Genomic DNA, 57,671 nt, shown 5'->3' with positions numbered 1-57,671 from the left:
GTGCCGAGATGCGTCATGCCATGGGTGTGGCGGTGTTCTCCGGGATGCTCGGGGTGACCTTCTTCGGTCTGTTGCTGACGCCAGTGTTCTACGTATTGATCCGTAATTTCGTCGAGCGTGGCGAAGCCCGCAAAGCGGCCAAGGCACACGCTCTGCAAAAGCCACTGGAGGCGCAATAATGAGTCTGAAAGTCTTCCTGCCGAGTCTGCTGGTGCTGGCGTTGAGCGCCTGCGCCGTCGGCCCTGACTACAAGACCCCGGCGACGGAGGCGGCCAACATCACCACCGCCACCGACGGCGCTGCCGGTCAGAAGAACTTTGACCGTTCGAAATTCGAAGGCATCTGGTGGCAGCAATTCGACGATCCGACCCTCAACCAGTTGGTGACTCAATCGCTGCAAGGCAACCGTCAACTGCGCGTGGCGTTCGCCCGCTGGAAAGCCGCCCGGGCGATCCGCGACGACGTCAGCAACGATGCGATGCCGACCATCACCAGCCGCGCGAGCAGCGATCTGGCCAAGGGACAAATCCCCGGCCAGACCACCAAACGGGTCAACAGCGAACGCTACGACCTGGGGCTGGATATGGCCTGGGAAATCGACCTGTTCGGGCGTATCCAGCGCAATCTGGAAGCCAGCGACGCCGACCAGCAGGCAGCGGAAGCCGATCTGTACCAACTGCAAGTCACCATGATTGCCGAACTGGTGGATGCCTACGGTCAGCTGCGCGGTGCGCAACTGCGCGAGAAAATCGCCGTGGCCAACCTGGAAAACCAGCAGGAGTCACGCAAGATCACCATCAGCCTGCGTGACGCCGGCGTTGGCGATCAGCTCGACGTCGAACGTGCCGATGCGCGTCTGGCCTCGGTCGAAGCCAGCGTGCCGCAACTGCAGGCGGAACAGGTTCGGCAGAAAAACCGTATCGCTACCCTCTTGGGTGAGCGTCCGGACAAACTGACCGTGGATCTGAGCCCGAAAGAATTGCCGGCGATTGCCAAGGCCTTGCCGATCGGCGATCCGGGTGAGCTGCTGCAACGCCGTCCGGACATCCTCAGCGCCGAACGCAAACTGGCCTCGGCCACCGCGCGAATCGGCGTGGCGAAAGCTGATCTGTTCCCACGGGTCAGCCTCAGCGGGTTCCTTGGCTGGACGGCCGGGCGTGGTTCGCAGATCGGTTCCTCCGCGGCCAACGCCTGGGCACTCGGCCCAAGCATCACCTGGGCAGCGTTTGATCTGGGCAGCGTGCGTGCCCGTCTGCGCGGCGCCGATGCCGATGCCGAAGGCGCGCTCGCGACCTACGAGCAACAAGTGCTGCTGGCGCTGGAAGAATCGGAAAACGCCTTCAGCGATTACGGCAAGCGTCAGCAACGGCTGATCTCGCTGATCCGCCAGAGTGAATCGAGCCGCAAGGCAGCCGATCTGGCGGAGATCCGCTACCGCGAAGGCACTACCGACTTCCTCGTGCTGCTCGACGCTCAGCGGGAACGTCTGAATGCCGAAGACAGCCAGGCCCAGGCTGAAGTCGATCTGTATCGCGGCATCGTCGCGATCTACAAGGCCCTGGGTGGTGGCTGGCAGCCGGAAACCGTCGCCAGCAAGTAAGCATTTCTACAGAGCTCCTTTGGTTGGCCGCAACCAACCAATTTTTTGCCCCGCGTATCATTCGGTCGCGGGGCTTTTTTGTGCCTGTTCTCACAATTGATCGACGTGGGAATTTGACTCAACGGCCATGCTGACCGAAGCTTGCCCCCTCTGCCAAAGAACGCCCGTTCACGGAATCCTGCATGCCTCAGTCCCGCCGCTACCTGTTCATCAGCCTTGGCCTTGTGCTGGTTATCGTCATCGCCTGGTTATCGCTGCGCAGCACCACGCCGGTGGTGCCAGAAGCGATCAAGCGCGGCTATAGCGAAGCCCTCACGGCGGCCCGTTCGGGGCAGCCGGGAGCAGCGCGGCAGTTGTATCAACAGTTGGGGCGCCCGGATCTGTCGCCCAAACGCAGTGCCTGGCTGCTGGCGGAGCTGCCCAACTATCCAAGCCCGCAAGCGCTGAAACTGGCCGACGCCCATCTGCAAAACGAAGCGCCCGAAGTGCGACTGGCGGCGATTCAAAGTGTGGTGGGACTGGTGCCCGGCGGGCAGCGCAGTCTGTTGCTCGGGCCAATGCTCGACGATGAAGACCAAAGTGTGCGGTTCGCTGCGATCAACGCCTTGCTGGGCCTGACGCCGGATGAACTGGGTCTGTATTTCGCGCCGCTGCAGCAAGCGATCGATGGCTGGGAGCAAGTGCTCAAGGAGCAACCGGAAAACGCCGCCACCTATGCGCAACTGGCGCGCCTGTATCTGCACAACGCCGAACTCAAACAAGCCCAGCAAGCGCTCGACAATACCCTGCGCCTAGAACCAAACAACCTGCCGGCGCTGGTCATGCAAATCGATGTTCTCGACCGTCAGGGCCAAAGCGACGCCGCCCGACAGTTGCTGGCCAGACAGCTGCAGGCCCAACCGGATTCCGCCTACCTGCAACACGCGTTGGGGCTGTGGCTGCTGCACCACGACCAGCGTGAGTTCGCCCTGCTCGGTTTGTCCAAAGCGGTGGAACTCGAGCCCGACAACAAGGATTACCGCTACGACCTCGCCACCACCCTGCACGCCGCCGAAGAGCTGGAAGCGGCGCAAAAACAGTTGCAGGAAGTGGTGCAGCGCCACCCCGCCGACCGCAAGGCGCGGGTGTTGCTGATCAACTACTGGAAGGAAAGCGGCCAACTGCAGAACGTGCAGATCCTGCTGGCACAACTGGAACAGATGAACCCCGACGACCCGGCCTTGCAGCAAGGACTTTGAGCCTTTACTCGTTAATTCAATGACATTTTGATATCGAAACCTCGGAACCGTCATGACTGGCAGCGGTCAAGTAATCAGGTAGTGCACAACGGCTGATACAGCCTGCTGCCTCGATTCCCCTAGTCATGAGAGGGCATTCTTTGTCTACGTCCAACGAGTTGATCAGTGCAAAAGCCGCCACCGGCATCGTCGGCCTGGATGACATCCTGGCCGGCGGTTTGTCCCGAGGGCATGTGTTTTTGCTCGAAGGTGAACCCGGTACAGGCAAAACCACCGTCGCGTTGCATTTCCTGATGGCGGGCGCCCGTGCCGGCGAACGTTGTCTGTACATCACGCTGTCGGAAACCGAACGTGAACTGCGCCAGGGCGCGCTGTCTCACGGTTGGGAGCTCAACGAGAACATCGAGATCTTCGAGCTGACGCCACCCGAAAGCCTGCTCAATGCCGAGCATCAGCAAAGCCTGCTGTACTCCTCCGACCTGGAACTGGGCGAAGCCACCAAGCAGATTTTCGAAGTGGTCGAGCGTTTCAAGCCGACTCGCGTGGTACTCGACAGCCTCTCCGAAATCCGCCTGCTGGCGCAGAGTTCGCTGCGTTACCGCCGACAAATTCTGGCGATCAAGCACTACTTTGTGCGCTACGACGCCACTGTCCTGCTGCTTGACGACCTGACCACCGAATCCCTCGACAAGACCGTGCACAGCGTCGCCCACGGGGTGATCCGCCTCGAAGAACTGACCCCCAATTACGGCGCCGAGCGCCGACGCGTGCGCATCGTCAAGTATCGCGGCCAGAAGTACCGTGGCGGTTACCACGACTTCACCATCATGGGCGACGGCGTGCATGTGTTCCCACGCCTGGTCGCCGCCGAACACCGCAGCGACTACCCACGCCTGCAACTGAGCAGCGGCATCCAGGAAATGGACGCCTTGCTCGGCGGCGGGGTCGAAACCGGCTCCAGTACGCTGATCCTTGGCCCGGCCGGTACCGGCAAATCGCTGATCTCGATGATCTTCGCCGCCACCGCCGTGTCTCGCGGCGAGAAAGCCGCCCTGTTCATCTTCGATGAAGAACTGGGTCTGCTGTTTGAGCGTATGAACAACATCGGCATCGACCTCAAGGCGCTGCAAGCCACCGGCAACCTGCTGATCGAACAAGTGGATGCTGCCGAACTGTCCCCCGGCGAGTTCTCCCACCGGGTACGTCGCTGCGTTGACGAAGGCAACATCAAGACCGTGGTGATCGACAGCATCAACGGTTACCAAGCGGCGATGCCGGAAGAGAACGCACTGGTGCTGCACATGCACGAGCTGCTGCTGTACCTCAACCGCAAAGGCGCGGCGACCTTCATGACCGTGGCCCAGCACGGTCTGGTCGGCGACATGCAGGCGCCAGTGGACATCACTTACCTGGCCGACACGGTGATCCTGCTCCGCTACTTCGAAGCCATCGGCAAGGTCCGCCGGGCGATTTCGATCATCAAGAAACGTACCGGCAGCCACGAATCGACGATCCGTGAATATCGTATTTCCACGCACGGCATGACCATCGGTGAACCGCTGGAGGCCTTCCAGGGTGTGTTGCGCGGCGTGCCGACTTACCTCGGCGCGAGCAATCCGCTGTTGCGGGAAGAAACCTTGTGACGGTTACCGTAACGCTGGCGGAACGGGCGCTGATTCTGGCGCCCATGGGTCGTGACAGCCAGGTGGCGCTGATGATCCTCAATGAGGCAGGGTTTGGTGGGGTCATCACGCCAGATCTGGGTGCACTGTGTGCGCAACTGGAACCCGGCGCCGGACTGCTGCTGATTGCCACCGAAGCCCTGCGCGGCCCCGAACTGGAAACGCTGCTGAATTTTCTCGAACAGCAACCGGCCTGGTCGGATCTGCCGATCGTCTTGCTGACCCACCACGGAGGCCCGGAACCGGGCCCCTCCTCACGCCTGAGCAAACTGCTGGGCAACGTCACGTTCCTGGAGCGCCCGTTCCATCCGGCGACCCTGGTCAGCCTGGTCTCCACCGCCCTGCGCGGACGACGACGACAGTACGACGCCCGCGATCGCCTGATCGATTTGAGTGAAAGCGAACGGCGCCTGCAATCGACCCTGGAAACCCTTGAGCAACAGGTCGAGGAGCGCACCGCGCAACTTCGCCACAACGAGGAAGCCTTGCGCCAGTCGCAGAAAATGGAAGCGGTCGGCCAGCTCACAGGCGGCATCGCCCACGACTTCAACAACATGCTCACCGGGATCATTGGCAGTCTCGAGCTGCTGCGTCGACGGCTGGCTCGCGGGCGCACCGAAGACCTCGACAGCCTGATCGATCTTGGCGTGACTTCAGCCAACCGCGCTGCCGGACTGACTCACCGCTTGCTGGCCTTCTCACGCCGGCAATCGCTGGACTCCAAAGCCGTACAGATGAACACACTGGTGCTGTCGATGGGCGAGCTGCTGCAACGCAGCCTCAACGAAAGCATTCAGTTGGACATGCGCCTCAACGACCAGCTGTGGATCGCCGAAGCCGACCCCAATCAACTGGAAAGCGCCCTGCTCAATCTGGTGCTCAACGCCCGCGACGCGATGCCCGAAGGCGGCAAACTGGTGGTCGAGACCAGCAACCAGGTGCTTGAACGGGAATTCACCGAGGCCTACCCGAATCTCGAGCCTGGCGATTACGTGATGCTCAGCGTCACCGACAATGGCAGCGGCATGCCGCAGAGCGTGATCAACCGCGCGTTCGATCCGTTTTTCACCACCAAGCCCATCGGTCAGGGTACGGGGTTGGGTCTGTCGATGATTTACGGCTTCAGCAAACAGTCCCGTGGTCACGTCACGATTGAAAGCGAAATCGATCAGGGCACCACGGTCAAACTGTACCTGCCACGCTTTCGCGGCGAAGAGGTGGAGCATCCGGTGTCCGCTGTTCAGCAGGCCCCGGAGGCGCTGGATGGCGAAACCGTGTTGATCGTCGAAGACGACCCTGCCGTGCGCGTGCTGGTCAGCGCGGTGCTCAGTGAATTGGGTTATGCGTTTGTCGAAGCCGGCGATGCCGACGGCGCCGTGCCGATCCTCAACTCGACGCAGCGCATCGATCTGCTGATCAGTGACGTCGGCCTGCCGGGCATGAATGGTCGGCAACTGGCGGAAATCGGCCGGCAGTACCGGCCCGGGTTGAAGGTGTTGTTCATCACCGGTTATGCCGAGCACGCTGCCGTGCGCGGTGGCTTCCTCGACTCGGGGATGCAGATGATCACCAAACCGTTCACCTTCGATCTGCTGACCGCCAAGGTTCGCGAGATGATCAAGAACTGACCCCCCAAAACAACTGTAGGAGCTGCCGCAGGCTGCGATCTTTTGATTTTGTTTTTTAAGATCAAAAGATCGCAGCCTTCGGCAGCTCCTACATGGGGAATATCAGCCGCTATGGATCAGGCCAGCAGTTCCTGAATTTTTTCCTGCAGCACATCCAGATCGAACGGTTTTTCCAGGATCGGCGCCTTGCGCGTGATCGGGCTGCCGGTCTCACGGATTTCCTGCGGGTAGCCGCTGATGAAGATCACTTTCAGATCCGGGCGCAGTTTTACCGCCGGCTCGGCGATCTGCACGCCGGAAATACCGCCCGGCAGGCGGAAGTCGGTGATCAACATGTCCAGATGCGGCTTGCTCGCGAGAATCTCGAACGCCTGCTCGCCGTTTTCGGCCTGCAACACACGATACCCCTGCCCCGACAGATAATCTGTCAGCACCATCAAGATAACCGGTTCGTCCTCGACGACGAGTACTACATCTTGTGCATCTACGCTCATGGGAAGCCTTTGTTCGGTCAATAGCTGCTGATACGACCGTGCGGTCACTCAGAGGTTGCGTCGGATGTGCCGTTTTCCTGGATTGGCAGACAAACGCGAAACAGGGCGCCTTCGTTGATTTGACTCTCGACGGCGATGGAGCCGCCATGGGCGGCGACGATCTGCTCGGAAATGAACAGACCCAGCCCGAGACCAGCCACTACCGTCTTGGCGGAAACCCGTTCGAACTGTTGGAAAATACGCTTCTGGTTCTCTTCACTGATACCGATGCCATGGTCCTGAACCTCGACCCGCGCCTCGTCGCCCTCACGGTACACGCGGACTTGAATCGGGCTACGGCCACCGTAGCGCAAGGCGTTGGTCAGCAGGTTGGAAACCACCTGCTCAATGCGGAATTCGTCCCAATGACCTTCCACCGGCTCCGGCGCGGTGAAGCTGACTTCAGTCTCGGCCGCTTCCATCTGCGGCGCGAAGTTCTGCAGCAGGTTGCCCACCAGTTGCGTCAGGTCGAAGCGATTCGGCCGGATCGACAGCTTGCCGGTGCGGATGCGCGAAACGTCGAGCATGTCTTCGATCAGTCGGATCAGGCTTTTTATCTGCCGCTCGTCGCGATCGACCATTGCGTGCATTTTGTCGAGGGTGAACGCAGCGGCGTTGTCCCGCGCCAGATGCATCTTGCGCAATTGGGTCTCGAGTATCAGGCCATTGAGCGGCGTGCGCACTTCGTGGGCGACGATTGACATGAAGTCATCGCGCATCCGCACCGCCTGCTCCAGCTCCAGTTGCGTGCTCTGCAGTTGCTGCAGCAGCGCTTCCTGCTCGCGGCGCGCCTGTTCAAGGGCTTCGACCTGTTGCTTCATGGCCTTGCTCTGGCGGTACAGGTCGACGAATACGTTGACCTTGCTCTTCACCGCGTGGATATCCAGCGGCTTGTGCAGGAAGTCCACCGCCCCGCTCTCGTAGCCCTTGAACGCGTAGTTCAATTCGCGGCCGGCGGCGCTGACGAAAATGATCGGAATGTTCTTGGTTTTCTCGGTGCCGCGCATCAACTCGGCGAGTTCGAAGCCGTTCATGCCCGGCATCTGTACGTCGAGGATGGCCATGGCGAACTCGTGTTGCAGCAGCAGCGAAAGTGCTTCATCCGCCGACAGCGCCTTGTAGACGGTGCGGTCCTCGCGCTTGATCAGCGCTTCGAGGGCCAGCAGGTTTTCCGGCAGATCGTCGACGATCAGCAATTTGGCCTGGATATTACTCAGCATGCGATTCGTTCCAGCTCGACAAGCAGACGGCCGATGCCGTGAATGGGTAGGACATGGTCGGGCTGCTGAAGCTTGAGTGCAGCCTGAGGCATGGTGGCGACCTGTGCATCTTCTGGGTCTTGAACGATGGTCAGTCCGCCGCGCTGCTTGACTTGCGCCAGGCCGCGAGCGCCATCGTGATTGGCGCCGGTCAGCAACACGGCGGCCAGTGTTTCGCCGTAAGCGTCGGCGGCGGATTCGAACAGGTAGTCAATCGACGGTCGGGAATGGTGCACGCGGTCTTCAAGGCTCAGCGACAGACTGCGATCCTGCTCGACCGACAGGTGATAACCGGGTGTAGCGAAGTAAACCGTGCCTGGGACGATATCCTGCTTGTCCGTCGCCTCCTGCACCGGCAGCATCAGCCGCCGCTCAAACACCTCGGCCAACAGGCTGCGGCGCTCTTCCGGCAGATGCAACACGACAATGATCGGCAACACGTAGCCCTTGCGCAGCGGCGCGAGCAGCGTCAGCAGTGCTTCGACACCACCGGCCGAAGCACCGACCACGATGGCTTCGACGCGAGGCAAATCAACGGCATCGTTCATAATTTGCGGTAGATCCGTTCTTGTTTGACCAGCGGTTCGAACTGATTCGAGTAGTTGGAAAAGTCCAGCGTTTCCTTGCTGCCCAACACCAGAAAGCCACGGTGGCACAGCGATTCGTGAAACAGACCGAAGGCACGGTCCTGAAGTTTCTTGTTGAAGTAAATCAGTACGTTGCGGCAGGAAATCAGCTGCGTTTCGGAGAACACGCTATCAGTCGCGAGACTGTGGTCGGCGAAGGTCACGTTCTCGCACAGGCTCTTGTCGAAGATCGCGTAGCCGTAAGCAGCGGTGTAGTAATCGGCAAAGGAGCGCTGGCCGCCGGCCTGCTGGTAATTGGCGGTGTAGGCGCGGACGTTCTCCATGGAGAAAATCCCCTGTTTGGCCTTGTCCAGCGAGCGCGGGTTGATGTCAGTGGCGTAGATGATCGTGCGGTCGAGCAGGCCTTCCTCGCGCAGCAGAATTGCCATCGAATACACCTCCTCACCCGTGCTGCACCCGGCGATCCAGATCTTCAGCGACGGATAGGTGCGCAGCAGCGGCACCACTTCCTTGCGGATCGCCAGAAAGTGCGATGGATCGCGAAACATCTCGCTGACCGGGATCGTCAACAACTGCAGCAACTGCATGAACGCGGTCGGATCGTGCAGCACTTTCTCCTGCAAGGCCGAAATGGTTGCGCATTCGAACTGGTTCAAGGCGTGCTGCACCCGGCGCTTGATCGAAGCGCCGGAGTAATCGCGAAAATCGTAGCTGTATTTGAGGTAGATAGCCTCGATCAACAGGCGTAATTCGATTTCGCTGTTGCGCTCCAAAGAGTGACTGCTTTCCACTAAATGCGTTCCATCTTCGGTAACCACACGCGAATCAACGAGAACAGGCGATCCAGGTCAATGGGCTTGGCCAGGTAATCATTGGCGCCCGCCTGCAGGCAGCGCTCCTGATCGTCCTTCATGGCCTTGGCCGTCACCGCAATGATCGGCAGCTTGCGCCAGCGCGGGTCCTTGCGGATTTCAATGGTGGCTTCAAAACCATCCATTTCCGGCATCATCACGTCCATCAGCACCAGATCAATGTCCTCGACTTCATTCAACTTATCAATCGCCTCACGACCATTCCGGCCGATGACCACGACTGCGCCCTTATGCTCCAGCGCGCTGGTCAGGGCGAAGATGTTGCGCACATCGTCGTCCACCAGCAGCACCTTGCGCCCCTCAAAAACCTTGTCGCGGCTGCGGGCGGTCTTGAGCATCTTCTGCCGCTCATGGGACAACTGCGATTCGACTTTGTGCAGAAAGAGTGTCACTTCATCGAGCAGACGTTCCGGCGAACGTGCGCCCTTGATGATGATCGAGCGCGAATACTTGCGCAGCTCGGCTTCTTCATCGCGGGTCAGGTTGCGTCCGGTGTAGACAATCACTGGCGGGAACGAGCAGATGTCCTCGGTAGACATGCGCTTGAGCAGATCGTTGCCGAGCATGTCCGGCAATTTCAGGTCGATCACCATGCAGTCGTAGATCGTCGTGCGCAGTTTCTCTAGCGCGTCCTGCGCCAGACCGACGGCGGTGATCTCGATGTCATCGTCGCCGATCAGGCGGGCAATGCTTTCGCGCTGCAAATCGTCATCTTCGACCAGCAGCACGCGCTTGACCTTTTGGGTCAGCTTGGCTTCGAGACGGGCGAACACGTCCTTGAGCTCTTCACGGGTGGTCGGCTTGACCGCATAACCGATCGCGCCCATGTGCATCGCGGCCTCAACGCGGTCTTCAACCGAGATCACGTGCACCGGAATGTGGCGGGTTTCGGCGTGTTCTTTCAGACGCTGCAACACGGTCAGCCCGGAGTGGTCCGGCAGGCGCATATCGAGCAGGATCGCATCCGGCACGAACTCGCGGGCCAGGTCATACCCTTCGTCCGCACCGTGGGCCACCAGGCACTGGTAACCCAGTTCGTGGGCGAGGTCGTAGAGGATGTGGGCAAAATTCGGCTCGTCTTCCACCACCAGGATGCAGCGGGTGGCGAACGGTGCCTTGCCACGGTCATCGGCAAAGCGCGGGATATGCACCGGCGCCATGGGCGAAACGCTTGCCGGTGGCAGTGCAACCGGCACCGGAATCGATGCCGGCGCAGTGAAGGTCAACGGGGCCGCGGGGCTGTCACCCGGCTCGCTGTATTGCTGCGGCAACACCAGAGTGAACACACTGCCCTGCCCCGGCGCGCTGCTGACGCTGATCGAACCGCCGAGCAATGCCGCCAGATCCCGCGAGATCGACAGGCCCAGACCGGTGCCGCCGTACTTGCGGTTGGTCGTGCCGTCGGCCTGACGGAATGCTTCGAAGATGCTTTCCTGCTGATCCGCGGCAATACCGATCCCGGAATCGCGCACGATGAATGCAATGCGCTCGTCCGGCTGACTGGCGATGGTCAGGCTGACCGCGCCGTGTTCGGTGAACTTCACGGCATTGGACAGCAGGTTTTTGATCACCTGTTCCAGACGCTGGCGGTCGGTGTACAGCATGATCGGCGCATCCGCCTGCAACTCGACGCTGAAAGACAGTTGCTTCTCCGCTGCCAGCGGTTCGAACACGCTGCGCAGGCCATCGGCCAGACGCGCGACGCTGGTGTTTTCCGGGATCACTTCCAGCTTGCCGGCCTCGACCTTGGAAATGTCGAGAATGTCGTTGATCAGGTTCAGCAGATCGTTGCCCGCCGAATAGATCGACTCAGCGAACTTGACCTGTTCGGCCGTCAGATTGTCCTGCGGGTTCTCCGCCAGCAACTTGGCGAGGATCAGCGAACTGTTCAGCGGCGTGCGCAGTTCGTGGGACATGTTGGCGAGGAATTCGGACTTGTACTTGCTCGAGCGCTGCAGCTCTTCGGCGCGCTCTTCGAGCTGCACCTGGGCATGATTGAGTTCGGTGTTCTTCTGATCCATCGCATCGCGTTGCTCGGCCAGGGTCTTTGCCTGCTCGGCCAATTGCTCGTTGGTCTGCTCCAGCTCGACCTGCTGGGTTTCCAGATGCGCCTGCGACTCCTTGAGAATCCGCGACTGCTCTTCGAGTTCTTCGTTGGCGGTTTTCAGCTCTTCCTGCTGCACCTGCAACTCTTCGTTGAGCTGCTGGGTTTCAGCCAGCACTTCCTGCAGGCGCTGGCGATAACGCGCCGCTTCGATCGAAGTGCCGATGTTGCCGGCAATCAGTTCCAGCAATTCGATATCGCGCTCGGTGAGTGGCCGTAAAAAGCCCAATTCGATCACGCCGTTGACCTGGTCATCATTAGTCGTCGGCACCACCAGCACGCTGCGTGGCAGGCCTTGGCCCAGGCCCGAGCTGACTTTGAAGTAGTCGGCCGGGACCGAGTCCAGACGAATCAGTTGCCCCTGCTGGGCAACCTGACCAACGATGCCTTCGCCGCTATAGATCTGCTGATCCAGTTCTTCCTGCTCGCGGGAGAAGCCGTAGGACGCCACACGCTTGAGGCCGCCGTGTTCTTCGCGCACGTACAACGCCGCCACGGCGGTGCCCAGATATTGCGCGCAGAACTGCAAAATGTTGCGCCCCAGCAGGTTCAGCGTGAGTTGCCCCAGCACCTGCTCTGCCAGTTCGGTCTGGCCGCTGCGCATCCACGCCTGGCGCTCCAGACGCTCGGCGCTGGCCTGTTGCGCGGCGAGGTTGGCGCTGTAGCTGTCAGACAGGCGAATCAGATCGCGGCGACCGACATAGGCCAGCAAGCCGCTGATCCCGGCGATAAACAGCAGGTACAGGGTGATGCTCCAGATCGTGGTGCGGCGCACGTCTTCGTTGCGCGTGGTGCGCAACTGCTGCTCCATATCGATCACATCTTCGAATTGCTTGCGGATCTCGTCGGTCAGGCGCTTGCCACGCCCGGCTTTCACCGCGCCCCGGTAATCACCGCTGGAGCGCTGCAGATCGATCATCGATTGCGCGTAGTTGGCCCACTCGGTCTGCAATGCCTGCAGACGCCGCAGACGATCGGTCTGCACCGGGTTGTCGGCGGTCAGTTCCAGCAGGGTATTGAGCGCGACGTTGATCCGCGGCTTGGCGGTTTCATACGGGTCGAGGAAGTGTTCGTCGCCGCTGAGCAGGAAACCGCGCATGCCGGTTTCCAGATCAACGGTGAGCTTCACCGCTTCGTTGGCGTTATTGATCACCCGGTCGGTGTGTTCCACCCATTGGATCACCGACAGCAGATAAGTAATCAGAGACACAAAGAACACGGCGCTGAGCGCGCCAACGCCCAGCGGCAAGCCGATGTTGCGCGTCAGGAGTTTGCGAAACCGTGTTTCATCAATCGAAGACGGAGTGGACATGGGGCGGCCTTGTCGAACTGTCGAAACCCGGGAGTTTGCCCCAAAACGGCCGCATGGATCCATGTTTCTGACTGCTTTGGCAGCAATTTCCTACATTTTGCTGCGCTTCTCGAGCAACCAACCGTTATCCTTGCGCCGCGGATTGCAGCTAATCTTTTTTCCATCGAATCGGGAACTTGTGGCCATGCGCCACTTACTCATGCAAGAGCCCGGCATTTTCGACCGGTCGCCGTCCTGATTTCCTTTCTTGAGAGCATCAATATGTCCACCCCAGCACCCACCATCCTTGTAGTAGAAGACGACAACATCGTGCGCATGCTCATCGTCGACGTGCTGGAGGAGCTGGCGTTCAATGTGCTGGAGGCGGACGACGGCGAGTCTGCGCTGAAGATTCTCGGGGATCAGAGCAACGATATCGACTTGATGATGACCGACTACGGCCTGCCGGGCATGAAAGGTAGTGAACTGGCCGGCAAAGCCCGTGAACTACGCCCCACCCTGCCCGTGTTGTTCGCCAGCGGTTACGCCGAAAACATCGACGTACCCGCTGACATGCACGTGATCGGCAAACCGTTCTCGATCGATCAGTTGCGTGACAAGGTCAAGGGCATTCTCTCTCAGAAGTAACCGTGAAGCGGGCTAAAGTCACCCTATGCTGAATTTAGCCCCTCCATATTCGGCTTCGAGCCTTGGCTCGTTGCCGTAGGTCTCGCCATCCGTTGGAATCAATGGATCCGCACCGCTACCGGCCTTTTTCGCAACATCCCGGCCGAATCCGTGACCGACGCCGTCCTGACTCGCCTGGATCGCCAGTCGCAGCGCCTGCGGATTGGGGATGAATTTACCCGCACTGTCGTATGCCCCGAGGATCAACCTTGGCGAGATATCGACGGCATAGTTGATTTCCAGCGGAGGCAGCATCTTGAGCCCGGTGTTCGGCCGAAATGCCAGCTCGGTGTTGGCGTACAAATGAAACCCCTCCAGTTGCCGGGCATCGATGAAATACGTGTGGCCGCCCTTGTCGCCGCCGTAGACAAAGGCTCCAGCACCATCCTTCTTGTAAAATGCCGACGTTGAAATGCCTGCCCCGTCCGGTGCCAACGCATCGTGCGCGCCGCCGTAGCCGCCCTTGAAACCGTTGACCTGATTGAGGTCAGTGATGGGCGTGCGCTGGCGGAACCCCTCCTTGAAGACAATCGACGGATCACGGGTGTCGCCGCGAAAGGTGAAGCCTTGATACACAAAGCCCTTCTGCGGCCCGGCGTGGTGCACGAGCTGGGTTTGATCGGCGATCATTTGCGCGACACTCGGCCCGCCCGCCAGCTCTTGCAGTTGACCGGCGACCACCGCGCCTTTGGCCCGATCCGGTATCTCCTTGCCAGTCGTACTCGCCAAATGATGCGACAGACTTGCGCCCGGTCGACGTAACAGTGAGGGTCTGTTCGCTTGGGTCAGGGTATTGAGAATGCGCTGGCTCAAGCGTTTTTTCGCGGCGGCCGACAACGCTTTGCCGATCAGCCGCTCACCGATCGGGCCCGCGAGCTCGGCCAGTACGCCTATCGCGGCAGTGATGCGCAAGCGGTCGGTTTCGGCCGGGTCGTCGGCAATTTCCGCACGGATCAGATCGGTCGCCGCCGCACCGAGGCCCACCAGCATCGATACCAGAACCTTCACCGAGGTCGAGGCCAGCACACCGCTGCCGCCCCAGGGCATCGAAGCCGCCAGCGCCAGACATTGCAGGACATGCCCTGCGGCCTCGAGCGCCAGGTCGGTTATGCGCTCCTCCGAGGTCGACACCAGGGTGTCGATATCCGCCAGTGCGCGCTCGACCTGCAGCTCATACAAGCTGCGCCCGATGTCGTTGCTTGTCCGGAACACCAGCTCCCGATAGTGCGGCCGAGTCGCGAACAGCGGCATTTCCATGCCGCGGTATTTGAAGTCCCTGACATGTGCCTGCTGCTGTGCCCGAAGCGGAACGCGCTTGAGCAACAACGTCTGCAGTTGCGCATTGTTTTCGAGAAACTTCCCGCGCGCGTCATGTCCGGACGGAAAGACAATGGCCTGCCGATCTTCACCCAGAAAGAACAGAATGCCGTTGGACAGGTTGTCGGGACCAATAAACACCGCGTTATCCACTAGCAGGTTCGGGTCACTGTGCAGCAGCAACGTGCGCGCTGGCAGAGTCCCTCTGAGAAACGCGAAAGCGATATGACGGTCGTCGAGCGCGCGCTTCTCGTCCTTGATGAATTCGACCACCAGTTTGATCAGTTCCGTTCTCTTTAAATAGTAGCCAAACACACGGGCGCCGGCGGGCAAGAGATGGTCCTTCACATACTGTTTGAAATCGTCCTGGTAGTTGGCCTCAGAAAAGGCCTCGATCAACGCCTTGGGATAAAACTCAGGCCAGAGGATCTCCTTGTAACCATGTTCCTTTAGCACCACCAAATGATGATCGGTGCAAATCTCGGCCAGGGTGAAGTTTTTCTGGCGCCATTTGGCCGGTGCTTTTTCGGGTTTCAGCGAATCGCTGCGATTGACCGGGTCATGTTCCAGATACTTGACTGCAATCGTCGCGTCATACGTGATCTGTGCCAGTTCCTTGGGTGCAGTGACCCACGCATGCGCCGTGTCTTCGATGCGGGTGCGGATGAAATAAGCCGGGTGAAAACTGGCAGGATCGGTCAGGGCGGCACAATGACTGGCAATCTTGTCGCCGAGTTCCTTGATATTCACCGAATCAATGAAGTCAGCCGGATCTTCTCCGTCAGGTACCTGCGTCAGCGCCTCTACGCGAGGTTCGTTCAAGTTGCTCTGCGTGCCCCAGGGATCGAGCAGCGCCAATAACCCGCAGTTCTCGCTTGCGGCTTGACCAAGATCAAAAACATCTGCATCCATTTTCATCAGTTAACTTTCCGGTATGAGGCCAGCAATCAATGCTGACTTGAATTTATCGAGCCACAGGCAACATACCGATATAAGAAAGAAATATTAAATGAAGTTCCGTTAGCAACTTTTACCAACATCCCGACAACATTCAAACTTTCAAAAACAGGCTCTTGCGGTCAGTTAACTCCGCCAACGCCTCAAGTCGAAAAACTTCCTGCCTGTAAAATCCGGCATCAGATGTGGTCTAATTGCGCCCCGTTTTTCTCCGCCTGTCTGTAAGGAACACCTGTCAATGACTGCATCGCCTGCCACCAAAGTTCTGGTCATCGGCTACGTCTGGCCCGAACCCCGCTCTTCGGCGGCCAGCGGGCATGTGATGCAGATCCTCGAAACCTTCCTGCAACAAGGCTGGGACATCACCTTCAGCAGCCCGGCGGGGCCCGGCGAACACAAGGCTGACCTGACTGGGCTGGGGATTCGGGAAGTACCGATCGAACTCAATAACAGCAGTTTTGACGCTTTCGTCAGTGAACTGGCCCCGGATATCGTCCTGTTCGACCAGTTCATGATGGAAGAGCAGTTCGGCTGGCGCGTCGAGAAACATTGCCCGAACGCCCTGCGAGTGCTGGAGACTTCCGACCTGCAAAGTCTGCGACATGCCCGTCACCAGCGGCTCAAGGAGCGCTTGAAGGACGACCCGGATAATCAGGATTTCAGCGCACTGTTTGCCCCGGCGCTGGGTGAAGAGTTCGACTTGATGGCCGACACCGACCTGGCCAAACGGGAAATCGCCGCGCTGTATCGCTGTGACCTCAACCTGATGATTTCCGAAGTGGAAATCCAGTTGCTGATCGAACAGTTCCAGGTGCCCCGGGACCTGTTGCACTGGTGCCCGTTGATGCTCGAACCACCGAGCGGCGCTTTCGTGCCCTTCGAGGATCGTGCGCACTTTCTGAGTATCGGCAATTTCCGTCACGCGCCGAACTGGGACGCCGTGCTGTGGATGAAGAACGCAGTCTGGCCGCTGATTCGCCAGCAATTGCCCGGTGCGCAGTTGCATATCTACGGTGCCTACACCCCGCCCAAGGCCACTGCACTGCACAACGCGGCGCAGGGTTTTCATGTGATGAACTGGGCCGAAGATGCGCTGCAAGTGATGTCGCAAGCCCGGGTTTGCCTGGCCCCCTTGCGGTTCGGTGCAGGGATCAAGGGCAAAATCGTCGATGCCATGCTCTGTGGCACGCCGAACGTCACCACCCCCATCGGCGCTGAGGGCATGAGCGGTGCGCTGCCGTGGCCCGGTGAGGTGGCGCTGTCGGCCCAGGCGCTGGCCGATGCGGCGGTCAGACTGCATGAAGACAAGTTACGCTGGACCGCCGCGCAACAGGCCGGCGTCACGTTGTTGCACGAGCGCTATCGGCACGCCATCCACGGTCCGGCATTGATTGAACGCCTGCAAGAATGCCGCGACAACTTGCCGGCCCTGCGCCGCGCTAACTTCACCGGCAGCATGTTGCGTCACCACTTGCACAAAAGCACCCAATACATGGCGCAATGGATCGAAGCAAAAAACCACAACAGTTAATTCTTCAGCATTAAACAAAAGTACTTCAACACTTTGAAAAGAGTGTTGACTTGTACTTTCTCCGAGCAAGCCAAAGAATGTTTTTCGAACTGAAGCAACTATCTTTCGGGTCGTAAACTCTCAACTTTGTCTGCAACGGAATGCACTATGAATAATTACCCGTATAAAAACTGGATGACGACTGCGTCCGCCATCGACGCCTTGACCCTCGGCGAAGTTCTCTGGCCTGGCGCACATAACGCCGGGCTGGATTACGACTTCTCGTATCCGGCCTATCTCCAACCCGCAAAAAACTGGTTCGTCTGCCAGGATGGCCCGTTCATTCAGCAACTGAGTGAAGGTGTGCGCGCCTTCGACTTGCGCCTGCATTCGGACGAACACTGGCTGGGCATCAAGAAGTTTCATACCTTTCACGGCCTGAAACTGTTCCGCGGGCGCTCCCTGAGTGAACTGATCAAGAGCCTGGAAGTGTTCCTCGATGAGCACCCGGGCGAATTCGTCGTCCTCGACATTCATGAACTCAAGGGGGTCGACAACAAGCCTTTTGATTATCAGGGTTTCCATCAAGTCATCATGAATCATCTGGCGCCGCGACTGATTCCCCGGAGCAACAGCCACTTGACGCTCGGGCAACTCAAACAAGCCGATTCACGGCAACGAGTGGTGTTGGCCAGTGAATGGCATCCCGACTTCAATTCGCCGCTGTACTGGCCGAATATTCGTCATGAATGGAGCGGCAGTGACATCACCTCTCCCGAGCAACTCAAGCAACACATCACGAAAACCCTGGCCAACCCGCCGCGATCCGGCACCTTGTGGTCATTGTCCGCCACCAGTTACGGCGAACTGGCCGGCGTCAAACGAATTACCAACGAACTCAATCAATGGTTTGGCCCGGACTCGGGATGGGCGCCCAAGTGCAGCATCATCAATGCCGACTTCATCGGTGGCACGCCACTGATCGAGTATTGCCAGCAGATCAACCACGCCAAAGGTCTCAGGAAGGCCCGGGGCTGAGACGCTGGCACTGGCCGGAGCGTGCGTGCATGATGGACGTCAACATGACAACAGAATGCATCGGACATGACCCGGGCCACCCGAATCACTGATCCCTCCTACGAGTTGATGGACGACCATAACGGCCTGTCCATCATTTACCGCCAGCACGGTTTTCCCTGTCCGCTGGTGCGCTGGCATTTCCACAAGGAATACGAACTGCACCTGATCGTCGCCAGCTCCGGCAAAGTGTTCATTGGCGACTACATCGGCAACTTCTACCCGCAAACACTGTTCCTCACCGGGCCCAATCTGCCGCACAACTGGATCAGCCAGGTGGCCGAAGACGAGGTGGTGGAAAAGCGCGACATGCTGGTGAACTTCACCGACGAGTTGTTCGAAGGCGGGCATCTGGTGTTTGCCGAACTCAAAACCCTGACCCCCCTGCTGGAACGCGCGCAGTACGGTATCGAGTTTCGAGACAAGGACACGATCCGCCAGGCCATGACCCTGATGCAGCAGATTGCCGATACACGCGGCATTACCCGTCTCGGGTACTTTTTCATCCTGATGGAGCTGCTGGCAGCCACTGACGACTATCAATTGCTGTCCGGTGCCACCAACACACAACTGGCCGACGAGCACAATATCGACCGCACCAACCGCGCGGTGGATTACATCTTCAGCCACTACGCCCGCGAGCTGACCCTGGAAGAAGTCGCCGAGCATCTGGGGATGAAACCGACCTATTTCAGTCGTGTGTTCAAGCAGGCCACCGGGCGCAACTTCATCGAATTCGTCAATCGCCTGCGCATCAGCAAGTCTTGCGAGCTGCTGGCCGATGGCGACAAACCGGTGACCGACGTGTGCTTCGAGTCGGGGTTCAACAACATTTCCAACTTCAATCGACGCTTCCAGCAACTCAAGGGCATGACGCCGTCACACTATCGACGCCTCGCCGTGCAGCGCCTGACTGAACAAAACCTCGGCTGATACCACCGCCCCCTGCAGGAGTGCGCCTGCTCGCGAAAGCGCTGTATCAGTCAACTGATTGGCAAACTGACACAGCGCTTTCGCGAGCTAGCCCGCTCCCACAAAAAGCATCCGACGCGATGAAACCTGTACTGATTCAATAGCCCCTCCCCGCTGAAAACCCCTTCCCTGCATTTACTCCAGTAAACCCCAGTGCAAAAAAGTATTGATTCGAGTGCGACGGATGATTTGTCAGCCCGTCGATTGAGGGCTGTAATCAATGCACATTCTTCCTGCACAGGAAGACACAAAAACAATAACTGTCCTTCTGCCTCCCAACGGACGCAGAAAAGGAGTGCACGATGCAACCCACTGCAAAAGCTCTGCTTGCCCTCACCTGCATGACCCTCAGCAGCGTCAGCCTTGGCGCCCAGACCCTGACCATCGCCACCGTCAACAACAGCGACATGATTCGCATGCAAAAGCTCTCGAAAACCTTCGAGGCCGAGCATCCGGAGATCAAGCTCAATTGGGTGGTGCTGGAAGAAAACGTCCTGCGTCAGCGCCTGACTACCGACATCGCCACTCAGGGTGGCCAGTTCGATGTGTTGACCATCGGCATGTACGAAGCGGCACTCTGGGGCGCCAAGGGCTGGCTCGAACCGATGAAGGATCTGCCGGCCACTTATGCCCTCGACGACGTGTTCCCGTCGGTGCGTGAAGGCCTGTCGGTCAAGGGTTCGCTATACGCACTGCCGTTCTACGCCGAAAGCTCGATCACCTATTACCGCACCGACCTGTTCAAGGATGCCGGGCTGAGCATGCCCGAGCGCCCGACCTGGGAACAGATCGCCGGCTTCGCCGAAAAACTCACCAACAAGGATAAAGAGCAGTACGGCATCTGCCTGCGCGGCAAGGCCGGCTGGGGCGAGAACATGGCGCTGATCACCACTGTCGCCAATGCTTATGGCGCGCGCTGGTTCGATGAAAAATGGCAGCCGGAATTCACCGGCCCGGAGTGGAAAAACGCGCTGAACTTCTACGTCGACACCATGAAGAAATCCGGCCCGCCGGGCGCCTCCAGTAACGGGTTCAACGAGAACCTGGCGCTGTTCAACAGCGGCAAGTGCGCAATCTGGGTGGACGCTTCCGTCGCTGGCTCGTTCGTCACCGACAAGACCCAGAGCAAGGTCGCCGATCACGTCGGCTTCACTTTCGCGCCGCATCAGGTTACCGATAAGGGTTCGGCATGGCTGTATTCGTGGGCGCTGGCAATTCCGACCAGCTCCAAAGCCAAGGACGCCGCCAAGGCGTTCAGTGCCTGGGCCACTTCCAAGGAGTACGGTGAACTGGTGGCCAAGACCGATGGCATCGCCAACGTGCCACCGGGCACCCGCGCATCGACTTACAGCGACGCTTACATGAGCGCCGCACCGTTCGCCAAGGTCACGCTGGAGTCGCTGAAAGCGGCGGATCCGAGCAAACCGACGTTGAAACCGGTGCCCTACATCGGCATTCAACTGGTGACCATTCCTGAGTTCCAGGGTGTGGGCACCCAAGTCGGCAAGCTGTTCTCGGCGGCGCTGATCGGCCAGACCACAGTGGATCAAGCCCTGGCCGCCGCGCAGCAAACTACCGAACGCGAGATGAAGCGCGCCGGTTATCCCAAGTAACCGCTGAACGACTTGCTCCTGCCTCCTGTGGGAGCGGGCTTGCTCGCGAAAGCGGTGGGTCAGTGTCATGTGTATTGACTGACACGACGACTTCGCGAGCAAGCCCGCTCCCACAGGGGATCTCCATAGGTCTGTATGACTCGGTTGTGATCACCATGAATACTTCAACTGCCAAAGCCCACCTCGACCTGTCGCAACCCCAGCGCAAAGTCCGCGTACGCAATCCCGGCTGGTTTCTGGTCAGCCCGTCGGTGGCCCTGTTGCTGCTGTGGATGGTCGTGCCGCTGGGCATGACCATTTACTTCTCGATGATTCGCTACAACCTGCTCGATCCGGGGGTGAACGAATTCGTCGGGCTGGAGAACTTCACCTATTTCCTGACCGACTCCGGTTTCCTGCCCGGCGCCACCAATACCCTGTTGCTGGTGGGCAGCGTGCTGTTGATCAGCGTGGTGTTCGGGGTGTTGATCAGCGCCTTGCTTGAGGCCAGCGAATTTCTCGGACGCGGCATCGTGCGGGTGATGCTGATTTCGCCGTTCTTCATCATGCCCACCGTCGGTGCGCTGATCTGGAAGAACCTGATTTTCCATCCGGTGTCGGGAATCCTCGCCTACGTCTGGCGGCTGTTCGGCGCCGAGCCGGTGGACTGGCTGGCGCACTACCCGCTGCTGTCGATCATCATCATTGTTTCGTGGCAATGGCTGCCGTTCGCGATCCTGATCCTGATGACCGCCATGCAGTCCCTCGACCAGGAACAGAAAGAAGCTGCACGCCTGGATGGCGCCGGTCCGGTGGCGATCTTCTGGCACCTGACCCTGCCACACCTGGCGCGGCCGATTGCGGTGGTGGTGATGATCGAAACGATCTTCCTGCTGTCGGTGTTCGCCGAGATTTTCACCACCACCAACGGCGGCCCCGGCTACGCCTCGACCAACCTCGCCTACCTGATCTACAACCAGGCGCTGGTGCAGTTCGACGTCGGCATGGCCTCGGCGGGCGGCTTGATTGCCGTGGTCATCGCCAACATCGCGGCGATCATTCTGGTGCGGATGATCGGCAAAAACCTGACTGACAAAGCCTGAGGCCTGCCATGACTCTTCAACAATCCCGCCGGCTGCAAAGCCTGCTGCTCGGCACCCTGGCCTGGGCCATCGCGATCGTGATTTTCTTCCCGATCTTCTGGATGGTGATGACCAGTTTCAAAACCGAAATCGACGCCTTCGCCACGCCACCGCAGTTCATCTTCACGCCAACGCTGGAGAACTATCTGCACATCAACGAGCGCAGCGATTACTTCAGTTTCGCCTGGAACTCGGTGGTGATTTCCTTCAGTGCCACGGCGCTGTGCCTGCTGATCGCGGTGCCCGCCGCCTACTCGATGGCGTTCTACGAAACCCAGCGCACCAAGGGCACGCTGCTGTGGATGCTCTCGACCAAGATGCTGCCGCCGGTAGGCGTGCTGATGCCGATCTACCTGCTGGCCAAGAGTTTTGGCCTGCTCGATACACGCATCGCACTGATCGTGATCTACACCCTGATCAACCTGCCGATCGTGGTCTGGATGATTTACACCTACTTCAAGGACATCCCCAAGGACATCCTCGAGGCCGCGCGTCTGGACGGCGCCACCCTGTGGCAGGAAATGGTCCGCGTGCTGCTGCCGATTGCCAAGGGAGGGCTGGCTTCGACCGTGCTGCTGTCGCTGATCCTGTGCTGGAACGAGGCCTTCTGGTCGCTGAACCTGACCTCGTCGAAAGCCGCGCCACTGACCGCGCTGATCGCCTCGTATTCAAGCCCTGAAGGCTTGTTCTGGGCCAAGTTGTCGGCGGTCTCGACCCTGGCTTGTGCGCCGATCCTGATCTTCGGCTGGATCAGCCAGAAACAACTGGTGCGCGGCTTGTCGTTCGGCGCCGTGAAATGAAGTTCTCCAACCGTACCCAATCCCCTGTGGGAGCGAGCTTGCTCGCGAAAGCGGAGTGTCATCCAACAATGATAGTGCCTGACACGGCCCCTTCGCGAGCAAGCCCGCTCCCACCAAAAACCTGCCCGGCGCAATTGAATTAACTTAAGCGGAGGCCCATCACCATGGCCAACCTGAAAATCAAGAATCTGCAAAAAGGCTTCGAAGGTTTCTCCATCATCAAGGGCATCGACCTTGAGGTGAACGACAAGGAATTCGTGGTCTTCGTCGGCCCGTCCGGCTGCGGCAAATCGACCCTGCTGCGGCTGATCGCCGGGCTGGAAGAAGTCAGTGGTGGCACCATCGAACTCGATGGCCGCGACATCACCGAAGTCAGTCCGGCCAAACGCGATCTGGCGATGGTGTTCCAGACCTACGCGCTGTACCCGCACATGACCGTGAAGAAAAACATGTCGTTCGCCCTCGACCTGGCCGGCGTACCGAAAGCCGAAGTCGAGAAAAAGGTCGGCGAAGCGGCGCGCATTCTCGAACTCGGGCCGATGCTGGAGCGCAAGCCGAAACAACTGTCTGGCGGCCAGCGGCAACGGGTCGCCATCGGCCGGGCCATCGTGCGCAACCCGAAGATCTTCCTGTTCGACGAACCGCTGTCCAACCTCGACGCGGCGCTGCGCGTGCAGATGCGTCTGGAACTGCTGCGTCTGCACAAAGACCTGCAAGCCACGATGATCTACGTGACCCACGATCAGGTCGAAGCGATGACCATGGCCGACAAGGTCGTGGTGCTCAATGGCGGCAAGATCGAACAGGTCGGCTCACCGCTGGACCTCTATCACAACCCGGCCAACCTGTTCGTCGCCGGTTTTCTCGGCACGCCGAAAATGGGTTTCCTCAAGGGCAAAATCGCCCGTGTCGACAGCCAGACCTGCGAAGTCTCGCTGGATGCCGGCACGCGCATCACTCTGCCGTTCAACGCCGCCAACCTGAGCATCGGCAGCGCCGTGACCCTGGGCATTCGCCCGGAACATCTGGAACTGGCGCAACCGGGCGACTGCACCCTGCAGGTCACCGCCGACGTCAGTGAACGTCTGGGCAGCGACACCTTCTGCCACGTCACCACCAGCGCCGGCGAAGCCCTGACCATGCGCGTGCGCGGTGACCTGGCGAGCCGCTATGGCGAGCAACTGAACCTGTACCTGGACGCCAGCCATTGCCACCTGTTCGACGCCAATGGCGTGGCGCTGACCCGCCCGCTGCGTGCGGCGGCCTGAATTTCGAGACTTGCCCGATGAAACTGAATAAACAAAACCTGCATCGCCTCGCCCCCGAGGTGCAACTGCCGGCCTACAGCCTCAGCGACACCCGCCAGGGCATCGCACACATTGGCGTCGGCGGCTTTCACCGCGCGCATCAGGCGTACTACACCGATGCACTGATGAACACCGGTCAGGCACTGGACTGGGCGATCTGCGGCGTCGGCCTGCGCGCTGAAGACCGCCGCGCCCGTGACGACCTGAAGGAACAGGACTACCTGTTCACCCTGTTCGAACTCGGTGACAGCGACGACACCGAGGTGCGGGTGATCGGCGCGATCCGCGACATGCTCCTGGCCGAGGACGGCGCGCAGGCGCTGATCGACAAACTCGCCGATCCGCAGATCCGCATCGTCTCGCTGACCATCACCGAGGGCGGCTACTGCATCGACGACAGCAACGGCGAGTTCATGGCGCACCTGCCACAGATTCAGCACGATCTGACAAATCCGCAAACGCCGAAAACCGTGTTCGGTTTCCTCTGCGCCGCGCTGGAAAAACGTCGTGGCGCGGGCACGCCGGCGTTCACCCTCATGTCCTGCGATAACCTGCCGCACAACGGCGCGGTCACCCGCAAAGCCCTGCTCGCCTTCGCCACCCTGCGTGACCAGGGGCTGCGCGACTGGATCGAGCAGAACGTCAGTTTTCCCAACGCCATGGTTGATCGCATCACGCCGATGACCAGCACCGCGCATCGCCTGCAACTGGCCGACAAACACGCGGTGGACGATGCCTGGCCGGTGGTCTGCGAGCCGTTTGTGCAATGGGTGCTGGAAGACAAATTCGTCAACGGGCGCCCGGCCTGGGAACAGGTCGGCGTGCAGTTCACCGATGACGTTTCGCCCTACGAAGAAATGAAGATCAAACTGCTCAACGGCAGCCACTTGGCGCTGACGTATCTGGGTTTTCTGAAGGGCTACCGCTTCGTTCACGAAACCATGAACGACCCACTGTTCGTGCGCTACATGCGTGCGTACATGGACCTCGATGTCACCCCACAACTGGCGCCGGTACCGGGCATCGATCTGACCGACTACAAAAATACGCTGGTCGCGCGCTTCTCTAATCAAGCGATTGCCGATCAGTTGGAGCGGGTGTGTTCAGACGGCTCGTCGAAGTTTCCCAAGTTCACCATTCCGACGATCAACCGCTTGATTGCCGATGGTCAGGAAACCAGGCGTGCAGCGCTGGTGGTAGCGGCTTGGGCGCTGTATCTGAAGGGCGTCGATGAGAACGGCGATACCTATGCGATTCCTGATCCGCGGGCGGAATTTTGTCAGGGGCTGGTGGCGGATGATGCGCTGATTACCCAGCGGTTGCTGGCGGTCGAGGAGATCTTCGGCACGACGATTCCGCGGTCGGCGGCGTTTGTTGCGGCGTTTGAGTGGTGCTGCAACAGCTTGCGTGAGGTGGGTGTTTCGCGGACTTTGGAGCGGGTTTTGGCCTGAATTCAGCGGTGAAACCACCGACGCCTTCGCGAGCAAGCCCGCTCCCACAGGGGAACGCGTTTCAAAATGTGGGAGCGGGCTTGCTCGCGAATGGCGGCCTCACCCTGGCAAACCTGACACCTGAGGACCTCACTGTGACCACCCGACAACTCTTCCTCGGCATCGACTGCGGCACCCAGGGCACCAAGGCGATCATCCTTGATGCCGCCAGCGGTCAGGTGCTCGGCGAAGGCGCCGCTACCCACACGATGATCAGCGGCGCCAACGGCCGGCGCGAGCAGGACACTCAACAGTGGCTGGACGCCTTCGCCCTCGCCACCCGCCGCGCCTTGCTGGCCGCCAATATCGACGGTCAGGCGATTCTCGGCATCGGCGTCTCCGGTCAGCAACACGGCCTGGTACTGCTCGACGATCAGGGCCAGGTGCTGCGCCCGGCCAAGCTGTGGTGCGACACCGAAACCACTGATGAAAATGACCGTTTGCTCAAACACCTCGGCGGCGAAAAAGGCTCACTGGAACGCCTCGGTGTGGTCATCGCGCCGGGCTACACCGTGTCGAAACTGCTCTGGACCAAAGAACAACACCCGGAGGTGTTCTCGCGTATCGCGCGCATTCTGCTGCCCCACGATTATCTGAATTACTGGCTCACCGGCCGCGCGTGCAGCGAATACGGCGACGCCTCCGGCACCGGCTATTTCAATGTGCGCAGCCGCCAGTGGGACTTGCAACTGCTGCGCGACATCGACGCCACGGGTCGCCTGCAAGCGGCGCTGCCGGAGCTGATCGACGCGCATCAGGCGGTCGGTACGCTGCTGCCTTCGATTGCTGAACAGCTCGGCCTCAACCCGAATGCACAGGTCTCCAGCGGCGGTGGCGACAACATGATGGGCGCCATCGGCACCGGCAACATTCAGCCGGGTGCGATCACCATGAGCCTCGGCTCCTCCGGCACGGTGTACGCCTATGCCGCAGCGCCGAAGGTCAGCGCGGATGCCTCGGTCGCCACGTTCTGTTCATCCAGCGGTGGCTGGCTGCCGCTGATCTGCACCATGAACCTGACCAACGCCACCGGCGCAATCCGCGAACTGTTCAACCTCGACCTGGAGCAGTTCAATCAACTCGTGGCCCAGGCGCCGATCGGTGCCGAAGGCGTGAGCATGCTGCCGTTCCTCAACGGCGAACGCGTCCCCGCCCTGCCCCATGCCACCGGCAGCCTGCACGGCTTGACCCTGAACAACCTGACCCAGGCCAACCTGTGTCGCGCCGTGGTCGAGGGCACCACCTTCGGTTTGCGTTATGGACTGGATCTGTTACGCCACAATGGTTTACAAAGCCGCAGCATTTGCCTGATCGGCGGCGGTTCGAAAAGTGCGGTGTGGCGGCAGATCGTCGCCGACATCATGAACACCCCGGTGATCTGCACCGAACACAGCGAAGCTGCAGCCCTTGGCGCGGCGATTCAGGCGGCGTGGTGCAAATCATGGTCGAACGGCCACGAGGACACTTTGGCCGATCTGTGCCAGCGCTGCGTAAAGCTCGATCTGCACAGTGAAACCCTGCCGATTGCCGCCAATGTCGCGGCGTTCCAGCAGGCCTATGAACGCTATCAACAGCATGTCGCAACCCTATAAAGAGCAAACAATTATGTATTTGGTGTGTGGCGAAGCTCTGTTCGACTTCTTCAGCGAAGACGATGCCAGCGGTCTGGCCTCGAAGGTGAATTTCAAGGCGATTGCCGGCGGCTCGCCGTTCAACGTCGCGGTCGGCTTGCGCCGTTTGGGCGTGGATTCGGCGCTGTTTGCCGGGCTGTCTACCGACTATCTCGGCCGGCGTTTGCAGCAGGTGCTGCAGGATGAAGGCGTGCGTGCGGACTACCTGATCGACTTCGCCGCGCCAACCACGCTGGCGATGGTTGCGGTCGGCGCCAACGGTTCGCCGCATTACAGCTTTCGCGGCGAGGGCTGCGCCGATCGCCAGTTGAGCCTCGCCCATCTGCCGCAGTTGAGCACCGAAGTACGCGGCCTGCACATCGGCTCGTTCTCGCTGGTGGTGCAGCCGATCGCCGACACCTTGCTGACGCTGGTGCAGCGTGAAAGCGGCAAGCGGTTGATCACCCTCGACCCCAACGTACGTCTCAACCCGGAACCGAACATCGACCTGTGGCGCGAGCGCGTGGCGACCCTGGTGCAACTGGCCGACATGATCAAGGTCAGCGACGAAGATCTGAGCCTGCTGTATCCCGAACAGGATCCGCAGCGCGTCATCGAAGGCTGGCTGCAGCATCGCTGCCAATTGGTGTTCCTGACCCGTGGCGGCGAAGGCGCAACGGTATTCAGTCGCGCTCACGGCTCATGGTCGGTACCAGCGGTTTCAGTGAAAATCGCCGATACCGTCGGCGCCGGCGATACCTTTCAAGCGGCGCTGATCACCTGGTTGACCGAGCAAGGACTGGACTCGGTCGAAGGGGTTCAAGCACTCAGCCGCGAGCAGATCGACACGATGCTCAGGTTTGCCGTACAGGCGGCCGCCCTGACCTGCAGCAAAACGGGTCCGGATTTACCCTATCGTCACCAGTTGACCTGAGCGCGTAGACTGTCGCCCTTTTTGCGCGCATGGGGATGACGGTTTGATTTCGGGGCGGACGGCGGGACTTTTGATACTGGCAGGATTACTCAGCGGCTGCGGCACCTCGACGCCGCGTTCTCCGGAAGACATCTGCGCAATCTTCCGCGAAAAAAGCGACTGGTACGACGCCGCGCAAGTCACGCAAAAGCGCTGGGGCGTGCCGATCCAGGTGCCCTTCGCGATCATGTATCAGGAGTCCGGCTATCGCTACGACGCCAAGACGCCGCGCAAATACCTGCTGTGGGTGATCCCGTGGGGCCGGGTCACCACCGCGTCGGGCTACGCCCAGGCCAAGGATGAAGTCTGGTCCGACTACCAGAAAAGCACCGGCCGACACGGCGCCGACCGCGAAGACTTCGACGACGCCATCGACTTCGTCGGCTGGTACATGGACAAGACCACTTCGATCAACGGCGTGTACAAGTACGACGCCTATAACCAGTACCTGAACTACCACGAAGGCTGGGGCGGTTTCCGCAACAAGACCTACGCCAGCAAGGCCTGGCTGATGCCGACTGCACGCAAGGTGCAGGCGCGCTCCGACGTGTATGCGCGGCAGTATGCCGGGTGCAAGGACGATCTGAATCGCGGCTTCTGGAGCCGGTTCTGGCATTGGTTGTAGTGGTGCCTGCAAAGACGCCTTCGCGAGCAAGCCCGCTCCCACATTGGATCAGCCGTGAACACAGATTTTGTGCTCCGCGCTGATCCCCTGTGGGAGCGGGCTTGCTCGCGAAAGCGGTCAACCAGCCACTGCAGCTCTAACCGTTACAACACCGAAAAGTTGTAACTCACAATCAGCCGGGTCTCATCCACATCCCGCGCAAACTTTTCATAGTTGGTGCGGTACGTCGCATTGCGCAGACGCAGGCTCACATCCTTGAACGTGCCCGTCTGGATCACGTACTTCAGCTCGCTGTCGCGCTCCCACTCTTTGCCTTCCTGATCGCTGCCCGGGACCTTGATGTGGTCACCGTTCACATAGCGGGTCAGGAAGCTCAGGCCGTTGATGCCGATAGCCTTGAAGTCATAGTCATAACGCAGCTGCCAGGAACGCTCCTGCGCCGCGGCGAAGTCGTTGACCTGCACGTAGTTGACCAGATACGGGTTGCTGCCATCGAGGTACGGCATCGAGTTGTCGCCGTTCATGCGCTGCCAGCCGGCACTGAAGGTGTGGCCGCTGATGCCATAGGAAAGCATGCCGCTCAAGGCGCGGTTGTCGATCGAACCGACACGCTCAGCACCGCTGTCGGCACTCTTGATCACGCGCAGATCGGCCTTCAGCACGCCGTCGCCCAACGGCTGATTGCCGAGCAAACCAATGAAGTGCTGACGGTAGATGTCTTCCAGTTCGGCGTAGTGATACTGCGCGGTCAGGCGATCGTTGATCTTGTAGTCGAAGCCGTACATGTCGAAATGGTCGGCGGTGGTGTTGCAGGCGTAGCGCTTGTTCTTGCAGTGCACGCGGATGTCTTGCGAGTCGGTGGAATCACGTGCGGTGTACTTGTCCAGACGCGCGGCCATGACGGTCAGATCCTTGACCTCTTTGGAGGTCAGCATGGCGCCGTTGAACAGGGTCGGCAGCAAGCGACCGTCGTTGTACTTGAGCAGCGGCAGATCCGGCAACAGCGCGCCGTACTTCAACACCGTGTCCGAGACCTTGACCTTGGCGGTCAGGCCCATTTTCGCGTACTGGCCCTTGGCGCCGCGCGGGTTGTCGCCGCTGGACGGCAGCAAGCCGCTGTTGCTGCGATCAGGGCTGGAATCGAGCTGGAAGCCGAGCATGCCCAGCGCATCGATACCGAAGCCCACCGTGCCCTCGGTGTAACCCGATTGCAGATTGAGAATAAAGCCCTGAGCCGACTCTTCACGCTTGGAAGCGCCCTGCTCGTTGGAGGTGTGCCCATCACGGAAATCGCGGTTGAAATACACCGTGCGCGATTCGATTTTCGCCGTGGTGTCTTCGAGAAAACCGCTGGCCTGAGCCTGCGCGGCAAAACCTGCGCACAGCACAACGGCGCCGAAGCCAAACGAGTGGCGCGGGGTGATGAGGGGAAATGGGGGACGCATGAAAAACTCCAACAGTACAGCGTTTGCGCCGGGGCGCAGTTAGCCAGAAAAATAGCTCCCGTCCCGGGTCAAAAACAGCCGGGAAGAAGTGGACACGCAGGGGTGAGGCGCAATGATGGCAGATGGCTTTTACGGGCTGAAGGCGACTTTAGTCTGAAACTGACTGGCTATTCTTCAGCCTGCGATTGGCTAAAACCACGTGCTGACCAATGGCTCACGACTGCGAAGCCCCCGGCTTCATTGGGCCAAAAAGCCGATCTAAGGGTTTTCCCTATACGTCGCAGACCCCATCCCTACGGCATTTGCGCCTTGAACGGGGCGGTTTAATCCTCCATCATCCGTCACCTGCTTATTCAATGGACGGAATTCAAGGCATGCTGGACGCCAACGCTACCCACATTACCCTTACGCTCGAAGGCGCCTCCGCCGACCTGCAAGTGCTCAGCTTCACCGGTCGCGAAGCCCTCAACGAGCCTTTCCGTTTCGACCTCGAACTGGTCAGCGCCCGCCCCGACCTCAAACTCGAAGAGCTGCTCCACAAGCCCGGCGTCCTGACCTTCGGCGCCACCGGCGAAGGCAAGATCCACGGCCTGGTGTACCGCATCGAGCAAGGCGATTCCGGCAAGACGCTGACCCGTTACAGCATCAGCCTGGTGCCGCAACTGGCCTATCTGCGGCACAACCATGACCAGCAGATTTTCCAGAACCTCACGGTGCCGAAGATCATCGCCCAAGTGCTGGAAGATCGCGGCATTCTGGCCGACGCCTACAGCTTCCAGCTCAACGCCGAGTACCCGCAACGCGATTACTGCGTGCAGTACGACGAGTCCGACCTGCATTTCATCCAGCGCCTGTGCGAAGAGGAAGGCATCCACTTTCACTTCCAGCACAGCAGCAGCGGGCACAAACTGGTGTTCGGCGACGATCAGACAGTGTTCCGCAAACTCAAGGCCGTGAGCTACCAGCAAGACTCCGGCATGAGCGCCGACAAACCGGTGATCAAACGCTTCAACCTGCGCCTGGAAACCCGCACCACGCGCGTCAGCCGCCGCGACTACGACTTCGAAAAACCGAAGATCCTGCCCGAAGGCGCGGTCAAATCCGAGTTCGCCCCGGATCTTGAGGACTACGATTACCCCGGCCGCTTCACCACCCGCGAGCGCGGCAAATTCCTCTCGACCCGCGCCCTTGAACGCCATCGCAGCGACTACAAACTCGCCGAAGGCAAAGGTGACGAACCGACCCTGACCAGCGGCCACTTCCTGACCCTGGCCGAACACCCGCGCGCTGAATGGAACGACTTGTGGCTGCTGCTGGAAGTCTTCCACGAAGGCAAACAACCGCAAGTGCTCGGTGAAAACGTCACCAGCGACGTCACCGACAACAAAAGCGATTTCCACCAGGGCTACCGCAACAGCTTCCTCGCCACCCCGTGGGACGCGCACTACCGCCCTGCTCTCGAACACCCGAAACCAAAAGTCCTCGGCAGCCAGACCGCGGTCGTCACCGGCCCGGCCGGCGAAGAGATCCACTGCGACCAGTACGGCCGCATCAAAGTCCAGTTCCACTGGGACCGCGACGGCCAGTCCGACGACAAAACCACCTGCTGGCTACGCGTCGCCAGCGGCTGGGCCGGCGCAGCCTACGGCGGCATTGCCATCCCGCGCATCGGCATGGAAGTCCTCGTCACCTTCCTCGAAGGCGACCCCGACCAGCCACTCGTCACCGGCTGCCTGTACCACAAGGAAAACGTCGTCCCCTACGACCTGCCGGCAAACAAGACCCGCAGCACCTTCAAAACCCTCAGCTCCCCGGGCGGCAAAGGCTACAACGAGTTTCGGATTGAAGACAAAAAGGGCGCGGAGCAGATCTACATCCATGCTCAGCGGGATTGGGATGAAAACATCGAGCACGACCAGAAGATCCGCGTGGGGAATGAGCGGCATGACACGGTTGAGGCCAACACCTACAGCGAATTCAAAGTCGAAGAGCACCGCATCACTCATTTGAATCGTGTCAGTGAGATGCGCGCAGATGATCACCTGACCGTCGCAGTCACCCAGCACCTCAAGGTAGGCACAGCGCAATTCGTCGAAGCCGGCAGCGAAATCCATTACTACGCTGGCCAGAAAGTCGTCGTCGAAGGCGCAATGGAACTGACCGCCAAAGCGGGCGGCAGCTTCGTCAAGGTCGACGCCGGTGGCGTGACCATCAGCGGCGCCGAGGTGAAGGTCAATACCGGCGGTGCACCGGGTGTAGGTACGCCGGCCGCGCCGTTGCTGCCGGGGCCGATGAAGGTGGCGGATGCGGATAAGGCGGGCAAAGCACCGCTCCCCGCTCGTCTCAATGAATCAGGCATCACACCGTTGTGCGGCAAACAGAGTAACGGCGCTTGCAGCCGTAAGGATTGCACATGCATGTAAAAGCGCTGAGCGCTCTGCTGGCAGAGCCTCGCTACAACTTCTCGGATCTGCCCGCTGCCAGCGAATCGCTGTGCTTCATCATCGATCAGGGCCTGCAGCCGCAAGCCTTGAGTCGGCTCTACCGAGTAGGTGAACCCGTTGTTTCCCAAGGGCTGTTCTTCGGTACCGACTTCGCAGAGATCCCTGAGGGCCCATTGTGGTTGATCGCCCCCAGAGGCAGCAAACTGGCTGCAGAAGCGACAAAACTTTGTGAGGAACAGTTTTCGGGAATTGCGATCTCAACACCTGACCCGGAAAAAGCCTTGGCTCACGCGCGCTGGCTCCTCAGAGTCAACGACGGTTCTGGAGGACAGAGTTTGTTGAGCTTCCACAAACCGAGCCTGTGGGCAGCATTGGCCTACACCGCCGATAAAACCTTTGATCAGTTACTGGGTTGCTGGAGCGCCGTTTACTCCCCGGCGCCAAAGAACTTCGGCGAGCAGCGTGGTCCATGGCTAGCCTGGATAGCCAACAAAGAATCAACATGGCCAGGTGACAAAGCACCATTCAACCTTCCGGAGGCAGCCGCGCAAGTTCAAGCTCGCCTCGGCTGGGTGTATTGGATAGACGAGGAATACACCGCTTTTGAAGAGCCAAGTGATGATCGTCTGAACGATATCGCCGATAACCTCGACCTGCTGCTCAAGAGCAACATCTATGAAGGTGATCACCTGCTCAAGCTTGGACATGCCGTGAACGGCCCACTGTTTGAAACACAGCCGGAGATCATGGCGATCCTGCAATCAAAGGACGAGTCGTTTATCAAAGTAGATCGGCTCCTGGAATCAGCCGCCGTCGCCCAACGTTAACGGCGACGCGACAACAGAACGGAATCACCATGGAAATCACGAATCACGCCGTCATGCCCGGCGAAACCCTGAGCCAGATTGCCTCGCGCTACAACAGCACCGTGGCGCAACTTCGCCAACTCAACCCCTTCATCACCAATCCGAACAACGTCAAAGTCGGATGGAACCTGAGCGTCCCTAAAAGCGCGCAATCCGCCTCAGCTTCACCCGCTGCTTCGACACCCGCTGCGCCTAAAGCGCCTGCCGAGACGGCTCCGAATGCTGCAACGCAGTGCTCTGCGAAAGACTTGGTTGAGCTGGATCCGGTCAAGGACTCTCCCGATGGCTCCTCGAAGACCTTCAAGCCTCACGCCCCACCCTGCTCCAAGACTTTTGCGAGCGCCATTTATGCGACAGAGGAACAAGAGTTCTGGCTACTCCCTGAGCGGGCAAAGTCCGCCATCAAAGAGTCGATGTTCGCGCTGGATAAAATGATTGCCCCCAGCAAACCACGTGATGCACGCCTGAACGGGCTGCAAGAATCGGGTTTGCTGGAATACTTCCTTGAGCCCAAGTTGAGCAACTTCCTCACGGGTGCGAAGCGTACACGTATGGAAGAATTTGAGGCGATGGGGGATGAGATCGAAATCGATCCCGCCACCGCCAAAAAGAGGCAAAACGAAGCCAACGGAAAAAAACCGGCAACGGCTCCTGCGCAGACCCCGTTAGAGGACACCCCGCAATCGCGTCTGGACCGTCTAACCGCAGATCTGGCTACTCAGCAAGACGTCCACAACGCCTATGCCGATTTTTACAAGCGGAGGGCTGAGTGGCATGCGCTGAAAAAAGAAGCGGTAGCGGCTGCGAAGCTGGAAGGCTACACCTACGAAAGCGGCTCTCTCTACTCCAAAGAAGCGATCGAAGCGCGCGCACGCGTGCAAGCTTATCTGGAGGCCCGCAAAAAACTCCTCGGCAACAAAGACTTCAAGCAGGTTCCGCTGGAAGACGTTGCCAAAGCCTTGGCGGAAAAGAAGAAAAGTTACGAAAACATCTGCAGCGGCATGAATGACTGCACCGCCGATCTCGTCGGCTATGTTTATACGCTCATCAAAAACGCCGATGCGCTTGATTACCATGCCTACACTGAATCCATTATCAAAGCGTCTGAGTACGGCATCGCACTTCCAGAATTCGCTTTGATCAGTGACGGCCTGCCATCCGGTATCGAGAAGTTCAAACTCTACCTGGATACCGAGAAAAAGCAGGCGGAAGTTACAGCTCAGCTTCAGGAGAAATACAAGCGCTGGATCGAGGCAACAGGCCAGAATGCCCAAGCGCCAGCAGGCCTGGTTGATGCGGAACGTACCGAATGGGATCGCCTGCAAAAAATAAAAGACGACCTTCAGGCCACAGCCCAAAGTAATGTCAGCACTAGCAAACCAGGGCGTTTTCTGGTTTGGGAACCGGAAGAGTTCCAGCCAAAACCGGTGGACCGCATGGTGAAACCGGGCTTTCCGCTGCGTGAAGTCAGTCTTTCTGACGCCAAAGGCACGCCCTTGAGCTGGTTCAGCATGGCGAACCTGAAAGACGCAAAAAAGATCATGAAAGAGGATTCAAAAAAAGCGGCCGGCTCAGTAAAAAAGGTCACTCAAAGTTTGCCCGCGGACGCAACTGAAGGCTCCGATAAAAACAGTGAAATCAATTCTTTCCGCCAATGGCTTCTAGATCAGGGCGCCATAAAGTTCAGCGATCAAGTCGGCGACTGTTTCGATGGAAAAGGCTGGTTCAAAGCCAAAGACTTTTATGCTTACCTGAAAAAACAAGGCTATAAGGTCACTGAGCTGGAGGACGACGCGGCGCTGACTAACTGGGGCAAGCACCTTCAGCAACTGGTGTTCAAGAAAAGTGTGCGCGGCAAAGTAAGACTCTTCGATGCCAGTCCCCAGGCGCAATTCGTCCGCTGCCTGACGCCGCCACAGCCAAGCATTCACGGTGAAGTGAAGCTCGAAGGCCCAAAAATGTCTGCCGCCGAGGGCTTCCAGATATCTGGCGAGATGGGCTTGAGCCTGGACCTGGCCCGTGGCGAAGTTCAGTTGTTGAAAGTCGACATGCCTGCCAAAGCCAGTGCTCAAGACATCACGCTTGATTACTTCCTGGACGGCAGCCCGCAAAAAATGAATTTCGGCCGCTTCTCCTTCCACTTTGGTGTGAAGGCATGGGGCTACGCCGGAGCATCGTTGCTGCTAGCCGGCAGCGTGGAGTTGAGCCCCATCCTCGGCAACGTCAAATACGGCGCCTCCCTCAGCCCGGTCAAACGCGCACAGCGTGAAGACGCATCAGCCAAAGAAGAACGTGCAGATCACGATGCGGCCAAGAAAGCCAAGGCCGACAGCGGCGACAACAGCCCTACTCCCGATCTTGAACACAAGTCCAAATCCGGCACCGTTGCCAGCACCAAAAGCACAGACCAAGTGCTGACCGGGCGTGCCGCCAATGTCCAGATCGAAAACGGAGCGAAAGCGACTTTCAATGTTTTCGGAGGCTTGCAAGCCGCCATCGAACTCACCGGCACACTGAACTGGGCACCACCTAAAGAACTGGTCGCCCTGCGCACCGCTCCAACAATGGGTATCGGCAGCGATAAAGATGCGAAAAAAGCCAATCCATGGTTGACGCTTGCCAAGCTGAGTGGGTCTGTGGGGGTTGCGCTGGGCGCAGGATTCCAGGGAACGGCGCAGGTGTCTCTGGATAAGGGGCGCTTTATTCTGAACTTGAAAGCGGCGGTAGTGCTGGGTCCTGGTGCTAACGGCAGCTTTAAATTCGAAGTTGGTTATGAGGCAGTAGTTGACCTAATCAACTTGTACCGCAAGGAGCTGCACAAAGCGAAAGGCAGAAAGGTAGAGTGGATGGAACCTGAAGCAGGAAAGTTCGCATCCGCGCTGAACGCATTAGGAGCAGCTGGACTTAGTGTGGAAATGTCCTATCTTATGGGTTGGAATTTAGTCATGGACTTATATGACGCAATGACCAGCGGAGGAAAAGGCGGCCCAATTGCTCATGCCATTGTTGAATACCAAAATCCAGAAGAGCTAAAAGCATGGGTTGTGGAAGCCACTCCGGCGGCACTCGGCCCCATTTTAATGACTCTTATCTCCACCCCAGCAGACTTCTCAATTAACGCCAATACAAAAGAAAGTGACACGCCGCCAACTTTCAGCAAGCAAACCTACCCAAAAGACAAAGCACATTTAACTCAGCAGGTAGCAATTGGGATAATTATTGACCACATAGTCACTAACGCAAAAGAAAAGGACGCACTGGAAGAGGCTCAAAAACAATTTGAACTAGCCTGCGCAAGCATGAATAAGTTTGGAATTGAACCAGTTGATATCGGTCAAAAATATTGTGAAAACCGTCATTTGCTCGATACTTTCATGAGTGATCCGGTACTCAGTTTTACCGACCCAAGGGGAAATAAATCAAGAGCCCGTTACAAGGAAAATTCAAAAATATTAGGTCAGCGCATTGATGGAGCTTGTAAAATTGTAATGGGTGAAAACAGTTACATACCGAGCACATCCGTAAAATACTTGCCCCCTGCGAGCATATAAAATTGAAAACAAAGTCAAACTTAATCCGCACACCTTTTTTTGCAATTTTTCTTTTAATGTGCGTAAACGCGAATGCGGAGCTTACTTCACAACAACAGGAGGCAAAGAAAAAAGGTATAGAGCTTTACAATCAATACAAGGCTATTTCTGCAATCGAACCACTCAAAATAGCGGCCGAAGGCGGTGATGATGAAGCACTTTATTATCTGGGTGAGGCATTAAGAAAAAACAACCGCTTCATGACTCCGGAAGCTAAAAAAGCATATGAAAGTTCCGCAAGAAAGGGGAATATCTACTCTATGATTCGCCTCGGGAGAATTGAAGACGACTTGTGTTCAACCATGAAAAACTGTCCACCGGGTGAAGAATCTCCTAGCAGTTGGGTAATCAAAGCTAAAAGCCTTGCAATTCAACGATCAACGCAGGGAGATAGCGAATCGATGTACCTGTTATATGAAATGACAGGGAACGATGACTGGTTGGAAAAATCAGCAGAGAACGGATTCGCATTTGCACAGTTCCGTCTGGCGACTAAATACCAAGAAGGAAGTGGTTCATTTTTACTACCCTCCAGGCGCAACCAAGCTATCGAACGATGGATGAAGGCCTCTGCGGAAAATGGTTACCCACCTGCGATGATGGGGTTAGCCGCGATCATGATCGAAAAAAAAGATTTAGCCTCGTTCAGAAGCTGGAACGAAAAAGCAGCTGAGTCGAGCTTCGTAGAAGGTGTATTTGGATATGCATCCTACATAGGCGAAGAGAACTCAAAATACGGCTTCGTCTTCGACCCGATAAAATCACATGCTTTACTGTCAAACCTGCTGGAACTTAATGGCGGAGGCAATGTAATACGAGACGTCAATGACACCTTGCCCGATATAGAAAAAAACATGTCAAAAGCGCAAATAGAAATAGCGAAAGACCTCGCAAAAACGTGGAAGGCCAACCACCCGCCTCTCTCGTTCTACCCTGACAAGCTAGGATATTAATTTTAGTGAGCGTATATTTTCGGATCTTAGCGATAGTTATTTCTGCGCTCACCGAAACGTGCGCAGTCGCAGCACAAGAAAACGGATTGACCAAGGGAATAACTTTATACAACCAGCTAAAAATAGACTCTGCTATAGCTGAACTAAAAAAAGAAGCACAGTCGGGAATCTCGGAATCACAATACTATTTAGGAGAGGCTCTTCGAAAGCGCAATCGCTACATGACTTCAGAAGCTAAAGAATGGTATGAGGCCGCTGCTGCGCAAGAAAATTTATATGCCATGATTCAGTTGGGGCGGAGCGGCAACGATCTTTGCAGAGTAATGAGTAATTGCCCTGATTCCGGTAAACCTCCTGTCGACTGGCTAAAAAATGCACGTTCACTTGCGGAACTTTTGGCAGAAAAAGGTGACCCGGAGGCCATGTACGTAATGTATGAAATTACATTGAATCGTGATTGGTTAGAAAAGTCTGCAAATTCCGGCAATCCTACCGCTCAATTTTGGATGGCAATCAGCACCAGACAGGGAGAAGGATTCTTTCTCCCATGGAAGCGAAAAGAATCGGTCGGAAACTGGTTTAAAGCATCTGCCGAAGGCGGAAATCCGCGAGCAATGATGGAGTATGCAGCCTATATACATGAAAGCGGCGGCGATCTTGAGGTCGCACGACACTGGATAAAAGTTGCCGCCGAAAAAGGATATGAAAGTGGAGTTACTAGCTATGGCGCTTATTTAGCTCATGCCCCTGAACGGTTCGGCTTTGAACTTGACTTAGTAAAGGGATATGCACTTACATCTCTTCTCAAAGAGCTTAATGAAGGCGGAAGCATGCAGTCATATGTGGAGGAAGTGCTGCCTGAAATAGCAGAGAAAATGACTCCCGATCAAATAAAGGAAGCAGAGAATTTTGCTGCTCAATGGAAGAATTCACATCCACCACTCTCTTTTTTTCCAGACAAATTAAGCCGCTGATTTTGATGAAAGCGTTAGCATTTCTCTTAGCAGCTTCACTTTTTACCATCTGTAAAGCCAGCCCATTGAAACAGCAAGAGCAAGTAGTCTCGCCGGGCGCAGTCCTATATAACCAACTAAAAATTGACGCAGCTTTTCCCGAACTAGAAAAAGAAGCAAAATCTGGAAATACAACCTCGCAATATTACTTGGGCGAGGCTATTCGAAAGCGCCACAGCTACATGACTCCAGAGGCACTTCACTGGTATGAGTCCGCAGCAGAAAATAACAATGTATATGCAATTATCCAACTGGGGCGATTCAAAAGTGAAACCTACCAGGAAATACGCAACTGCTCACGATCAAAAAAAACACAAGCAGAATGGTTTGAATTAGCTAATGAGCTAGTTTTGCCAAGAGCACAACAAGGTGATCCTGAATCCATGTATCTGATGTATGAGATCACTCTTAATCGTGAATGGCTAGAGAAATCCGCAAATGCAGGATATCCGACTGCACAATATTGGATGGCTGTAAGCGAACGCCAAGGTGAAGGTTTTTTCTTGATTCCTGGAAAACGCGAGGCCTCTATCAAAAAATGGCTACTACTTTCTTCTGAGGGCGGATACCCAAAAGCAATGATGGATTATCTACAAGTTTTATTCGAAGAAGGAGATGTCATAGGCATGCGCCACTGGCTTGAAACTGCAGCAGCGACTGGCGATCAAGCCGCCATAAGCAATTACGGCGCCTACATAGCGCATACACCAGACAAAATAGGCTACCCACTAGACTTGGTCAAAGGTTATGCGCTATTCACGCTTCTTAAAGAGCTTGAGGACAGTGGCGGAATAGGGAGATATGTTGAGAGAAAAAGTGAAGAAATACGCGAAAAAATGACCCCAAAACAAATTGAAGAGTCACTAAAAGTGGCAAAGGACTGGAAAGCCACTCACCCACCACTTTCTTTTTTTCCAGACAAGCTTGGCAATTAATTCAGATTATTTATAGACTTGGCGACATACTTATGGGTTGTAGGCTGCCTGCATTTCTGCCAACTTACAATCCTTATTTTTTTTGGCCTTCTTTCAGCAACCCATACAGCTCCGACCCGAGATCCTGAAGGAGCAAAATAAGATGTCACGCAGAATACTCATGACAACCAGAATAATTTTCACTTTATTACTACTGCTGCCACTTGGCTGCCAAGCAAATTCCCAGATAACGCCAAACCAAGACTCCGCAAAACAACGAGGCATAAATCTATACAATCAATACAAAGCCACTTCTGCAATTCCGTTTTTAACAACAGCAGCAGAAGCGGGCGACCACGAAGCTCAATATTATTTAGCAGAAGCTCTTCGTAAGAAAAATCATTATATGAACGAGGACGCCAAGAAATGGTATGAAGCGTCAGCAGGCCAGGATGATCTCTATGCCATGATCCAATTGGGCCGCATTGAGCATGACATGTGCGAAATCTCTAACGACTGCTCTCCTTCGCAGAAGCCGGCAATAGAGTGGTTAAATCAGGCAAAAAAAATAGCGAAAGAAAAAGCAGATACTGGCGACGCGGAAGCGATGTACATAATGTATGAGATTACGCTAGAGGATGCTTGGTTGGAAAAATCCGCATCTGCGGGAAATGCACTTGCACAGTACTGGATGGCGGTCTCCATCAAGCAAGGTGACGGCTTTTTTCTGCCCTGGAAGCGAAGCGAAGCAGTTGAAAAGTGGTTTAAGCTTTCGGCTGAAGGCGGGAACCCTAGATCAATGATGGAGTTGGCTGCTCTTCTTTTTGAGAAGGGAGATATTGAAGGCTTCCGACATTGGAATGAGCAAGCTGCAGTATCAGGTTACGCAGAGTCCATATATGGATACGGTTCATATTTAGCTCACGAGCCCGATACCTATGGCTTCCCGTATGATCCTGTAAAGGGATACTCGCTTATTTTTTCTCTAAGTAGCTTGGATGGCGGGGGCGGTATGCAGGAAAATGTTAAATACAAGCTTCCCCTCATTGCTTCCAAGTTGACTCCTTCGCAAATATTGGAAGCTAAAGAGCAATCAGAAAAATGGATATCCATGCACCCTCCCCTGTCCTTCTTCCCTGACAAACTAAGCCGTTAGCTTGTTTTATTCGAATTCAAGGGCACGAGAATCATACAAACGGGAGGAGTAGATGGCGTGAGGTTCGCCCAACGCGACCATACTCCCTTTCGCATTCAAGGCATCAAACCGGCGCCTTCCAATCCAGCATCTGCTGCTGCGCCACCTGCAGCAAATCATTGCCATCCTGCGCCAGCAGGTACAGCGCATGGGTAATGTGTGGAATGTCCTGAACATCGCCATGGCGGAAGCACATGCAGTGCAGGGTTTCGAGCAGGTCGCTGCAGGCGCGGATGCGCTGGACGGCGGACTCGAGGATGTCTTGGGGATTGGCTTGGGTGTCGATGACTATTGGTGCGCTGTCGGTGACGCCGCTGTTGAGCGGGTGATAGCGGTTTGGGAGCGGGTTTAGTATTGGCATTTTGATTACTCGATATTTTAGAAAGTAACCGCCAGTACCGTGACCAAACAGTGGGAGGCGGCCGCATGCAGGATTGGTCAACTGAGACAACACCAAAACTCAGCTCGCCCGAAGGCGCCCTGCACACAGCCGCCATAACAGCGCACTGCAAAGACATAGAAGTCCGCAGCGCAAATGATGGCACATCTGCAATGGTGTCGTGCTCAGGTGACCAAACCCGAATCGCTGATTTTGCAGCGACGCCAAACCATACCCGGCCCGCTCCCGCCGCCGAAAGCAGACAAAGCATCCATCCTTGTAGGAATCGGCCCCGCATCCCCGAGAAATCACCCCTCTGCCAGACAGCCGGCGTTCAGCCAGGTTAACCATCACTTAACGCCGCAGTCCAAGACTGTACTGAACCGCACACCTCAGCCCCTGGCTGACGCCGAGTGCGGCAGGTTCGGCCGTATGGTGCCGAACGCTCATTCCGTCGCACGGGAGTCCGATTCATGAACATTCGCACGCTATTGCTCACCTCCGCCCTCGCCTGCACCGCATTCGCCGGGGTGGCTCAGGCCAATGACACCACCGCCACAACCAAGCCTGTCCCCTATCAGTACGGCATGCCGTTGCATGTGAACAAAGTGATCTCCATGACCGAGCAACCCACTCGTCAGTGCAAAGTCGTTACTGCTGACATGAAGTACATCGACAATGCCGGGAAGCCTGAGGAAATCACCTACCGGAAAATGTCCGACGCCTGCAGTGACCAGAACTGACAGAAGGCTCTGATTTGCGGGGTTGCGGTAGGCGCTGGAGGGTTCGCGGGTTATGCTCGGGGCCCCTCCTCACTGCCGCAAGGACTCGCCATGCAGTTGTCGTTTCGTACGTTGTCGATCATCACTTCTTCGTTGTGTTTTGTACTGGCGCTGGTCTGGGGCTTTTTCCCGGAGGTGTTGCTGGCGATCTGGAGCATTGAGTATTCGTCCGCTGCCGGTTTTGTTGCGCGGCGCAGTGCGGTGCTGTTTGCGGCGTTGGGGGTGATGTTTTATCTGGTGCGCAGCGCTCCGCCATCACTGGGTCGCAATGCCCTGAGCAATGGATTTATCGTCGGTTGTTTTGGTTTGGCAGTACTGGGTTTTGGCGAATGGCTCAACGGCCACGCCGGCCCCGGGATTCTGCTCGCGGTGCTGGTCGAGTTCGCGCTGGGCCTTGGTTTTGTGCAGGCCCGGCGCGTGACGGTCGAACTGGGTGAAACGGTGAGTTAAAGCGCTCTGGAGCGAGGACTGTAATGCTGTGGCGTGGTTTGTTGCGCCAGATCCGAGCGCAGGCCGGCAATCAGCTCGTTGATTTCACGACAGCCATTGAGATGGCTGGCATCGATCCCGCTGACGTGCAAATCAACCTGGTCAGTCTGGTGGTCACCGAATACCTTGACGGTCATCGACAGGTCTGGCGACAGCGTGCACTGGCAGCGTTTAGGCAGAAAACTGCTTTCAATGATATTGCGTAGTTCCAAGGCAGACAGAAACATGATGAACCTCTCCTTATTGATGAAACTGCCAATCAACTCTTCACGTTGACCGCTTTTGCTGCCCCTGCACGGGTGTTTCCCCGCTGATTCCCTGGTGCGGCAAACGGTTGTACAGCGAAATGCCTCTTGGAGTGTAGGCGCCCGAACGCGGTGCGCTGCACCAAGTAGACGCATAAACCGTGCCTTTCATCGGGTCATTTTGACCCTCGATAAATCAAGCACTTGGCGCGGTGGCCAGTAGTTGGCCAGTTGCAAATTGCAAGAATGCCCCACTAGGACACTGCAATATGCACGTCGACGCCGGTTTGCATTCATCGACCATGACAGTGAGAATGCCGGTCACTCCACCCTACACCCGCCAGGAGGCTTTCATGGGTTCTTTAAGTGCTCACGCGACAATCGGTCTGCTCGTTGCCGGCCTGTCCACCTTCGCCCACGGGGCCAAACTTGAAGATGTTGCGCCTTACCCCAAGGCGGATAACGGCTTTACCCGTCAGGTCATCTACCTGCCCAAGCAAGAACAGGAAGAGAATTTCCAGGTTGAAGTCCTCGCCGGCAAAACCCTGGAAGTCGACTGCAATAGCCAACGTCTGGGCGGCGCCCTGGATGAGAAAAATCTCGAAGGCTGGGGTTACCCGTTCTACCGACTGGAAAAAGTCATCGGCCCGATGAGCACACTGATGGCGTGCCCGCCTGGCACTCAGAAAAAGCGCGCATTTGTGCCGGTCGTCGGTGATGGCTTCATGCTGCGTTACAACAGCAAGCTGCCGCTGGTGATCTACACCCCGAAAGACGTCGAAGTGCGCTATCGCGTCTGGTCGGCTTCGGACAAGGTTGGCACCGCCATCGCGGAATGACCTGAACCGGGAGCGCCAAACGTGATTACCTGCCATGTGCGATACGTGATCGATCCGTACCAACTCACCGAGTTCGAGGCCTACGCCAAAGCCTGGCTGGGCATCGTCGATCGCTTGGGCGGCACGCATCACGGCTACTTCCTGCCCTCCGAGGGCGCGAGCAACATCGCTTATTGCCTGTTCAGCTTTCCATCGCTGGCCGATTACGAAAGCTACCGGCACATCGCGCTGACCGATCCGGAAAGCACGGCGCTGGTGGAATCGCTGGTGCAGAAAAAATTCATCATCAGCTATGAGCGCAGTTTCCTGCGCCCTCTGCTGCCCTGAGCCGTGTCACGCCGGGACGCCGCATACGGCGGCGCGCTCGGCGACGTGGCGCAGGCTGTCGAAATTGATGTTGGCGCCGGAGTCGATCGCGACGAAGCTCTGCTCGCGAACACCGTTGCGCACCACGTACTGTTTGATCCCGGCCACCGCCAATGCGCCGGAAGGTTCGGTGATCGAGCGAGTATCGTCGTAGATGTTCTTGATCGCGGCGCAGAGCTCGTCATTGCTGACGGTGACCACCTCGTCCACGCAGAACCGACACACCTCGAAACCATACGCGCCGATCTGCGCCACGGCCACGCCATCGGCGAACGTCCCGACACTGGGCAACATCACACGCGCATCCGCTTGCAACGCTGCCTTCAAGCAGGCGGAGTGCTCCGATTCAACACCGATGATGCGCACCTCCGGCCGCAGGTATTTGACGTATGCCGCGATACCGGCGATCAGGCCGCCACCGCCCACCGGAACGAAGATCGCCTCCAGCGGCCCCTGATGCTGACGCAGGATTTCCATGGCCACCGTACCTTGCCCGGCGATCACGTCCGGGTCATCGAACGGTGAAACGAAAGTGCGCCCGGTTTGCTCGACCAGTTGCAGCGCATGGGCCAGGGCAAACGGAAAACTTTCGCCATGCAGGAGCGCCTCAGCGCCCCGACTTCGCACCCCAAGCACCTTCAGTTCGGGCGTGGTCAACGGCATGACGATGGTCGCCGCCATCCCCAGTTCCCGTGCCGCCAGGGCCACGCCCTGGGCATGATTACCCGCTGACGCGGTGATTACGCCGCGTGCTTTGTGCGCATCACTCAATTGCACCAGCTTGTTGTAGGCGCCACGGATCTTGAAGGAGAACGTCGGTTGCAGGTCTTCGCGCTTGAGCAGGATCCGGTTGCCCAGCGCCTCGGACAGCGCCGGCGCCGCTTGCAACGGCGTGCGCACAGCAATGTCGTAGACCGGCGCGGCAAGGATCTTTTTCACGTACTGCTCAAGCAGGACTTGTTGGTCGGGGCTGTATTTCATCGTCATCTCCGTGCGCTCTGTGTAGGAGCTGCCGAAGGCTGCGATCTCTTGATCTTGTTTTTGATTTGAGTAAAACAAAGTCAAAAGATCGCAGCCTTCGGCAGCTCCTACAGGGAGCCTTCGTTGTTAAAACCCCGGAGACAGAAAATGAAAACCCGCCTCTAGGGCGGGTTGGGTGCAGCAGTCGTGAGCTAGCCCGCCAAATGAGGAATGGCGGTAATAATGCTTGGCTGGCAGCGCAATACGGTGGAAGTCATGGGCCTGAAAATTAGCCCGGCGGCGGCCAGCGAGTCAATGGCTTATTTGGGGATGCCAAGGTAGGCTGGCGATTCTGCTCATCACCCCAAGGAAGGAATACATGATGCCTGTCGCCCTGCCCCTCACGGCGTTGATTGCGTTTACTGGCTACACCGTGTCGGTGATGCTCCAGGCCGAACAGTCGTTGATCGACTTCGGTATCAGCCTGATGTCGCGCCCGGACACGGCGCAGGTGGTGATTGATCTGTATCTGCTGGCGACGCTGGCCGGGGTGTGGATGGTCAAGGATGCACGGTCGCGAGGGATGTCGGTGTGGTCGGTGGTGCCGTATCTGTTGCTGACGGCAGTATTTGTGTCGATTGGGCCGCTGTTGTATCTGGTGGTGCGTGGGGTTCGGGAGCGCAAGAAAGTGGCAGCGGCAGCCCCTGCGAGCTGATCCCGAGCTTCGAGTGCTGCTGAGATCGCTTTCGCGAGCAAGCCCGCTCCCACTTTTTGAAATGCATTCTCCTGTGGGAGCGGGCTTGCTCGCGAAGGTGTCAGCTCAGGCACCGATCAATCACTGGGCCAACCGCCGCAGCCCAATCAACATTCCCCCCGCCCCGAGCAACATCACCATCAGAAACACCGGGTAGGAAATCCACCACGGCGTCCCCGCCGTCATCATGCTGAACTCCGACATCCCGCCAATACTGGCAATCAGGTTCAACGGCAGAAACACCACGTTGATCAACGTCAGCTTGCGCAGCAGATTGTTCATGCTGTTGTTCATCAGATTGCCGCGCGCATCGATCAGCCCGGAAAACACCGTTGAGTAGATCTCTGCCTGTTTGTAGCACTGGTTGTTCTCGATGATCAGGTCGTCGATCAACCCGATCGCCTCGCTGCCGAAGTGCTGTTTTTCCGCGTGATTGCGCAGCCGCGTCAGTACTGCGCCGTTGCTGTGCAGGGCATTGATGTAATAGATCAGGCTTTCGCTGAGGTTGAACATCTGCACCAGATGCTGGTTCTGCATCGAGGCGTTGAACTTCTGTTGAAGCTCACGGGCGACCAGTTTGATCACCTTCAGGTGGCCGAGATAATGGTGGATGTTGTTGAACAGCAAATCGAGCAACACATCCAGCGGCGCATTGAGCGGCTGGCGCGTGCCGATGCCGTGCAATGGCGTGTCGTCGGTGGCGATCACCAGCAACTGACCAGGTGAAAACAGCAGGCCGCAGGACGACACTTCAAACGCCAGGCTGCCACCGCCGGAATAGTTTTCCGGGCGCTTCCAGATCAGGAACAAGTGGTCGGGGTGAAACTCGATTCGCGAGACTTCGTCCGGATCCAGCGCCGAGGCCAGCGCGTGTTCGTCGACCTTGTAGTGAGTGTGGAGCAAGTCGCGCTCGGCAGCATCGGGATTGCTGAACAGCATCACCTCGGCATCCAGCCGTTCCACCCGCTGCAACGCGCCGTGACTCAATGCGAAACTGCTGATCATCGGCGCTTCACCAAGCCTGGCCGCGACGTTTGAGTTCCAGCCGTCGCACAAACTCCTCCAGCACCAGTGAATACAGATCGTCCTGCAAATAGGCGTCTTCGATGCCGGCATCGAGGTTCGGATTGTCGTTGACCTCGATCACCACCACTTTGTCGCCAGCCTGTTTCAGATCCACGCCGTAGAGGCCGTCGCCAATCAGGTTCGCGGTCTTGACCGCCAGTTCCACCACTGCCCGCGGCGCCTCGTGAACCGCCAGGGTGCGGCACTCGCCATTGATGTCCTGGCCCTTGGCCTTGTGGTTGTAGATTTGCCAGTGGCCCTTGGACATGAAGTATTGGCAGGCGAAGATCGGTTTGCGGTTGAGCACGCCGATGCGCCAGTCGTACTCGGTGTAGAAAAACTCCTGAGCCAACAGCAATACCGAGTGTTCGAACAATTCAGCAGTAGCCTCAAGCAGCGCCTGCTGGCTTTCGACCTTGATCACTCCGCGAGAAAAACAGCCGTCGGGGATCTTCAGCACCAGCGGAAAACCGAGGCGTTCGCCGACCCGTTCGAAATCTTCCGGTCGTTCCTTGTAGAGAATTTCCGTGGCAGGCATACCCAGTTGATGGCTGTTGAGCAGGTCAGTCAGATAGACCTTGTTGGTGCAACGCAGAATCGACGTCGGGTCATCCATGACCACCAATCCTTCGCTCTCGGCTTTTTTCGCGAAGCGATAGGTGTGGTTGTCGACGCTGGTAGTCTCGCGAATCAACAGGCCGTCGTACTCGGCGAGCCGCACGTAGTCCTTGCGTTCGATCAGCTCGACATCGATGGCCATACGCTTGCCGACCCGCACGAAATTCTCCAGTGCCTTGGCGTTTGACGGCGGCAAGGCTTCTTGTGGATCGTGCAGAATCGCCAAGTCATAACGCGCCACTTGCGGCGAGCGCGGCACTCGCCAGACTTTACGGCTAAAGCCGTCCAGCGCATTGGCGAACTGATCTTCCTGATCGTCGCGCAACTTGTGCAGGGCGCCGGACTTTATACCCTCGATGTGCCAGCCGTTAGTTCGGCGAAACTCAACTAGCAGAATCGGACACGGAAACACTTCAAACAATTGCCGGGCCAGATCCTGCAGCGGCTCGATATGCGTCTTGCCGAAGTAAAGTGTCAGGGTGAAACCTTCGGTATCGCTGTACAGATGATGGCTGAGGGCTTTTTCCAGGGTTTTATCGAGGTCGTCCAGCGCCAGGCCGTAAAGCGTTTTTTTCGTCAGTTCGCTGATGGTGCGGACCGATGGAATCACCTTGTGACCGCGGGCTTCTGCCAGCAGCGAGCAATAGTAACCGTGCCCCAGGTACTTGTAACTGCGGCACAGGTTAATCACCTGCACCCGTTTGCCAGGTTCGCTGTCACGGGTTTGCTCAAGGTATTCCTGAGCCGTGACGATGTCCTCGCTGGGAAAGTACGAGGCCCAGTCTTCCTTGCGTTCGACGATGATCAACACTTGACTGGAAGTTCTGATGACTGGATTTAAAAAAGTTGCCGTCGGCAAACTTTGCTCGGATACTTCGCGCCAATGACCCTGTACCGCTGACATAGAGATTGATCCGTTGGAGAACAAGACCATTTCTATTAAGCACGAAGTTTTTCGAAAGTCCCGTTTCGTTACGCAACTTTTACGGTGGTCATATGAGTGCTGTTTTTCGTTTGGCGGTAGTTGAAGATCTGCCAGCGTTGCTGGCCCTGGAAATGCAATGTTTCACCACCGACCGGCTCACCAGCCGCAGCTTTCAATGGATGATCACCCGCGCCCATGCGCAACTGCTGGTCGCCGAGCTTGACGGGCGACTGCTCGGCTATGCACTGGTGCTGTTTCATCGCGGCACATCACTGGCGCGCCTGTATTCCATCGCCATTGCCGGCGAAGCCCGTGGCACCGGTCTGGGCAAACAATTGCTGCAACGTATCGAGGCCTGTGCCGTTGAGCATGACTGCGCATACCTGCGCCTTGAAGTACGTATCGATAACCCCACCGCCATCGCGCTTTACGAGCGCAACGGCTATCGGCGTTTCGCGCTGATTCACGACTACTACGAGGACCATGCCGATGCACTGCGTCTGGAAAAGCGCATTGTTCAGCACCGTGACTCGCGCAGTATCAAGGTGCCCTACTACCCGCAAACCACCGAATTCACCTGTGGCCCGGCCTGTCTGCTGATGGCCATGGGCGCGCTGCAGCCTGCGCGCCTGCTGGAACGGCGTGAGGAATTGCAGATCTGGCGTGAAGCGACCACGGTGTTCATGACCTCCGGCCATGGTGGCTGCAGCCCCCAGGGTTTGGCACTGGCGGCCTGGCGGCGGGGTTTCCGGGTGCGTTTGCAGCTGAGTATGGCCGGGCCATTGTTTCTCGACGGCGTGCGCGATGAGCATAAAAAAGACGTCATGCGCCTGGTGCATGAGGAGTTCACCGCTCAAATGCAAGAGACCGACATCGAGCGGAAGATTGGCATCCATCTGGATTTACCGCGCCTGCTGGAGGCTGGCGGTCAGCCTCTGGTGCTGATCAGCAGTTATCGCCTGACCCGCTCCAAATCACCGCACTGGGTAGTGGTCACCGATTGCGATGAAGACTTTGTGTACCTGCACGATCCAGACGTCGATCACAGCCAGCATCGCCAGCCGATGGACTGCCAACATGTGCCGGTCAGCCATGGGGAGTTTGAAAAGATGAGCCGGTTTGGGCGGGGGAAATTGCGGGCGGCGGTGGTTTTGTATGACCGCCCTACGCCAACTATCGTTAGGCTCTAGAGGCTTTTTGGTGGCGAGGGCGCTTGCTCCCGCATGAATGCGTAGCGCTCACAAGATTTTGAGGCTGCTGCGCAACCCAGCGGGAGCAAGCTCCCTCGCCACAGGAGATCTGTGAAAATTTGAAGTGAGGTTACTTCAGGCCGATCTTGTAGAGCGAACCGTCCTGCTCATCCGTCAGCACATACAGATACCCATCCGGCCCCTGCCGCACATCACGAATTCTCTGTTTCAAATCGCCCAGCAAACGCTCCTCGTGCACGACCTTGTCGCCATCGAACTGCAGCCGGATCAGCTCCTGACTGACCAGCGCGCCGATGAACAGGTTCTGCTGCCACGGTTTGAAACGATCAGCGTCATAAAACGCCATCCCGGTGACGCCGGGAGACTTCTCCCACACATGGTGCGGGTCCACGGCGCCTTCGACACTTTTGCCCTTGGCTTCCGGGATCGGTTGCAGCGAATAGTTAATGCCGTGGGTCGCCAACGGCCAGCCATAGTTTTTCCCGCGTTCGATGATGTTCACCTCATCACCACCCCGGGGACCATGTTCGTTCTCCCAGATTGTGCCGTTCCACGGATTGAGCGCAGCGCCCTGCGGATTACGATGGCCATAAGACCAGATTTCCGGCCGCACGCCGGACTGGCCCACGAAAGGGTTGTCATCCGGCACCTTGCCATCGGGGAAGATCCGCACGACCTTGCCTTGCAGCTTGTCGAGATCCTGCGCGGTGGGCCGCTCGTTGTTTTCGCCAAGCGTGACAAACAGGTAGCCGTCGCGGTCGAACACCAGCCGTGAACCGAAGTGGTTACCGGTCGAAAGCTTCGGTTCCTGACGGAAGATCACTTTGAAATCACTCAGACTGCGCAAGTCGTCCGACAGACGACCGCGCCCCACCGCCGTCCCGGCCTTGTCCCCGGCACCACCGCCCTCGGCATAGGACAGGTAGACCAGCCGATCCTGTTTGAAGTCCGGCGACAGCACCACATCGAGCAATCCACCCTGGCCCTTGGCCCAGACTTTCGGTACGCCACTGATCGGTTCAGAGCGCTTGCCATCGGCACTGATCACCCGCAGGTTGCCTGGACGCTCGGTCACCAGCATGCCCTGCCGATCCGGCAGAAACGCCAGCGCCCAAGGGTGCTCAAGGCCTTGGGTAATCGTGGTGACTTCAAGGGTACCCTGCTCGCTTTTGAGCTCTTTGGGGACAGCGGCGAAAGCGGGAGCGCTGATCAACGCGCCGGCACACAGCGTGGCTAGAAAGGTTTTACGCAACATGCACGATTCCTTTTGTTCGTTCGAAAGGCTGACAGGCGCTCAGTCCTGCCGTTCAACGGTTGCTGTCTCCATCGCGTGAAGGTGGGTTGGGAATGAATTTTGGTGGTGTACTCGGCACCGAACGTTGTTGCTGACCATTGCCGATGCCGCCATTACCGACGGTTGGCGAACTGGGTACCGGCACCGTGTTCGGCCCGCGAATAATCGGCGCACTGGGCTGTGTGCCCTGCATGCTGTTGGGATTGGCGCGGCGGATCGGACTGTTGTAAGGGTTGTTGTCGGTACCGGTGGGACTCTGTGCCAGCAGCAGCGGCGCGGACGGCGGCCCGACTTCGGCATGCGCCAGCCCCGCCCCAAGGAACAGAACGATGATGCCTAACGGAATTCGGTTCATGGCGCGGCCTCTCGATGCGCAGGGGATAGAGCCTTCGAGTCCACGCTACGCCCTGGGTTCGGATTTGTTAACCCATGGGCCTTAAACAAGATGTAACACGACTTGACCGGCATTGCTGCGAGCCCATGCAAACGCTGGAAACTTTCGAGCCGGGACGCGGGTCACCTGATCATCACTCGGAGAACTCACCATGGCTCGGGCAATCTGGAAAGGCGCGATCAGCTTCGGACTGGTACACATCCCCGTCGCGCTGGTGTCGGCAACGTCCTCGCAAGGCGTCGACTTCGACTGGCTCGATAGCCGCAGCATGGACCCGGTCGGTTATAAACGGGTTAACAAAGTCACGGGCAAGGAAGTCACCAAAGAGAACATCGTTAAAGGTGTGGCTTATGAAAAGGGCCGCTACGTGGTGCTCAGCGAGGAAGAAATTCGTTCGGCGCACCCCGTGTCGACCCAGACCATCGATATCTTTTCATTCGTCGATGCCGAGCAGATTCCGCTACAAAACATCGACACGCCTTATTACCTGGCGCCGGACAAGCGCGGCGGCAAGGTCTATGCGCTGCTGCGTGAAACATTGAGCAAAACCAACAAGGTCGCCCTCGCCCGCGTCGTCCTGCACACTCGGCAATATCTGGCGGCACTGATGCCGCTGGAATCGGCGCTGGTGCTGGTCAAGCTGCGCTGGCCGCAGGAAGTGCGTGGCCTCGACGAATTGGAGCTGGGCAGTGAGGTGACCAAACCGCAACTGGCCAAAGGCGAACTGGACATGGCCAAACGTCTGGTGCAGGACATGAGCGGCGACTGGAGTCCGGAGGATTACAAGGACGAGTTTGAAGACAAGATCATGGCGTTGGTCGAGAAAAAGGCCCATGAAGGCAAGATCGAGGATGTCGAGACGGTGGGTGGCGAGGAAGAGCGCAAGTCTGCGGATGTGATCGACCTGACCGAGCTGCTTAAACGCAGTCTGGGCGGCAAGGCCACGGCCAAACCGAAGGCAAAAGCGAAGCCTGCCAGCAAGGCAGCCCCCGCGAGAAAGACCAAAAAGGCCTCGGGGGCGTAATCAGATCCGGCTCCTGTCAGGAAGCTGACAGGTTGGTTTTGAGAGACTCATCGCCAGCAGGCTGGCGATGCTGTCAGATCAGAATGAACACCGCCAGCAAACCGCCGAAGATCGCCCACTTTTCCATGTAGTAACGCGTGCGATTGCGCTTTTTCAGCTCTTTGCCACGCAGTCGGACTTTGTAAATTTTGGTAAACAGTCGGTTGATCCCACCGACACGATCGCCTGCATCGTTTGGCGCACCTGCCGCCGACATCACGGTGCGGCTGAACCAGGCATTGAACGCCGCTGCCCAGCGATACTTCATCGGCCGCTCGATGTCGCAGAACAGAATGATGCGGTTTTTGTCGGTGGTGTTTTCGGCGTAGTGAATATAGGTCTCATCGAACATCACCGCCTCACCGTCGCGCCAGTGATAGCTCTCACCGTCGACATTGATATAGCAACCCGCGTCGTTCGGCGTGTCGAGACCCAGGTGGTAGCGATACGAACCGGCGTAAGGATCACGGTGACGGACCAGTTTCGAACCCGGCGGCAGCTCGGCGAACATCGCTGCCTTGATCGAACCGATGCTCTGCACCAGCTCGGTTGTACGTGGGCACAGCTTCATGGCCGACGGATGGCTCTCGCCATACCACTTGAGGTAGAAACGCTTCCAGCCACTTTTGAAGAACGAGTTGAAACCGACGTCATCGTACTGATTCGAGCGTTTGATCTCACCGGCGCGCAGCAGATTCTGCCCTTCCTGGCGAATTTCTTCCCAGTGCGCCTGCAAAGGGCTCAGATCAGGAAATTCGGAAGGATCGAGATACGGCTTGTTCGGCTTCTTCGAAAACAGGTACAGGAAGCAGTTGATCGGCGCCAGGAACGTCGAGTGATCGCTCAACTGACGGCCCAGTTTGTGACGCACGCGCCCACGAAGGTGAACGTATGCAATCGAAATGACATAAATAGCAGCAATGATGAGTTTCACGGAAATCGTCACACGTCAAAAGTGAACAAACTGCGCGCCTGCCGGCCGGTGGCCCAGGGTCTGATGCAGTGGCATGAATACAAATACTATCCCGGTGGCACTTCCTTGAGCCCTTGCCGTTAGCGGCTATTGGGTAACTGGCTGGCATTTTAGCCATACTTTGTAACCAATGGTGAACCTGATCTGTGAAAAACTGTCCGCTGAATCTGCCAAACGGCAGACGCGGCGTCATCGCCCTATCGTTTAAAGAGCCAGACCAGTACAATCGCCGCCAAACTTTACGCGCCCCCTTGGTTGATGACGGGAATGTCCCGCCTCAGCGCACTTTGACTCGGGCCAAGCGCTCCAGCCGCACCCTCGCTACTCAGAATGCTTCGCAGGAAAAACCTTTGATTTCTACAGCTAACATCACGATGCAGTATTGATCGGGTTTTCTGAGGGTTAAACCCAGCATTTACAGGGGGTTGCGCCCGCACCAACCCCCATCAATTCGCACCATTGGCCCAAAAATTGGCCCAAGTCTACGGCGTTCTGCCGACCGAACACCAATCCCAAATCCTACAGCTCGTCGCCTCACCCTCGCCCACCTGCAGAGCCTCGATTACTGTATATGCAACCAGCAATAAGCAGGCGTACCCGTGGACTCCCTCTATATAGAAGACACCGACGATTGACTCGGCAACCCGACCCCGCTCGAAACCTGCCGGCATCAGCTCCGGATGTATGAGAATGAATTCGAAGCGCTTACCCTCAAGCTCGAGCGTGCGCTGGAAAATGTTCAGGGTTTGGTGCGTGACAATGATGCGCTCACGCTCGAGAGGAGTTCTCTCAGGGTCGAGTTGATCGCAGCCAAGGCTGAAGCCGCGGAAGCGAACAGTCGCGCCAGCAACATCGAAATTCTCAGCAACTGGGAGCTGATGGCGAAGAACAGGCACATCAGCGAACTGAACGCGAATATCTTGGCCTTGCAGGGCAAGAGCGTATTTCAAAAATCACCTGACCCAACACCACTGGACTGAGCGACCTCTATTCGAGATGCATTGGAGTCAACGTTCGGATATAAGCCTGGCACGCCTGCAGCGCGATCAGCCCCCGGTCGCCTTCGTCGGTGATGGCGATAATTCGTTGAGCATGCGCCGGGTCTAGTCGGGCTCGTACGGCTGCATGATCTACGCCGCCCACTCATAAGTTGTAAAAAAAAGACAGCCGATCTGTAATACCTATATGATATGGCCCGGTTTTGGTGGCTGGACGCCACCGTGAAGGAGATTGAGAAACATGGCTGGCCCCACATTCACCTGGATTGTCAATATCAGCGTCACTTTGGTCGCTGCATGGACTTTCTATGAGTTGTTTAGCTTGATTCGGCAACTGACTTGGAATTGGATTGATGATAGTAATCATCCGATAAAGGGGAGCGCACTGCTGGAGCGCTTAAAAAAGAAGGCGGGGGTGGAAAGTGACGATGTACTTGAGCCTTCTCTTATTGTAGCTGTGTGCCTGATGCTCTGGCCTGTAGGGCTAGGTATTGCACTCGTCGTTGTATACTTCCATCGTCGCCGCAATGCGCGCCGGCTGCAGAAGCTCGACATGGCCAACCCGACAGCGCATTGATTTTCGATGTGCCCACGAATGCTTCAAGCAACTTACTGATGATCAACGAACAGCTTCAAGTGCTGTGGCTCATGCCCATCAACGAAGCAGGTTTCGCACATAGTGTTGGCATGCCTGCAGCGCGATCAGCCCCCGGTCGCCGGTGTCGGTGATGGCGATAACTCGTTGAGCATGCGCTGGGTCAAGTCTGGCTCGTACGGTTGCATGATCCACGCCGCCGGCACCGGCGGTGGCTGGCACCCCACAGCCTTTGGCAGCATCGGTTGTGTCGAGTAGGACTGACAGCCGCAGATCAGAAGTGGCAAGGCGATCGCGCAAGCGATCTTGGTCACGTTGGGCATCGGTCATTTTCCTGAAGTGGGTTTGCTCGCTGGCCGCCAGCCGCTGCTCGAGCGCCAGACGTTTGTCCTGCTCGGCCTGCTGCGCGGTAGCAGCGGCTTGGGTCAGTTGATTGAGGGTTTCGGCGTGCTGTTGGGCCTGCTCGGCCAGTTGCTTGCCGTAGCGCCAGCCCTGAAACTGCCAGGCGCTGGCGGCGCCGATCAGCACCAGCGCAACCGCACCCACCGTTTTCCACGGCACGGCAATCACGCCATCACCTTCAGCGCCTTGGCGTACAGCGCAGCACGATCCTCGGCGCCGTTTGGCACCCGCCCTCGCCGGCCGGTGTTGATGATGCTGCCGATATTCGCGTTGTCGCCGGCATCGGCCAGATCATTCAGGCCGTTCTTTTTCCAGAACCACGCCGCCGACATCGCGGCATGCTGTGGCAGCTCCAGCAGCTCGGGATGATTGACCAGGTCAAGGCCCAGCGCTTCGCCGCACGCGACATAGTTCGCTCGGCCGGTCACCTGGATCAGCCCGCGCCCTCGGTACTTGAGGCCGTCACCGGCCACGGTATTACCCAGATCCTTGCGGCCTTCGTAACCGCACTGAGCGGCGGTCGGCCCCCAGATCTCACGCACGTACAGCAGCTGTCCGGATTCGTGGCCGATTTGCGCGATGAACGCGGCAACGCGCTTGGTGCCGACAATCTGGTAGCGCTGCATCGCCGTATTGAGGGCAGGTGCAAAAACGCCGGCTTTGGCGCCGGCGTTCGGGAGGATCTGCAGCAATTGCTGTGCAGTGATTGGCATGCTTGTCTCCAGCCCCTGACTTTGAGCAGTGGCTTTTGTGGTGGTCGGAACATAACTTCAAATGTAGAATCGTCTCTTTTTTTGAAGTCGACAGTCGATGCTTAACTCAATTCAAACTCTTAGAGCGTTGGCTGCATGGTTGGTTGTTGGCCACCATTACATACAGGTGGCACACAACTTTCCGCTTAACGATCCAGTATCCGCCTCACTGCATAAGTACGGCGCTATCGGCGTTGATTTGTTTTTTATTATTAGTGGCTTCGTCATCTATATCTCAACAGCTGGAAAAACCATTACACCTTCAATGTTTGCAATCCATAGATTAGCGCGAATTGCGCCTGCTTATTGGCTCTTCACACTAATTACGGCCGCAACCTTGATATTTTTACCGGGCGCGATTCCTCTGACGCAATTTGAACCTGTGTTCATGCTCAAAAGTCTATTATTCATCCCTGCACAGAATCCTTCAGGCATTGGGATGTATCCACTGGTAACAGTAGGCTGGACGCTCAACTATGAAATGGCATTCTACGCGATTTTCCTGATCAGTTTATTCTTGCCAAGAACATACAGAATCCCCGCAATCACGCTCAGTATTGCACTGCTCTGCAAGGCCCTACCCTCCATCGGCGGGGACCTTGCGTTCTATAAAAACCCAATCGTTTTTGAGTTCTTATTCGGCATCTTTATTGCGTACGCCTATCAGAAAGGGCTCGTACAGCGCATTAACTTACTCGCGGCAGCATTTATGGCTTCTGCGGCACTAGCGGCTATCGTATATTTTGGTCAAGTCACTCACACCCCATTAAAATCAGGACTTCCCTGTGCCATTGTTTTACTTTCCGCCTTATCACAAGAGCGCTTTTTCACACGGACTGCTGCAATCAACAAACTGGGCGACTGGTCATACTCTACATACCTCTGCCACGTATTGGTTATTTGCTACATGATAAAGCTACAACAACTGCTAACCCTCAACACGACAGCAACTTTCGCCATGATAGTAGTCATTACTATTGTTGTGTCCTGGTTCAGCTTCCACTTAATTGAAAGACCAATTTCCAATCTTGCAAAGACAGGCATGAAAAAACTGGCATTCGAAAAAACTTATTGATTGGCCCTTTCATACGGACCTTCATTTCAATCAACGCGGAATGGAACGGCGACGACGAACAGCCCCGCAGGTCCTAGATAAAACCGGAGGCCAGCAGGAATACTCACAGCACCGCTACTTAAAGACCGTGAAGATTCCTATCTCCAGGCAAAAAAATGGTTCATCACGGATTACCGGGAAAGACGCTCTTGATCTTCATGAAAAAGAATTCGCTATCCC

The 57,671-nt window shown here is 57.4% G+C and carries 50 protein-coding genes and 2 pseudogenes (1 of these 52 running past the window's edge); 34 read left to right on the top strand and 18 right to left on the bottom strand.

Annotated elements, in window-relative coordinates; genetic code table 11:
- From NTD85_RS06845 to NTD85_RS06825, 5 genes are all read left to right on the top strand, one after another.
- Nucleotides 1-179 carry the 3' end of an efflux RND transporter permease subunit gene (locus NTD85_RS06845; RefSeq protein WP_003225105.1) on the top strand. 3,010 nt of this gene lie to the left of the window's left edge, so 179 of the gene's 3,189 nt are visible here — the last part of the coding sequence; its start codon lies off the left edge, out of view; the stop codon is at nt 177-179.
- The gene (locus NTD85_RS06840; RefSeq protein ID WP_003225107.1) at nt 179-1,600 is read left to right on the top strand and encodes an efflux transporter outer membrane subunit; all 1,422 of its coding nucleotides are present in this window, start codon (nt 179-181) and stop codon (nt 1,598-1,600) included. The genes NTD85_RS06845 and NTD85_RS06840 overlap by 1 nt, the downstream gene beginning before the upstream one ends.
- Nucleotides 1,601-1,782: 182 nt before the next feature.
- Complete coding sequence (locus NTD85_RS06835; RefSeq protein ID WP_003225109.1) at nt 1,783-2,838, top strand: tetratricopeptide repeat protein; 1,056 nt, start codon at nt 1,783-1,785, stop codon at nt 2,836-2,838.
- A 140-nt stretch (nt 2,839-2,978) separates the two neighbouring features.
- The gene (locus NTD85_RS06830) at nt 2,979-4,481 is read left to right on the top strand and encodes an ATPase domain-containing protein (RefSeq protein ID WP_262141773.1); all 1,503 of its coding nucleotides are present in this window, start codon (nt 2,979-2,981) and stop codon (nt 4,479-4,481) included.
- A complete protein-coding gene (locus NTD85_RS06825) occupies nt 4,478-6,148 on the top strand; it encodes an ATP-binding protein (RefSeq protein ID WP_262141772.1) in 1,671 nt (556 codons plus the stop codon). Before NTD85_RS06830 ends, NTD85_RS06825 begins: the two co-directional genes overlap by 4 nt.
- A gap of 116 nt (nt 6,149-6,264) precedes the next feature.
- On the opposite strand, the gene NTD85_RS06820 is transcribed toward NTD85_RS06825, so the two are convergent.
- The 5 genes from NTD85_RS06820 to NTD85_RS06800 are packed head-to-tail and all read right to left on the bottom strand — an operon-like array spanning nt 6,265 to nt 12,815.
- Nucleotides 6,265-6,642, bottom strand: a complete 378-nt coding sequence (locus tag NTD85_RS06820) for a response regulator (RefSeq protein WP_003225116.1) — start codon at nt 6,640-6,642, stop codon at nt 6,265-6,267.
- A 44-nt stretch (nt 6,643-6,686) separates the two neighbouring features.
- Nucleotides 6,687-7,901, bottom strand: a complete 1,215-nt coding sequence (locus NTD85_RS06815; protein WP_262141771.1) for a hybrid sensor histidine kinase/response regulator — start codon at nt 7,899-7,901, stop codon at nt 6,687-6,689.
- Nucleotides 7,895-8,488 carry a chemotaxis protein CheB gene (locus tag NTD85_RS06810; RefSeq protein ID WP_262141770.1) on the bottom strand — a complete coding sequence of 198 codons (594 nt, stop codon included), beginning with the start codon at nt 8,486-8,488 and terminating at the stop codon, nt 7,895-7,897. The genes NTD85_RS06815 and NTD85_RS06810 overlap by 7 nt, the downstream gene beginning before the upstream one ends.
- On the bottom strand, nt 8,485-9,318 hold the full coding sequence (locus tag NTD85_RS06805; RefSeq protein WP_103521378.1) for a CheR family methyltransferase: 834 nt from the start codon (nt 9,316-9,318) through the stop codon (nt 8,485-8,487). The genes NTD85_RS06810 and NTD85_RS06805 overlap by 4 nt, the downstream gene beginning before the upstream one ends.
- The gene (locus tag NTD85_RS06800) at nt 9,318-12,815 is read right to left on the bottom strand and encodes a response regulator (RefSeq protein WP_262141769.1); all 3,498 of its coding nucleotides are present in this window, start codon (nt 12,813-12,815) and stop codon (nt 9,318-9,320) included. Before NTD85_RS06800 ends, NTD85_RS06805 begins: the two co-directional genes overlap by 1 nt.
- Nucleotides 12,816-13,076: 261 nt before the next feature.
- Here NTD85_RS06800 and NTD85_RS06795 point away from each other — a divergent pair, with 261 nt between their 5' ends.
- The gene (locus NTD85_RS06795) at nt 13,077-13,442 is read left to right on the top strand and encodes a response regulator (RefSeq protein WP_262141768.1); all 366 of its coding nucleotides are present in this window, start codon (nt 13,077-13,079) and stop codon (nt 13,440-13,442) included.
- A gap of 18 nt (nt 13,443-13,460) precedes the next feature.
- Here the strand turns inward: NTD85_RS06795 and NTD85_RS06790 are convergent, their stop codons facing one another.
- Complete coding sequence (locus tag NTD85_RS06790) at nt 13,461-15,716, bottom strand: hypothetical protein (protein WP_262141767.1); 2,256 nt, start codon at nt 15,714-15,716, stop codon at nt 13,461-13,463.
- A 277-nt stretch (nt 15,717-15,993) separates the two neighbouring features.
- On the opposite strand from NTD85_RS06790, the gene NTD85_RS06785 reads away from it, so the two are divergent.
- The 11 genes from NTD85_RS06785 (at nt 15,994) to NTD85_RS06735 (ending at nt 28,853) form a co-directional block, all read left to right on the top strand.
- Entirely contained in the window at nt 15,994-17,286 is a 1,293-nt protein-coding gene (locus NTD85_RS06785) for a glycosyltransferase (protein ID WP_262141766.1), read from the top strand.
- Between the two features lie 147 nt (nt 17,287-17,433).
- Complete coding sequence (locus NTD85_RS06780; protein ID WP_262141765.1) at nt 17,434-18,303, top strand: phospholipase; 870 nt, start codon at nt 17,434-17,436, stop codon at nt 18,301-18,303.
- A gap of 66 nt (nt 18,304-18,369) precedes the next feature.
- Nucleotides 18,370-19,275, top strand: coding sequence for an AraC family transcriptional regulator (locus tag NTD85_RS06775; protein ID WP_003225137.1), 906 nt, complete (start codon nt 18,370-18,372; stop codon nt 19,273-19,275).
- Between the two features lie 341 nt (nt 19,276-19,616).
- On the top strand, nt 19,617-20,927 hold the full coding sequence (locus tag NTD85_RS06770) for an ABC transporter substrate-binding protein (RefSeq protein ID WP_226499264.1): 1,311 nt from the start codon (nt 19,617-19,619) through the stop codon (nt 20,925-20,927).
- A 155-nt stretch (nt 20,928-21,082) separates the two neighbouring features.
- Nucleotides 21,083-22,009: a carbohydrate ABC transporter permease gene (locus NTD85_RS06765; protein ID WP_262141764.1), complete on the top strand. Its 927-nt coding sequence runs from the start codon at nt 21,083-21,085 to the stop codon at nt 22,007-22,009.
- Between the two features lie 8 nt (nt 22,010-22,017).
- Nucleotides 22,018-22,848: a carbohydrate ABC transporter permease gene (locus NTD85_RS06760; protein WP_003225143.1), complete on the top strand. Its 831-nt coding sequence runs from the start codon at nt 22,018-22,020 to the stop codon at nt 22,846-22,848.
- A 164-nt stretch (nt 22,849-23,012) separates the two neighbouring features.
- Nucleotides 23,013-24,116, top strand: a complete 1,104-nt coding sequence (locus tag NTD85_RS06755) for an ABC transporter ATP-binding protein (RefSeq protein ID WP_103483527.1) — start codon at nt 23,013-23,015, stop codon at nt 24,114-24,116.
- Nucleotides 24,117-24,133: 17 nt separating this feature from the next.
- Complete coding sequence (locus NTD85_RS06750; RefSeq protein WP_262141763.1) at nt 24,134-25,606, top strand: mannitol dehydrogenase family protein; 1,473 nt, start codon at nt 24,134-24,136, stop codon at nt 25,604-25,606.
- Between the two features lie 134 nt (nt 25,607-25,740).
- The gene (gene xylB, locus NTD85_RS06745) at nt 25,741-27,237 is read left to right on the top strand and encodes a xylulokinase (protein ID WP_262141762.1); all 1,497 of its coding nucleotides are present in this window, start codon (nt 25,741-25,743) and stop codon (nt 27,235-27,237) included.
- 13 nt (nt 27,238-27,250) lie between these two features.
- Complete coding sequence (locus NTD85_RS06740; protein WP_262141761.1) at nt 27,251-28,189, top strand: carbohydrate kinase family protein; 939 nt, start codon at nt 27,251-27,253, stop codon at nt 28,187-28,189.
- A gap of 43 nt (nt 28,190-28,232) precedes the next feature.
- Entirely contained in the window at nt 28,233-28,853 is a 621-nt protein-coding gene (locus NTD85_RS06735) for a hypothetical protein (protein ID WP_262141760.1), read from the top strand.
- A gap of 143 nt (nt 28,854-28,996) precedes the next feature.
- On the opposite strand, the gene NTD85_RS06730 is transcribed toward NTD85_RS06735, so the two are convergent.
- A complete protein-coding gene (locus tag NTD85_RS06730) occupies nt 28,997-30,298 on the bottom strand; it encodes an OprD family porin (protein ID WP_262141759.1) in 1,302 nt (433 codons plus the stop codon).
- A 374-nt stretch (nt 30,299-30,672) separates the two neighbouring features.
- On the opposite strand from NTD85_RS06730, the gene NTD85_RS06725 reads away from it, so the two are divergent.
- From NTD85_RS06725 to NTD85_RS06695, 7 genes are all read left to right on the top strand, one after another.
- The gene (locus NTD85_RS06725; protein ID WP_262141758.1) at nt 30,673-32,721 is read left to right on the top strand and encodes a type VI secretion system tip protein VgrG; all 2,049 of its coding nucleotides are present in this window, start codon (nt 30,673-30,675) and stop codon (nt 32,719-32,721) included.
- The gene (locus tag NTD85_RS06720) at nt 32,712-33,569 is read left to right on the top strand and encodes a DUF4123 domain-containing protein (RefSeq protein WP_262141757.1); all 858 of its coding nucleotides are present in this window, start codon (nt 32,712-32,714) and stop codon (nt 33,567-33,569) included. Before NTD85_RS06725 ends, NTD85_RS06720 begins: the two co-directional genes overlap by 10 nt.
- Nucleotides 33,570-33,598: 29 nt before the next feature.
- A complete protein-coding gene (locus NTD85_RS06715) occupies nt 33,599-37,159 on the top strand; it encodes a LysM peptidoglycan-binding domain-containing protein (RefSeq protein ID WP_262141756.1) in 3,561 nt (1,186 codons plus the stop codon).
- Between the two features lie 2 nt (nt 37,160-37,161).
- Entirely contained in the window at nt 37,162-38,151 is a 990-nt protein-coding gene (locus NTD85_RS06710; RefSeq protein ID WP_262141755.1) for a tetratricopeptide repeat protein, read from the top strand.
- A 5-nt stretch (nt 38,152-38,156) separates the two neighbouring features.
- Nucleotides 38,157-39,125: a tetratricopeptide repeat protein gene (locus tag NTD85_RS06705; RefSeq protein WP_262141754.1), complete on the top strand. Its 969-nt coding sequence runs from the start codon at nt 38,157-38,159 to the stop codon at nt 39,123-39,125.
- On the top strand, nt 39,071-40,099 hold the full coding sequence (locus NTD85_RS06700) for a tetratricopeptide repeat protein (protein WP_262141753.1): 1,029 nt from the start codon (nt 39,071-39,073) through the stop codon (nt 40,097-40,099). The genes NTD85_RS06705 and NTD85_RS06700 overlap by 55 nt, the downstream gene beginning before the upstream one ends.
- 142 nt (nt 40,100-40,241) lie before the next feature.
- Complete coding sequence (locus tag NTD85_RS06695) at nt 40,242-41,234, top strand: tetratricopeptide repeat protein (RefSeq protein ID WP_262141752.1); 993 nt, start codon at nt 40,242-40,244, stop codon at nt 41,232-41,234.
- 103 nt (nt 41,235-41,337) lie between these two features.
- On the opposite strand, the gene NTD85_RS06690 is transcribed toward NTD85_RS06695, so the two are convergent.
- On the bottom strand, nt 41,338-41,634 hold the full coding sequence (locus NTD85_RS06690; protein ID WP_201137581.1) for a hypothetical protein: 297 nt from the start codon (nt 41,632-41,634) through the stop codon (nt 41,338-41,340).
- Nucleotides 41,635-42,125: 491 nt separating this feature from the next.
- On the opposite strand from NTD85_RS06690, the gene NTD85_RS06685 reads away from it, so the two are divergent.
- Nucleotides 42,126-42,395 (top strand): DUF2790 domain-containing protein, encoded by a 270-nt coding sequence (locus tag NTD85_RS06685; RefSeq protein ID WP_003225167.1) that lies wholly within the window; start codon nt 42,126-42,128, stop codon nt 42,393-42,395.
- Nucleotides 42,396-42,485: 90 nt separating this feature from the next.
- Nucleotides 42,486-42,884: a hypothetical protein gene (locus NTD85_RS06680; protein WP_003225169.1), complete on the top strand. Its 399-nt coding sequence runs from the start codon at nt 42,486-42,488 to the stop codon at nt 42,882-42,884.
- Here the strand turns inward: NTD85_RS06680 and NTD85_RS06675 are convergent.
- The gene (locus NTD85_RS06675; protein ID WP_007964586.1) at nt 42,881-43,150 is read right to left on the bottom strand and encodes a DUF1652 domain-containing protein; all 270 of its coding nucleotides are present in this window, start codon (nt 43,148-43,150) and stop codon (nt 42,881-42,883) included. The two genes, NTD85_RS06680 and NTD85_RS06675, sit on opposite strands and share 4 nt — an antisense overlap.
- 371 nt (nt 43,151-43,521) lie before the next feature.
- Between NTD85_RS06675 and eco the strand changes: the two genes are divergently transcribed.
- Together eco and NTD85_RS06665 are read left to right on the top strand one after the other, a co-directional pair.
- A complete protein-coding gene (gene eco, locus NTD85_RS06670) occupies nt 43,522-44,007 on the top strand; it encodes a serine protease inhibitor ecotin (protein WP_262141751.1) in 486 nt (161 codons plus the stop codon).
- A 21-nt stretch (nt 44,008-44,028) separates the two neighbouring features.
- A complete protein-coding gene (locus tag NTD85_RS06665; protein WP_262141750.1) occupies nt 44,029-44,334 on the top strand; it encodes an NIPSNAP family protein in 306 nt (101 codons plus the stop codon).
- 30 nt (nt 44,335-44,364) lie between these two features.
- Here the strand turns inward: NTD85_RS06665 and ilvA are convergent.
- A pseudogene (ilvA, locus tag NTD85_RS06660) lies at nt 44,365-45,360 on the bottom strand (threonine ammonia-lyase, biosynthetic); the annotation flags it as partial.
- Nucleotides 45,361-45,712: 352 nt separating this feature from the next.
- Between ilvA and NTD85_RS06655 the strand changes: the two are divergent.
- Nucleotides 45,713-46,048, top strand: a complete 336-nt coding sequence (locus tag NTD85_RS06655; protein ID WP_003225178.1) for a DUF2834 domain-containing protein — start codon at nt 45,713-45,715, stop codon at nt 46,046-46,048.
- A 120-nt stretch (nt 46,049-46,168) separates the two neighbouring features.
- Here the strand turns inward: NTD85_RS06655 and NTD85_RS06650 are convergent, their stop codons facing one another.
- Both NTD85_RS06650 and NTD85_RS06645 read right to left on the bottom strand, forming a co-directional pair.
- Nucleotides 46,169-47,092 carry a magnesium transporter CorA family protein gene (locus tag NTD85_RS06650; RefSeq protein WP_045122463.1) on the bottom strand — a complete coding sequence of 308 codons (924 nt, stop codon included), beginning with the start codon at nt 47,090-47,092 and terminating at the stop codon, nt 46,169-46,171.
- Nucleotides 47,093-47,099: 7 nt separating this feature from the next.
- Nucleotides 47,100-48,674 (bottom strand): RimK family protein, encoded by a 1,575-nt coding sequence (locus NTD85_RS06645; RefSeq protein WP_262141748.1) that lies wholly within the window; start codon nt 48,672-48,674, stop codon nt 47,100-47,102.
- 92 nt (nt 48,675-48,766) lie between these two features.
- Here NTD85_RS06645 and rimI point away from each other — a divergent pair, with 92 nt between their 5' ends.
- Entirely contained in the window at nt 48,767-49,885 is a 1,119-nt protein-coding gene (gene rimI, locus NTD85_RS06640) for a ribosomal protein S18-alanine N-acetyltransferase (protein WP_262141747.1), read from the top strand.
- Nucleotides 49,886-50,015: 130 nt separating this feature from the next.
- On the opposite strand, the gene NTD85_RS06635 is transcribed toward rimI, so the two are convergent.
- Together NTD85_RS06635 and NTD85_RS06630 are read right to left on the bottom strand one after the other, a co-directional pair.
- Nucleotides 50,016-51,161 carry a PQQ-dependent sugar dehydrogenase gene (locus NTD85_RS06635; protein ID WP_262141746.1) on the bottom strand — a complete coding sequence of 382 codons (1,146 nt, stop codon included), beginning with the start codon at nt 51,159-51,161 and terminating at the stop codon, nt 50,016-50,018.
- A gap of 52 nt (nt 51,162-51,213) precedes the next feature.
- Nucleotides 51,214-51,555, bottom strand: a complete 342-nt coding sequence (locus NTD85_RS06630) for a hypothetical protein (RefSeq protein ID WP_201137576.1) — start codon at nt 51,553-51,555, stop codon at nt 51,214-51,216.
- Between the two features lie 190 nt (nt 51,556-51,745).
- On the opposite strand from NTD85_RS06630, the gene NTD85_RS06625 reads away from it, so the two are divergent.
- Nucleotides 51,746-52,618 (top strand): Ku protein, encoded by an 873-nt coding sequence (locus NTD85_RS06625; protein WP_003225188.1) that lies wholly within the window; start codon nt 51,746-51,748, stop codon nt 52,616-52,618.
- Between the two features lie 73 nt (nt 52,619-52,691).
- On the opposite strand, the gene lpxO is transcribed toward NTD85_RS06625, so the two are convergent.
- On the bottom strand, nt 52,692-53,591 hold the full coding sequence (gene lpxO, locus NTD85_RS06620; RefSeq protein ID WP_045122779.1) for a lipid A hydroxylase LpxO: 900 nt from the start codon (nt 53,589-53,591) through the stop codon (nt 52,692-52,694).
- Nucleotides 53,592-54,310: 719 nt separating this feature from the next.
- Between lpxO and NTD85_RS06615 the strand changes: the two genes are divergently transcribed.
- Nucleotides 54,311-54,610 (top strand): hypothetical protein, encoded by a 300-nt coding sequence (locus NTD85_RS06615; protein WP_262141745.1) that lies wholly within the window; start codon nt 54,311-54,313, stop codon nt 54,608-54,610.
- A 7-nt stretch (nt 54,611-54,617) separates the two neighbouring features.
- Here the strand turns inward: NTD85_RS06615 and NTD85_RS06610 are convergent.
- A pseudogene (locus NTD85_RS06610) lies at nt 54,618-54,770 on the bottom strand (lysis protein); the annotation flags it as partial.
- Between the two features lie 99 nt (nt 54,771-54,869).
- On the opposite strand from NTD85_RS06610, the gene NTD85_RS06605 reads away from it, so the two are divergent.
- Nucleotides 54,870-55,205, top strand: coding sequence for a hypothetical protein (locus NTD85_RS06605; RefSeq protein ID WP_262141744.1), 336 nt, complete (start codon nt 54,870-54,872; stop codon nt 55,203-55,205).
- Between the two features lie 78 nt (nt 55,206-55,283).
- Here NTD85_RS06605 and NTD85_RS06600 read toward each other — a convergent pair whose 3' ends face one another.
- Both NTD85_RS06600 and NTD85_RS06595 read right to left on the bottom strand, forming a co-directional pair.
- Nucleotides 55,284-55,790: a lysis protein gene (locus NTD85_RS06600; RefSeq protein ID WP_262141872.1), complete on the bottom strand. Its 507-nt coding sequence runs from the start codon at nt 55,788-55,790 to the stop codon at nt 55,284-55,286.
- Nucleotides 55,790-56,338: a glycoside hydrolase family 19 protein gene (locus NTD85_RS06595; protein ID WP_262141743.1), complete on the bottom strand. Its 549-nt coding sequence runs from the start codon at nt 56,336-56,338 to the stop codon at nt 55,790-55,792. The genes NTD85_RS06600 and NTD85_RS06595 overlap by 1 nt, the downstream gene beginning before the upstream one ends.
- A 97-nt stretch (nt 56,339-56,435) precedes the next feature.
- Between NTD85_RS06595 and NTD85_RS06590 the strand changes: the two genes are divergently transcribed.
- Nucleotides 56,436-57,452 carry an acyltransferase family protein gene (locus NTD85_RS06590; RefSeq protein WP_262141742.1) on the top strand — a complete coding sequence of 339 codons (1,017 nt, stop codon included), beginning with the start codon at nt 56,436-56,438 and terminating at the stop codon, nt 57,450-57,452.
- Nucleotides 57,453-57,671: the final 219 nt, after the last annotated feature.

It is taken from the genome of Pseudomonas sp. 13B_3.2_Bac1 (assembly GCF_025466205.1).
Lineage (GTDB): Bacteria > Pseudomonadota > Gammaproteobacteria > Pseudomonadales > Pseudomonadaceae > Aquipseudomonas > Aquipseudomonas fluorescens_H.
This window is presented reverse-complemented; position numbering and strand designations above follow the sequence as displayed.

What these genes read in the sequence shown, in the direction of transcription:
- NTD85_RS06690 (WP_201137581.1), bottom strand. Translation starts at nt 41,634, where the DNA reads ATGCCAATACTAAACCCGCTCCCAAACCGCTATCACCCGCTCAACAGC.
- NTD85_RS06720 (WP_262141757.1), top strand. Translation starts at nt 32,712, where the DNA reads ATGCATGTAAAAGCGCTGAGCGCTCTGCTGGCAGAGCCTCGCTACAAC.
- NTD85_RS06590 (WP_262141742.1), top strand. Translation starts at nt 56,436, where the DNA reads ATGCTTAACTCAATTCAAACTCTTAGAGCGTTGGCTGCATGGTTGGTT.
- NTD85_RS06775 (WP_003225137.1), top strand. Translation starts at nt 18,370, where the DNA reads ATGACCCGGGCCACCCGAATCACTGATCCCTCCTACGAGTTGATGGAC.
- NTD85_RS06800 (WP_262141769.1), bottom strand. Translation starts at nt 12,815, where the DNA reads ATGTCCACTCCGTCTTCGATTGATGAAACACGGTTTCGCAAACTCCTG.
- NTD85_RS06835 (WP_003225109.1), top strand. Translation starts at nt 1,783, where the DNA reads ATGCCTCAGTCCCGCCGCTACCTGTTCATCAGCCTTGGCCTTGTGCTG.
- NTD85_RS06815 (WP_262141771.1), bottom strand. Translation starts at nt 7,901, where the DNA reads ATGCTGAGTAATATCCAGGCCAAATTGCTGATCGTCGACGATCTGCCG.
- NTD85_RS06785 (WP_262141766.1), top strand. Translation starts at nt 15,994, where the DNA reads ATGACTGCATCGCCTGCCACCAAAGTTCTGGTCATCGGCTACGTCTGG.
- NTD85_RS06595 (WP_262141743.1), bottom strand. Translation starts at nt 56,338, where the DNA reads ATGCCAATCACTGCACAGCAATTGCTGCAGATCCTCCCGAACGCCGGC.
- NTD85_RS06645 (WP_262141748.1), bottom strand. Translation starts at nt 48,674, where the DNA reads ATGTCAGCGGTACAGGGTCATTGGCGCGAAGTATCCGAGCAAAGTTTG.
- NTD85_RS06625 (WP_003225188.1), top strand. Translation starts at nt 51,746, where the DNA reads ATGGCTCGGGCAATCTGGAAAGGCGCGATCAGCTTCGGACTGGTACAC.
- NTD85_RS06615 (WP_262141745.1), top strand. Translation starts at nt 54,311, where the DNA reads ATGTATGAGAATGAATTCGAAGCGCTTACCCTCAAGCTCGAGCGTGCG.
- NTD85_RS06605 (WP_262141744.1), top strand. Translation starts at nt 54,870, where the DNA reads ATGGCTGGCCCCACATTCACCTGGATTGTCAATATCAGCGTCACTTTG.
- NTD85_RS06685 (WP_003225167.1), top strand. Translation starts at nt 42,126, where the DNA reads ATGAACATTCGCACGCTATTGCTCACCTCCGCCCTCGCCTGCACCGCA.
- NTD85_RS06795 (WP_262141768.1), top strand. Translation starts at nt 13,077, where the DNA reads ATGTCCACCCCAGCACCCACCATCCTTGTAGTAGAAGACGACAACATC.
- NTD85_RS06750 (WP_262141763.1), top strand. Translation starts at nt 24,134, where the DNA reads ATGAAACTGAATAAACAAAACCTGCATCGCCTCGCCCCCGAGGTGCAA.
- NTD85_RS06810 (WP_262141770.1), bottom strand. Translation starts at nt 8,488, where the DNA reads ATGAACGATGCCGTTGATTTGCCTCGCGTCGAAGCCATCGTGGTCGGT.
- NTD85_RS06740 (WP_262141761.1), top strand. Translation starts at nt 27,251, where the DNA reads ATGTATTTGGTGTGTGGCGAAGCTCTGTTCGACTTCTTCAGCGAAGAC.
- NTD85_RS06840 (WP_003225107.1), top strand. Translation starts at nt 179, where the DNA reads ATGAGTCTGAAAGTCTTCCTGCCGAGTCTGCTGGTGCTGGCGTTGAGC.
- NTD85_RS06820 (WP_003225116.1), bottom strand. Translation starts at nt 6,642, where the DNA reads ATGAGCGTAGATGCACAAGATGTAGTACTCGTCGTCGAGGACGAACCG.
- NTD85_RS06655 (WP_003225178.1), top strand. Translation starts at nt 45,713, where the DNA reads ATGATGCCTGTCGCCCTGCCCCTCACGGCGTTGATTGCGTTTACTGGC.
- NTD85_RS06680 (WP_003225169.1), top strand. Translation starts at nt 42,486, where the DNA reads ATGCAGTTGTCGTTTCGTACGTTGTCGATCATCACTTCTTCGTTGTGT.
- NTD85_RS06730 (WP_262141759.1), bottom strand. Translation starts at nt 30,298, where the DNA reads ATGCGTCCCCCATTTCCCCTCATCACCCCGCGCCACTCGTTTGGCTTC.
- NTD85_RS06760 (WP_003225143.1), top strand. Translation starts at nt 22,018, where the DNA reads ATGACTCTTCAACAATCCCGCCGGCTGCAAAGCCTGCTGCTCGGCACC.
- NTD85_RS06725 (WP_262141758.1), top strand. Translation starts at nt 30,673, where the DNA reads ATGCTGGACGCCAACGCTACCCACATTACCCTTACGCTCGAAGGCGCC.
- NTD85_RS06695 (WP_262141752.1), top strand. Translation starts at nt 40,242, where the DNA reads ATGTCACGCAGAATACTCATGACAACCAGAATAATTTTCACTTTATTA.
- rimI (WP_262141747.1), top strand. Translation starts at nt 48,767, where the DNA reads ATGAGTGCTGTTTTTCGTTTGGCGGTAGTTGAAGATCTGCCAGCGTTG.
- NTD85_RS06755 (WP_103483527.1), top strand. Translation starts at nt 23,013, where the DNA reads ATGGCCAACCTGAAAATCAAGAATCTGCAAAAAGGCTTCGAAGGTTTC.
- NTD85_RS06715 (WP_262141756.1), top strand. Translation starts at nt 33,599, where the DNA reads ATGGAAATCACGAATCACGCCGTCATGCCCGGCGAAACCCTGAGCCAG.
- NTD85_RS06770 (WP_226499264.1), top strand. Translation starts at nt 19,617, where the DNA reads ATGCAACCCACTGCAAAAGCTCTGCTTGCCCTCACCTGCATGACCCTC.
- NTD85_RS06650 (WP_045122463.1), bottom strand. Translation starts at nt 47,092, where the DNA reads ATGATCAGCAGTTTCGCATTGAGTCACGGCGCGTTGCAGCGGGTGGAA.
- eco (WP_262141751.1), top strand. Translation starts at nt 43,522, where the DNA reads ATGGGTTCTTTAAGTGCTCACGCGACAATCGGTCTGCTCGTTGCCGGC.
- NTD85_RS06780 (WP_262141765.1), top strand. Translation starts at nt 17,434, where the DNA reads ATGAATAATTACCCGTATAAAAACTGGATGACGACTGCGTCCGCCATC.
- NTD85_RS06635 (WP_262141746.1), bottom strand. Translation starts at nt 51,161, where the DNA reads ATGTTGCGTAAAACCTTTCTAGCCACGCTGTGTGCCGGCGCGTTGATC.
- NTD85_RS06700 (WP_262141753.1), top strand. Translation starts at nt 39,071, where the DNA reads ATGGAAGAATTCACATCCACCACTCTCTTTTTTTCCAGACAAATTAAG.
- NTD85_RS06675 (WP_007964586.1), bottom strand. Translation starts at nt 43,150, where the DNA reads ATGTTTCTGTCTGCCTTGGAACTACGCAATATCATTGAAAGCAGTTTT.
- NTD85_RS06630 (WP_201137576.1), bottom strand. Translation starts at nt 51,555, where the DNA reads ATGAACCGAATTCCGTTAGGCATCATCGTTCTGTTCCTTGGGGCGGGG.
- NTD85_RS06765 (WP_262141764.1), top strand. Translation starts at nt 21,083, where the DNA reads ATGAATACTTCAACTGCCAAAGCCCACCTCGACCTGTCGCAACCCCAG.
- NTD85_RS06790 (WP_262141767.1), bottom strand. Translation starts at nt 15,716, where the DNA reads ATGAAAATGGATGCAGATGTTTTTGATCTTGGTCAAGCCGCAAGCGAG.